Source organism: Bradyrhizobium ingae, from assembly GCF_055791185.1.
Window position 1 is genome coordinate 1 of sequence record NZ_JBVUBB010000050.1, and the last position, 48,501, is coordinate 48,501.

The following is a 48,501-nucleotide window of genomic DNA, read 5'->3' on the forward strand; positions in this document are numbered from 1 at the left end:
AATCAGGAACCGCCATTTCTGAAGGTAATTCCGTTCAATCGTCCGATCGAAGCTATTGTCGCGCATCGAACCCTCCCTGCTGGGCTGGATTCGATCACCGAATTAATGAACTTGCACAGCAATGACGCTCGTGGTGGTTCGTCAGTCTCGCAGAGACTCAAGGCTTCTCGGCCGCGAGCTTGATCCGCTACTTCTGACACTTCGGGCACCAGAACGTCGAACGTCCGTTCTGAGTGAAGCGCTTCACGATGCCGCCGCAGCCCGGCGTCTTGCAGGGCTCGCCTTCGCGATCATAAACCTTGAAGGAATGCTGGAAATAGCCGAGCTCGCCGGTGGTCTGGCGATGATCGCGCAACGACGAGCCGCCGGCCTTGATCGCATCGTTCAACACGGCGTGGATTGCAGAGACGAGCCGCTTCGCATGATCGGTCGGCTCTTCCCTCTTCCTGGCCAGCGTCGCAGCCGACCTCCGCGGCGACAGATGCGAGCGATGCAGCGCCTCGCAGACATAGATGTTGCCAAGCCCTGCCACCACGCGCTGGTCGAGCAGCGCGGCCTTCAGGCTGGTCTTCTTGCCGGCGCAGGACTGCGCCAGCATCGCGGCGTCGAATTCGTTGCCGAGCGGCTCGGGGCCGAGCCCGCGCAATAGCGGTTCGTCCTCGAGCGCATTGCGCGCGATCACTTTCATGTAACCGAAGCGACGCGGATCGTTGAACACGATATCGGCGCCCGAGGACATGCGAAACAGCACGTGGTCGTGCGTCGAATCCTTGCTCCTCGGATAGTGAAATTCTCCCGGCGACTTTTCATCATCCGGCTTGATCACGCGGAATGAGCCGGACATCCCGAGATGCATCAACAGCACGTCGCCGGAGGCGAGATCGGCCATGAGGTATTTTGCGCGCCGGCCGAGCCCGGTGATCACCTGGCCCTGCAGCCGTGCCACGAAATCCGGTTGAAAGGGAAAGCGCAAATCGGCCCTGCGGGCCTCCGCCTTGACGATCTTGGCGCCTTCCATGACGGGCTGGAGGCCGCGGCGGACGGTCTCGACTTCGGGCAATTCAGGCATGGTGGGCATTCACCTTATGGAGGCGGTGTGATAGCGGCATTGCGGCGGGCGCGCTATGGTCCGCCTCGTGGAGTAGAGTAATGGATCGGCCGGGCGAAACCACGCATTTTGGCTTCAGGGACGTCCCCCTGAGCGACAAGCAGACGCTGGTGAACGATGTGTTTCACAGCGTTGCATCGCGCTATGACCTGATGAACGACCTGATGTCCGGTGGCCTGCACCGGGTCTGGAAGGACATCATGATCAACGCGCTCGACCCGCCCAGGAGTGACCGGCCGTTCGCGCTGCTCGACGTCGCCGGCGGCACCGGCGATATCTCGTTCCGCGCCGCCAAGGCGGCGGGTCCCGGCTTTCATGCCACGGTCTGCGACATCAACGCCAACATGCTGGCCGTGGGGCGCGAACGCGCCGAGAAGCGGCATCTCGACACCCAGGTCGACTTTGTCGAGGGCAATGCCGAAGCGCTCGCCTTTGCCGATCGCAGCTTCGATGCATATACGATAGCTTTCGGAATCCGCAACGTGCCGCGGATCGATCTCGCGCTCAGCGAGGCTTATCGGGTGCTGAAGCCGGGCAGCCGCTTCCTGTGCCTGGAGTTCTCCACTGTCGAGATGCCCGGGCTCGATCGTCTCTACGACCTGTTCTCGTTCAAGGTGATTCCGCCGCTTGGCCGCATGGTCACGGGCGATGCCGAATCGTATCAGTATCTCGTCGAATCCATCCGCAAATTCCCCAAGCCGAACGCCTTCGCCGACATGATCCGCGAGGCCGGCTTCTCCCGCGTCAGCTGGCAGACCCTGTCCGGCGGCATCGTCGCACTGCATTCAGGCTGGCGTTTGTGATCTCTGCCATTACCCACATTGCGCGTCTTGCCCGCGCCGCGATCGTGTTCGCGCGCGAGGGCGTATTCGGCGCCGTCGACCCGAGCCTGGTGCCGCCGCCCGGACAGCTCGCCCTGAAGCTTGCCCGCCTCGTCGAACGGCGCGGCCCAAAGCATGGACCGCGGCTGTCCCGCGCACTGACCCGGATGGGCCCGGCCTATCTCAAGCTCGGCCAGTTCCTGGCAACGCGCCCGGACGTCGTCGGCGTCGTCATGGCGCGCGATCTCGAAAGCCTGCAGGATCGCCTGCCGCCGTTTTCGCAAGCCGAAGCGGAAAACGCGATCGCGACATCGCTGGAGCGGCCGCTGACGGAGGTGTTCGCGAGCTTCGGTCCGCCCGTTGCGGCAGCCTCGATCGCGCAGGTGCACCGCGGCGAAGTGCTCCGTGACGGCGTGCGCAAGCCGGTCGCGATCAAGGTGCTGCGGCCCAACGTCGCCGCGCGCTTCCGGCGCGACCTCTCCGATTTCTTCTTCGTCGCGCACAAGGCCGAGGCCTATTCGGCCGAAGCGCGGCGGTTGCGCCTCGTCGAGGTCATCAACACCATGTCGCGCTCCGTCGCCATGGAAATGGACCTGCGGCTGGAAGCAGCTGCGCTGTCGGAGATGGCAGAGAATACCCAGAACGATCCGGATTTCCGCATTCCGACCGTCGACTGGGATCGCACCACGCACAACGTGCTGACGATGGAATGGATCGACGGCATCGCGCTGAACGACCATGCGCGCTTGCAGCAAGCCAATGTCGACCTGCCCGATCTCGGCCGCAAGATCATCCAGAGCTTTCTGCGCCACGCGCTGCGCGACGGCTTCTTCCACGCCGACATGCATCCGGGCAATCTGTTCCTGGACGATGCCGGACGTCTCGTCGCGGTCGATTTCGGCATCATGGGCCGGCTCGGCCTGAAGGAGCGGCGCTTCCTCGCCGAAATCCTGCTCGGCTTCATCACCCGCGACTATCGCCGCGTGGCGGAGGTGCATTTCGAGGCGGGCTATGTGCCTTCGCACCATTCGGTCGAGAACTTCGCGCAGGCGATCCGCGCCATCGGCGAGCCGATCCACAACCGCACCGCCGAGGAGATCTCGATGGCGCGGCTGCTCACGCTCCTGCTCGAGGTCACCGGCCTGTTCGACATGACGACCCGGCCCGAGCTCATCCTGCTCCAGAAGACGATGGTGGTGGTCGAGGGCGTGGCGCGCGGCTTCGATCCCAGGCTCGACATCTGGAAGACCGCCGACCCCGTGGTGCGCGAATGGATCGAGCGCAATCTCGGACCCATCGGCCGGGTGCAGGGCGCGCTCGCCGGTACCGGCGACATCGCGCGCGTGCTGATGGGCCTGCCAGATATCGCCGCGCGCTCGGTCAAGGTGCTGGAGCAGCTCGAGACCATGACGCGCGAGGGCCTGCGGCTGTCGCCGGAGAGCATCGCGGCCATGGGCCGCAGCGAGGGCCGCAAGAACCGCTGGCGCACGGTGGCACTCTGGATCATCGCCGCGACCTTCATCGGAATCCTGATCGCCGTCCGGAATCTGTGATCGCCAAGCCTGATTGCAGTGCAATCAAGTTTGTGATAGCATTGCTATCATTCCGTGCTGGAGGGCGTCATGGCGAGCCTGACCATCCGCAAGCTCGACGAGAACGTCAAAACCTATTTGCGCCTGCGCTCGGCCAAGAATCGCAGGTCGGTCGAGGAAGAGGTCCGGGTCATCCTGCGGGAGCTGATCGAGGGCCGCGAGGAGCCGCTGACGCCGTTTACGGCACCGCCCGCGGTGTCCTCCACTCCCGCATCCCCACGTGCGAGCGCCCTCCCCGAGGCCAGCGTCACCCTGATCATCGGTGGCGGCATCGCAGCCTACAAGTCGCTCGACCTGATCCGCCGGCTCAAGGAGCGGCGTGTCGAGGTCCGCTGCGTGCTGACCAAGGCCGCGCAGCAATTCGTCACGCCGCTGGCCGCCAGCGCGCTGTCGCATGAGCGCGTCTATACCGACCTGTTCGACCCCCAGAGCGAGTTCGACGCCGGCCACATCCGCCTGGCGCGCGACTGCGACCTGATCGTCGTGGCACCCGCGACCGCCGATCTGATGGCCAAGATGGCATGCGGTCACGCCGACGATCTCGCCAGCGCCATCCTGCTCGCCACTAACCGAAAGATCCTGCTGGCGCCGGCGATGAATCCGCTGATGTGGAACAACGCCGCGACACGCCGCAACGTAAGCTTGCTCCAGCGCGACGGCGTCGTGATGATCGGCCCCAATGCCGGCGAGATGGCGGAAGCCGGCGAAGCGGGCGTTGGCCGAATGTCCGAGGCGGTCGAGATCGCGGCAGCCGCCGAGCGTCTGCTGCGGCCACCGGTGCCGCGGCCGCTCGCCGGCAAGCGCGTGCTGATCACCGCCGGACCCACCCACGAGCCGATCGATCCGGTGCGCTACATTGCCAACCGCTCCTCCGGCAAGCAGGGCTTTGCCATTGCCGCCGCGGCGCAGGCGGCGGGCGCCGAGGTAATCCTGGTGAGCGGCCCGGTCGACCTCGACGATCCCGACGGCGTCAACGTCAAGCATGTGGAATCGGCCCGGCAGATGCTGGAGCATGTCCAGGCCTCGCTTCCGGTCGATATCGCCATCTTCGCAGCAGCCGTTGCCGACTGGCGCGTCGCCAATGAGGGCGAGCAGAAGCTGAAGAAGACATCGGCCGGCATGCCGCCGCTACAGCTCGTCGAAAACCCCGACATCCTCGCCACGATCTCGAAACTGACCGACAAGCGCCCGCCGCTGGTGATCGGCTTTGCCGCCGAGACCGAGCATCTCATCGACAACGCGAAGGCCAAGCTCGCGCGCAAGGGCTGCGACTGGATCGTCGCCAATGACGTCTCGCCGGCAACCGGCGTGATGGGCGGCGACCGCAACACCGTGCATCTGCTCAGCCGCAAAAGCGGTGGGGAGGACGGCGAGATTGCGGTTGATTCCTGGCCGGTGATGACCAAGGAACAGGTCGCCACCGAGCTGATCGCGCATGTCGTAAAGAGCGTGGCCGACAAATCCCTGGAGCCCGCATCTTGAGCACGAAGGTCACCGTCGAACTGCAACGACTGGCTCATGCCGAAGGCCTGCCGCTGCCGGCCTACCAGACGGCCGAGGCTGCCGGTCTCGACCTGATGGCCGCTGTTCCCGAGAGCGAACCTCTGGCGCTCGTCCCCGGCAAGCACGCGCTGGTGCCGACGGGCCTCGCGATCGCATTGCCGGCCGGGTACGAGGCGCAGGTGCGGCCACGTTCGGGACTCGCCGCCAAGCACGGCGTCACCGTGCTGAACTCGCCCGGAACGATCGATGCGGACTACCGCGGCGAGATCAAGGTGATCCTGATCAATCACGGCGATACGCCGTTCGTGATCCAGCGCGGCGAGCGCATCGCGCAGATGGTGATCGCGCCGGTGGTTCAGGCCGCCCTGGTTCCCGTCGCCACGCTGTCGGCGACCGATCGCGGCGCCGGCGGCTTCGGCTCGACCGGACGCTGACACAGTCGCGAGTTGGCTTCACCTCTCTCGCTTGCGGGAGAGGGAGCGCACCTTCATCGTGGCGAGCAATCCGCACGGCGCACTAAGGCACGGCAACTCCAGCCGAATCACCCGCAGAGCTACATGAACCTGGAACCGCCTGGCCCGGCATTTTTTTGGGGCCACCTTTGCGTTCACGATCTGGACTCTTACCGCTGGAGTCACGAAGGGGATATTGTCTTTTGATTCGCGCGCGGCGGGGGAAATCGCCGAGCGTAAATTCGTGCGGTCTTGGGGCAATTATGTCAGGCGTGATCGTGTCGATGCGTCGGACGCTGCTGTCGTGCACGTCATTGGCGCGCAACGGCCTGATCGGCGGCGCTCTCGCGGCGTTGCTTCCGGCTGCGCCGGCGAATGCCGCCGAGCTCATCGACACACTTTCCACACTGCTGGACTTCAACCGGCAGGAAATCGCGGTACTGGCGACCGCGCTCGCTTTGCTGGGCTTCTCGGTGGTCGCCGCGATCCTGTTGATGCGGACCCGCGTCCGCACGGCGAAGAACGAGGAGCAGTTGCAGACCAGGATCGGGGAACTGCAGCTCCAGGCCGACCGCTTTGGCGCGCTGCTGTTTGCCGAGCCGCAGATCCTGATCTCCTGGCCCGCAGGCGATAATCGCGCCCAGATTTCCGGCGACATCTCCATGGTGCTGCCGCGTGATTCCTCGCCGCAGCGGGTGCTCGCGTTTGGAACTTGGCTGCCGCCGGAGCCGGCGCTTCAGATGGATCACGCCGTCGATGCGCTGCGCGAGCATGGCGACGGGTTCCAGCTCAACCTGTCGACCGCGAGCGGCCGCACGCTCGAGGCGATCGGCCGCGCCATCGGCGGCCAGGCCATTGTCCGGATCCGCGAACTCTCGGGGCTGCGGCGCGAGCTCGCGGAAACGAATTTGCGCCACAAGGCGCTGCTCGACGAGACCGAGATGCTGCGTGGCTTTGCCGCCGCCAGCCCCTGGCCGATCTGGGCCAAGAACGCGAACGGCGCGCTCGCCTACGCCAATCCCGCTTATGTGCGGGCGACCGAGGCCTTGAGCGTCACCGACGCCCAGGAGCGCAAGCTCGAGCTTTTGGACAGCGCCGACCGCGCCGACATGGAGCGTGGGCTGAAGGACGCGGCCGGCTTCACCTCGCGCCTGCCGATCGTGATCGGCGGCGAGCGCCGCATCTATGACGTGCGTGCCGTCAATGTCGGCGACGGCAGCGTCGGTGTCGCGATCGACGCCAGCGAAGCGGATGCGCTGAGCTCGGCGCTGGTGCGGATGGCGGAAGCGCACCGCCGCACCCTCGATCAGCTCTCCTCCGGCGTTGCCGTATTCGACGGGCAGCGGCGGCTTGCCTTCTACAATGATTCTTATCGCCGGCTCTGGGACCTCGACCGCACCTTCCTCGATGCCAATCCCGATGATTCCAGCGTGCTGGACCAGCTCCGCGCCGCGCGAAAGCTGCCGGAGCAGCCGGACTTCCGCGCCTGGAAGGCCAAGCTGCACGAGGCCTATCGCGCGGTCGAGACCGCCCATGACACCTGGTTCCTGCCCGACGGTCGTGCGCTCTCCGTGGTCACCACGCCAAGCCCCGAAGGCGGCGTCACCTATCTGTTCGACGACGTCACCGAGAGTCTCGATCTTGCGCGCCGCTTCGACGGCCTGATCCGCGTGCAACGCGAGACGCTGGACAGCCTCGCCGAGGGCGTGGCGGTGTTCGGCAGCAATGGCAAGGTCCAGTTGTCGAACCCGGCCTTCGCGCGGATGTGGAAGCTGTCGAACGAGGCGTTGCGCGAGCAGCCGCACATCCAGGCCGTGGAGGGCTGGTGTCAGCCGCTGTTCGACGAGGCGAACGTCTGGCGGCAGATCCGCGAGGCCATCACCTCGATCGAGAATCGCGTCGACGTGCCGCTGAAGCTGGAACGCAAGGACGGCAGCGTGGTCAACGGCATGATCCGGCCGCTGCCCGACGGCGCCACCATGCTGACTTTCCAGGACATCACCGACACCGAGAATGTCGAGCGTGCGCTGCGCGAGCGCAACGAAGCGCTGGAAGCCGCCGACCAGATGAAGGTGGATTTCGTCCACCACGTTTCCTACGAGCTGCGCGCCCCGCTCACCACCATCATCGGCTTCGCGCATTTCCTCAGCGATCCCTCCACCGGCCCGCTGACGCCGAAGCAGGCCGAATATCTCGACTACGTCACCAAATCGACCAACGCGCTGCTCGCGTTGACCAACAACATTCTCGATCTTGCGACCATCGATGCCGGCGCGATGAAGCTCGAGCTCGGCCCGGTCGACGTCTCCAAGACGATCGAGCTTGCCGCCGAGGGCATCCAGGACCGGCTCGCCACCGATCGCATCCGCCTCAAGGTCGAGATCGCGCCCGACGTCGGCAACTTCATTGGCGACGAGAAGCGCGTGGTGCAGGTACTCTATAACCTGCTCGCCAACGCGGTCGGCTTCTCGCCACAGGATTCGACCGTCGGGATCAGCGCGCGCCGCACCGAGCGCAGCGTGGTCTTCACCGTGACAGATTCCGGGCCTGGAATACCTGCCGACATGAAGGACAAGGTCTTCAACTGGTTCGAAAGCCGCTCGCAAGGCTCGCGCCATCGCGGCGCCGGGCTCGGCCTGTCGCTGGTGCGCTCCTTCGTCGAACTGCATGGCGGCAAGGTGCGGGTGGATTCGATCGTCGGCAAGGGCACGACCGTGACCTGCGATTTTCCGACCGACCAGGCGGCGCATCGCGACGCCGCCGAATGACCGCATCAACGACATTCTCCGTCGCGCTTTTCAACGAGACGGCCACTGCACAACTGATGGCCGACCTCGCGCTGCTGGTCGGACCCGGCGACGTCATCACACTTTCCGGCGATCTCGGCGCCGGCAAGACCGCGGCCGCACGCGCCATGATCCGCTATCTCGCTGATGACGCGATGCTGGAGGTGCCGAGCCCGACCTTCACGCTGGTGCAGGGCTATGAGCTGCCGCCGTACCCGGTGCTCCATGCCGATCTCTATCGCGTCGAGGACGAAGGCGAGCTCGAGGAGATCGGTCTGTCGCCGCTGCCCGAAGCCACGCTCGTCCTCGTCGAATGGCCGGAGCGCGCGCCGTCCGCCTTGCCTGCGGATCGCATCAATATCGCGATCACGCACCGACCGGCGCTTGGATCGACCGCGCGCGCGGCCGACATCACCGGCTACGGCAAGGCCACAGCGACGGTCGCGCGGCTGAAGGCGCTGCGTGAATTCCTCGACAGGTCCGGCTTCATGGACTCGACGCGGCGGCGCATGAATGGCGACGCCTCGACCCGCTCCTATGCGCGGCTGCTCCGCGACGACGGCATCGTCATCCTGATGAATTTTCCGAGGCGCCCGGATGGCGCCGCGATCTATGACGGCAAGTCCTACAGCGCTGCCGTGCACCTGGCCGAAGACGTCAAGCCGTTCGTCGCGATCGACGAAGGCCTGCGCGCGCAGGGTATCTCTGCCCCTTTCATCCACCATTCCGATCTCGACCATGGCTTCCTGATCACGGAGGACTTTGGCAGCGAGGGCGTCATCGAAGGCGATCCGCCGCGCCCCATTGCCGAACGCTACGAGGTCGCGACCGACGCACTGGCAGCACTGCACGGCAGGGCGTTGCCGGAGATATTGCCGCTGTCCGGTCATGGCGACTACGCCATTCCCATCTTCGACCCCGAGGCACTCCTGATCGAGATCGGGCTGATGCCGGAATGGTACCTCCCCGATCGCGACGCCCCGCTGAGCGAGGAGCGGCGCGCCGAATTCTTCGCGATGTGGCGCGAGCTGCTCGCAAAGCCGTTGGCCGCGCCGAAGACCTGGGTGCTCCGCGACTATCACTCGCCCAATCTGATCTGGCTTGCCGACCGCGCAGGCATCGCGCGTCTCGGCATGATCGACTTCCAGGACACCGTGCTCGGGCCGCAATCCTATGACGTCGTGTCGCTGCTACAGGACGCCCGCATCGACGTGCCCGAGAGCCTCGAGCTGGCGCTGCTGTCGCGCTACATCAAGGCGCGCCGCGCTGGCGATGCCGACTTCGACCCGGCGGGCTTTGCCGAGCTCTACGCCATCATGTCGGCGCAGCGGAATACGCGTCTGCTCGGCACCTTTGCGCGCCTCAACCGCCGCGACGGAAAGCCGCATTATCTGCGTCACCAGCCGCGGATCTGGACCTATCTTCAGCGCTCGCTGGCCCATCCGTCACTGGCCCATATGCGCGACTGGTACCTCGCCAACGTTCCGCCACCTAAGGCGCGATGAGATTGGGTTGAACCGTCATCGCGCTTTAGGTTGTTGTTTGCGCATGATCTCCGCGCAAACGCGTTCCGCGTTGTCGCGAGGGAAAACCGCTTCGCATTTTTCCGGATCATGCTCCAAAGGCTGATTTACCGGCTGTTAGCCATCGCAGCCGTAATCTCGCCCGCTGGAGGCCGCAAAGATACGGGAAGCGAGGACGGATGGCAGCGAGCACGGAACGACGCAAGGGCGATCGTGTCGTCTTCGAGCGCGGGATACCTGCCCATATGATGGGAATTGACGGGACCTGGCGGCGCGATTGCACCATGGAGGACGTTTCCGAGACCGGTGCCAAGCTGACCATCGAGGGCTCCGTCGAGGGCCTGCACCTCAAGGAGTTTTTTCTGCTGCTGTCCTCGACCGGATTGGCCTACCGGCGCTGCGAGCTGGCCTGGGTCAATGGCGACCAGATCGGCGTCAACTTCCTGAAACAGGGCGACAAGAGGAAAAAGGCGCGGTCCACATCGGCGGGAGCTTGATTGCAACACCCGTCGTACAAACGTCATCCCAGGTGATTATGGCGGTTTGGCCAGCTGATCCGCGTGCTAGGATTGCTGGGGCCGCAAAACTTCAGGTTTTCGAGAAAGTCAGGCATGCCCGTCAAACCAACCAAAGCCATGGTGCTCGCAGCCGGCCTCGGCCTGCGTATGCGCCCCCTGACGGAAAAGATGCCCAAGCCACTGGTCAGCGTAGCGGGCCAGCCACTGCTCGACCATGTGCTCGACAAGCTCGGCGAGGCCGGCGTCGCTGAGGCCGTGGTCAACGTGCACTATTTGCCGGACCAGATCATCGACCATGTCGCCGGCCGCAAGCGGCCACAGGTGATCATCTCCGATGAGCGCGACCAGGTGCTCGGCACCGGCGGCGGCGTGGTCAAGGCGCTGCCGCTGCTCGGCGATGCCCCCTTCTTCCACGTCAACTCCGACACGCTCTGGATCGACGGCGTGCGCTCCAACCTGGAGCGGCTCGCGGAGAATTTCGATCCGGCGCGGATGGACATCCTGCTGTTGATGGCGCCGACTGCAAGCAGCATCGGCTATGGCGGCCGCGGCGACTATTCGATGCTGCCGGATGGTGCTCTGCGTGCTCGCCGCGAAAATCAGGTGGTGCCGTTCGTCTATGCGGGCGCGGCCATCATCTCACCGGCCATCTTTGCGGGCGCGCCCAAGGGTGAGTTCTCGCTGACGAAAATGTTCGACCGCGCCGGCGAGCAGGAGCGGCTGTTCGGCCTCCGCCTCGACGGCCTGTGGATGCATGTCGGCACCCCCGACGCCGTGCAGGCCGCCGAAGAGGCGTTTCTGGAGAGCGTGGCGTAAGGCGTTCTCGTGTCCCGGACGCGGTGCAGCGCGCAGCGGTGCACCGCAGAGCCTGGACCCACACAAGCCCACAGCCGTAATGACGCAATGTGGGCCCCGGCTCAGCGGCGCGTCATTTCATGCCGCGCCGCGTCCGGGGCAAGAGAGCAGGTGATGTGGCGAACAACGGGGAAGACCCCATGACCATTTGAAACTGCTTACCTATATTGGCGCCTGATCCCCGAATCAGGCAGCTCATGCGCGTCTTCACCGTTCCAGTTTCGGTTCCCTTCCTGCGCACGGTCGTCGCCGCGCTGCTCGACGGCCGGCTGGTCGACGGCTTTGAGGCGCGCAGGGAACCGGCCCGGCTGGCGGATGCGACGCTCTATCTGCCGACGCGGCGTGCAATGCGCGTGGTGCGCGAGATCTTTCTGGAGGAGATGAAGGCGGACGCGGTGGTGCTGCCGCGCATCGTCGCCCTCGGCGATATCGACGAGGACGAGCTCGCCTTTGCCGACGAGGCCGAGCAGTTTTCCGGCACGACACCACTCGACATACCACCACGCCTCGGCGAGCTCGAACGCAGGTTGACGCTGGCGCGGCTGGTCGCGGCCTGGGCCAAGGGCGAGGTGTTGGCGCCGCTGGTGGTCGGCGGCCCCGCCTCGACACTGGCGCTCGCCTCGGATCTTGCGCGCCTCATCGACGATATGGTGACGCGCGGCGTCGACTGGAGCGCGCTCGACGGGCTCATTCCCGACCAGCTCGATCAATACTGGCAACATTCGCTTCAGTTCCTGCGCATCGCGCGCGAGGCCTGGCCCAGCCATCTCGCCGAGATCAACCGGATCGAACCCGCGGCGCGGCGCGATCAACTGATTGCCGCAGAAGCCAAGCGGCTGACCGCACATCCCGCAGGGCCCGTGATCGCAGCGGGCTCGACCGGCTCGATGCCGGCCACCGCAAAATTCCTGCACGCGGTTGCTTCGCTCCCGCATGGCGCAGTGGTGCTGCCGGGGCTCGACACCGATCTCGACGAGGACGCCTGGCGGACCATCGGCGGTGTGCGCGATGCGCTGGGCAAGTTTGCGGAACATCCCGCCTCGAACCATCCGCAATACGCCATGCACGCGCTGTTGCAGCGCTTCGGCATCAAGCGCGGCGACGTCGACGTCCTCGAGCCTCCGTCGGAAGGCGGTCGCGATCTCCTGGCCTCCGAATCGATGCGGCCGTCAAGCGCGACCGAGAAATGGCACGACCGGCTGAAGCAGAGCGACGTCGCCGGCAAGATCGCCGCCGGCATGAAGGGGCTGGCCGTCGTCGAGGCGCCCAACCCCGAGATGGAAGCGCTCGCGATCGCGATCGCGATGCGCGAGGCGCGACATCTCGACAAATCCGCCGCGCTGGTGACACCGGATCGGGCACTGGCCCGGCGGGTGATGGCGGCGCTCGCGCGCTGGGATCTCACCTTCGACGATTCCGGCGGCGACGTGCTGATGGAAACCTCCGCCGGCACCTTTGCGCGCCTTGCGGCGGAAGTCGCCACAATGGGCCTGGAGCCGCCGACCTTGCTCGCGCTCCTGAAGCATCCGCTGTGCCGGCTCGGCGCTGCCCCCGGCGCGTGGACGGCAGCGATCGAGGGCCTGGAGCTTGCGGTGTTGCGCGGCACCCGCCCGCCGTCCGGCACGGCCGGGCTCGCGCGCGATTTCACCCGCTTCCGCGATGAGCTTGCAAAACTCTGGCGGAGCGAGGTCTCCGCGCTGCATCGCAGTGAGCCCCGCGCGCGGCTCAGGGACGAGGACCTCGCCCGGATCCAGGCGCTGATCGCGGCGTTGCAAGCGGCGCTGGCGCCGATCGAGAGCCTGGCATCGTCAAAACCTCACGATTTCGCCGAGCTCGCGCATCGTCATCGCGAGATCCTGATCGCGCTGTCGCGCGACGAGCACGACGTTTCGCTTGCCTTCGAGGACCGCGAGGGACTGGCGCTCGCCGCCGCCTTCGACGATCTCCTGCGCGGCGGCACGACGAGCGGGCTGGTGGTGCCACTGCCGGATTACGCGGATGTCTTCCAGACCGCGTTCGGCGACCGCGCGGCGCGGCGGCCGGACAAGCCCGGCGCGCGGCTCCAGATCTATGGTCCACTGGAATCGCGCCTGATGCAGACCGACCGCATCATCATCGGCGGGCTGATCGAAGGCGTGTGGCCGCCCTCGCCGCGCATCGATCCCTGGCTCAGCCGCCCGATGCGGCACGAGCTCGGCCTCGACCTGCCGGAGCGTCGTATCGGCCTCTCCGCGCATGACTTCGCGCAGCTGCTCGGCGCCGACGAGGTAATTCTCACCCATTCCGCCAAGGCCGGCGGCGCGCCGGCGGTGGCGTCGCGCTTCCTGCATCGGCTGGAGGCGGTTGCGGGCCGTGATCACTGGAAGACGGCACAACGCGCTGGCGAAAAATACGTCCAGTACGCGAGCGCGCTGGACCTGCCCGACGAGGTCAAGCCGATCAAGCAGCCCGAGCCGCGGCCGCCGCGCGCGACGCGGCCACTGAATCTGTCGGTCACCGCGATCGAGGACTGGCTGCGCGATCCCTACACGATCTATGCGAAATACATTTTGCGGCTCGATGCGCTCGATCCCGTCGACATGCCGCTTTCGGCGGCCGATCGCGGTTCTGCGATCCATGATGCGCTGGGCGAGTTCACCGAGACCTATGCCGCCCGCTTGCCGCAGGACCCGGTACGTGTCCTGCGTGCGATCGGCGAAAAGCACTTTGCGCCACTGATGGAGCGCCCCGAAGCGCGGGCGTTGTGGTGGCCGCGTTTCCAGCGCATCGCCCGCTGGTTCGGCGAATGGGAGCAGGCGCGCCGCGATGCGATCGAGGCAATCACGGCGGAAACCCACGGCGAGATCTCGATCACGCTCGACAATGAGCGCAGCTTCCGCCTCTCCGCGCGCGCCGATCGGATCGAGCAGCGCCAGGGCGGCGGTTACGCGATCCTGGACTACAAGACCGGCCAACCGCCGACCGGCAAGCAGGTGCGCATGGGATTGTCGCCACAGCTCACGCTGGAAGCAGCGATCCTGCGCGAGGGCGGTTTTCCCGGCATCGACGCCGGCTCATCCGTCAGCCAGCTCGTTTACGTTCGCCTGAGCGGCAACAACCCGCCGGGCGAGGAGCGCATTCTCGAGCTCAAGATCAAGCCGAGTGACACACCGCAGCCGCCGGACACCGCAGCCGCGGAAGCGCGAAACAAGCTGGAAGCGCTGATCCGCGCCTTCGAGGACGAGAACCAGGCCTACACCTCGCTGAACCTGCCGATGTGGACCAACCGCTACGGCAGCTATGACGATCTCGCGCGCATCAAGGAATGGTCCGCCGCCGGCGGTTTGGGGATCGAGGAATGGTGAAGGCGCCGCGTCCCATCCCCGATGCCGTGCGCGCGACGCAGGCGCGCGCGTCCGATCCGAACGCATCGGCCTTCGTGTCGGCCAATGCCGGTTCGGGCAAGACCCATGTGCTGGTGCAACGCGTGATCCGCCTGTTGCTGTCGGGCGTGCCGCCGGAAAAGATCCTCTGCATCACCTTCACCAAGGCGGCCGCCGCCAACATGGCCGAGCGCGTGTTCACGACGCTCGGCCACTGGGTGACGCTGGATGACACAGCGCTCGACGATGCGATCCGCGCGGCCGGCATCCCCTACCCCAGCGCAAAATTGCGGCGCGAGGCGCGAAAGCTGTTCGCCTGCGCGCTGGAAACGCCAGGCGGCTTGAAAGTGCAGACCATCCACGCGCTATGCACCCGCCTGCTCCAGCAGTTTCCGTTCGAGGCCAACGTGCCCGCGCGCTTCGCCGTGATCGACGAGCGCGACCAGACCGACATGATGGAACGCGCCAATCTGAAGGTGCTGCTGGAGGCCGCGCGCGATCCTGAAAGCGTCACCGGCCGCGCCTTGCTCACGGCAATGGCGAACGCCGCCGACGTCACCTTCAAGGAGGTCGTGCGCGAAGCCTGCCTGAGCCGCGACCATTTCATGGCCTGGACCGATGCGGCCGGCAGCGCGCAAGCAGCAGTTGCTGAGATGGCGGCGGTGCTGGGCGTCGATGCCGCTGACCGCGTGGTGGACATCGAGCTTGAAATTCTCGATGGTCCGTTCCTGCCGCGAGCGCGCTGGGACGATATCGCCTTTGCGCTGGAGGACGGCAGCAAGTCAGACAACGACCAGGCGGAGCGACTGCGTGCCGCAAAAGTGTTTTCCGATAGCGCGCAGGTCGATGCCTATCTGAGCGTTTTCCTCACCGACGAGAAGCTGCCGCGCAAGGCGGTACTGACCAAGAAGTTCGGCGATCACAACCCCTCCGTGGCGCGCCTGTTTGAGGCCGAGGCGCAGCGTCTCGGCGCATTGATCGAGAAACGCCGCGCGGTCACCATGCGCGACCGCACCGAGGCTCTCCTGCATATCGCGACCGCCGCAGCTGCGAACTACCGCCGGGAAAAGCAGGAGCGCGGCCTGCTCGACTACGACGACCTCATCGACAAGACGCTGACGATGCTGAACCGTGTCAGCTCGGGCTGGGTGCACTACAAGCTCGATCGCGGCGTCGATCACGTGCTGATCGACGAGGCGCAGGACACCAGCCCGCGGCAATGGGACATCGTCGCGCACATCATCTCCGAGTTCACGGCCGGAGAAGGCGCACGCGAGGGGCTCAACCGCACCATCTTCGCTGTCGGCGACGAGAAGCAGTCGATCTTCTCCTTCCAGGGTGCCGCGCCGCACGAGTTCGACGCACGCCGGCGCGAGCTGCATCGCAAGTTCACCGCGGCCGGCCTGAAATTCGATCCGGTCGCGTTCACCTATTCGTTCCGCTCGGGCGCCACGATCCTGCACTCCGTGGACCACGTGTTCCGTGAGCCCGAGGTCTACAAGAGCATCCACGCGATCGAGATCGGCCATCCCCTGCACAATGCGCTCAGCGATGCCGGTCCGAGTCTGATCGAGCTCTGGGATCTTGCCGAAGCCGACGACAAGCAGGATATCGAGGGCTGGCGCGCGCCGTTCGACGGCGTCGCCGTCACCAGCCCCGAGGTGAAGCTCGCCCGCCGCATCCAGGCCGAGATCAAGTGTCTGGTGGAGAGCGGCACACTGACGGGACATGCCGGCGAGCGGCGGGCCTTACGCTATGGCGACATGCTGATCCTGGTGCGACGGCGCGGCAATGCGTTCGACGCGGTGATCCAGGCGTTGAAGCATGCCGGCGTCCCCGTCGCCGGCGCCGATCGGCTGAAGCTCACCGAGCACATCGCTATCATCGATTTGATGAACCTCGCCGATGCGCTGCTGCTGCCGCAGGACGACCTTGCGCTCGCGGTGGCGCTGAAGAGCCCGCTGTTCGGCCTCGATGACGACGACCTGTTCACGCTCGCCTGGGATCGCAAGGGATCGCTGCGCCGCGCGCTGGCCGAGCACGCGCGCGGAAGCGAGAAATTCGCAGCCGTGCAGCGCCGGCTCGAGGCCTGCGAAGCCCACGCGCGCAACGAGACGCCGTTCGCCTTTTACGCCTGGCTGCTGGGCGGCGACGAGGGCCGCGCGCGCATCCTGCGCCGGCTCGGCTTTGAGGCCAACGACGCGCTCGACGAATTTCTGGAGCTCGCGCTCAACTATGAGCGCAAGGCGCCGGCCTCGCTGCAGGGCTTCATGGCCTGGCTGCGCTCGGCCGACACCGAGGTCAAGCGCGACATGGAGATCTCGCGCGACGAGGTTCGCGTCATGACCGTGCACGGCGCCAAGGGCCTGGAGGCCTCCGTGGTGTTCATGGTCGACACTACGTCCTCGCCCGCGGACACGCAGCGCTTGCGCCTGATCCAGGTGCCGCGCGACAATGGCGGCGAGGTCGTGGTCTGGGCCGGGCGGAAGGCGGACGATCCGAAACCCGTCATCGACGCGCGCAAGGCCATGCTCGCGGAGACCGAGGACGAATATCGCCGCCTGCTCTACGTCGCGATGACGCGCGCGGCCGACCGGCTGATCGTCGGCGGATGCATGCCCGGCAACATGAACACGGTGCGAAAGCTCTGCTGGTACGATCTCGTCGACAAGGGCCTCACCGGTTCCGGTCTTGAGAAGCAGACGATCGAGACGCCGCTCGGCAAGGTGACCCGCTTTGCCCGGCCGGAGGACGTCGCGGCGCTGGGCACCCCCGCGACCTCGACCGAGGAAACCATCGCCCTGCCAGATTGGCTGCGAAGCCCGGCGCCGAGGGAGATCCTCGATGACGATCCGGTGCGCCCCTCCGGCCAGGCCGCTGAGGGAGGCCGCGCGGTCCGGACCGGCGAATCGGTCCAGTCCCGGGCCCTTGCATTGCAACGCGGCACGCTGGTGCACCGGCTGCTGCAATCCCTGCCTGACATCGCCGCCGACCGCAGGCGCGATGCCGCGCTCGGTTTCATGGCGCGCAACGCCGCGGATTGGCCGGAGGCCGACCGCGCCGCGCTGGCCGACAAGGTGCTCGCCTTGATCGCCGCGCCGCGTTTCGCCGCCCTGTTCGCCGCCGGCAGCCGCGCCGAGGTTGCGATCGTCGGTCGGATCGAACGATCCGGCCGGCCGCCGGCGCTGGTGTCGGGCCAGATCGACCGGATTGTGGTGACCCCGGATGAGGTCCTGATCGTCGATTTCAAGACCAACCAGGTGGCGCCGAAGAGCGCCGCGGAGGCGCCGGCGGCGTATGTCCGGCAGCTTGCGCTGTACCGGGCGGTGCTCTCCCGGCTTTATCCGCAAAAGCCGATCGCGGCGGTCCTGCTCTGGACCGAGACCCTTGAATATATGGAGATTTCCGCGCCCGCGCTGGACGCGGCGCTGACATCCCTTCATGTCGGCGTGAGCATCCTTGACCCGGCAAGGCGCCGTTCATAGGTTGACGCCATGATCTTTGGCGCGATTCTGCGTCGCGCCGTTTCCTTTCAACCGAACGAGGTACTCCAATGGCCGTTGGCAAGGTTTCTGACACCGATTTCGAAGCCGAAGTGCTCAAGGCGAACGGCCCGGTGGTCGTCGATTTCTGGGCCGAATGGTGCGGCCCCTGCCGCATGATCGCACCTGCGCTCGACGAGATCGCCGGCGCGATGGGCGACAAGGTCAAGATCGTCAAGCTCAACGTCGACGAGAGCCCGAAAACCGCGTCGAAGTACGGCGTGATGTCGATTCCGACCCTGATGATCTTCAAGGGCGGCGAGATGGCCTCCCGCCAGGTCGGCGCGGCGCCGAAGGCGAAGCTCCAGCAGTGGATCACTGCTGCGGTCTGATCCGTTCAGCCAGGATTATTTTCGACAACGGCCGGCGCAATGCCGGCCGTTTTGCGTTGGGAGGGCATGTCCTGAGTTGACGAGGCCCGCCCTTGCCTGCCCCTCCCCGAAAACGCGCGCGCAGATCCACCTCCTTCGCTGCCATGGAAGCGCACTCGGTCGATGTCATTCCGCGCGGCCCGGAATGGCAGTATGAGCCGAAATGGGATGGTTTTCGCTGCCTGCTCTCGCGCGACGGCGAGAACGTCGATCTCCGCTCCAAATCCGGCGAGGATCTCGCGCGCTATTTTCCCGAGCTCGTGGCCGCTGCACTGAAGCTCAAGGCGAGCAGCTTCGTGCTCGACGGTGAGATCGTCGTGCCGCAGGGCAAGGGCTTTTCCTTCGATGCGCTGCTGCAACGAATTCATCCCGCTGCCAGCCGGGTGAAGAAGCTCGCGCAGGACACGCCGGCGCTCTATCTCGCCTTCGATCTGCTGAGAAGCGTCAAAGACAGGCAGCTTGCCCGAAAGCCGCTGACCGAGCGAAGGCCGGCGCTGGAAGCTTTCGCGAAAGCCAATTTCCGGAACAACACGAGCTTCCGGCTCTCACCGGTCACATCGAGCCATGCGACAGCGCAAAAATGGCTGGCGCAATCCGGCGGCGGCTCGGACGGCGTCATCGCCAAGCGCATAGACCTGCCCTATCAGGCCGGCAGTCGCGAAGGCATGCAGAAGATCAAAAGATTTCGCAGCGCCGATTGCGTGGTCGGCGGCTTCCGCTATGCCACCAACAAGATCGCCGGCCGCAGGGTGGTCGGCTCGCTGCTGCTCGGGCTCTATGACGACAAGAGCCTCCTGCATCATGTCGGTTTCACCTCGGCGATCAAGCAAGGAGAGAAGCCGGCTTTGACCGACAGGCTGGAGGCGCTGATCGGCGAGCCCGGCTTCACCGGCAATGCGCCGGGCGGCCCCAGCCGCTGGTCGACTGAACGCTCGGCGAAATGGTGCCCGCTCAGGCCGAAGCTGGTGGTGGAGGTCTGCTACGACCATTTCAGCGGCGAACGCTTTCGCCACGGCACCTCGATCCAGCGCTGGCGGCCCGACAAGGCACCGCGGCAATGCACCTTCGAGCAGTTGAAGCAGAAGGCCGCCGATCCCATGAAGCTGCTGAAGCAGGCCTAGCCGGTTACCCGGATTTCGCGGAGCCTGTCATCGGGCGGCGCGTTGCGCCGACCCGTCGGCTCCATCCGGGCTACACGGCGAAGATGTCTATCTGATCCACCCCGTCGCCAACGCGTTCGCGAGCTCGCTCTGGCCATTGCGCCGTGCCAGCGCGGCCATGGCCTCGTGATCGTAAGCGATGTGGCGAAACGTCACCTGCCACGCACCGTTCACCAGCTCAAGGATTGCATAGCGCGCGTGCGGCGAGCCGGCCTCGACGAGATGCGGATACGGATGCTCGTCGCGATAGCCGGGGCTGCCGACGCTGCCGGGATTGACGATCATCCGGCCGTCACGCAGCCGAACGGCCCGTGCAAGATGCGTGTGCGCGCAGAGGATCAGGGATTGCGCGATGCTTTTTGCGAACCGCTCGATGCGATCCAGCGGCGACATCGCGACCGTCCCGTCGGGATGAACGGTGTCGAGCCAATAGACTTCGTCGTCCTCAGGTGTCGCGTGGCACAGGAATACCTGGTCGCGAAACACGCGCGTCATCGGCTGCGCACGCAGCCAGTCCAGATGCGAACCATCCAGCTGCGCATGGGCAGGACGATCCCATGAGCCCATCTTCTCGGGCGGGCGGTCGAGGAGATAGCGGTCGTGGTTGCCGAGCACGTGCACGGCATCCAGAGCCATCAGCATATCGATCGTCCGGCGCGCATCGAGCGGGCCGCTCAGCATGTCGCCGAGATCGACGATGTCCTTGATGCCCTGCGTGCGGATGTCGGCGAGAACCGCCTCCAGCGCGAGATAGTTTCCGTGGACGTCGGCAATCGCGGCAAAACGCATCGTCACTCCCTATCTCGTGCCCCGGCTCTGCGTCGCGTCCGGGACACGAGAGCCTTATGCAGGAGGCGTGCCGTTGATCCCGAGCACGTGGCCGGCGAGATAGAGCGAGCCGGTGATCAGGATGCGCGGCGGCACTTCATAGGCGAGCCGTGACAGCGCACGCAGCGCGGCCTCGACGCCCGGCGAGGTCTCGACGCGCATGCCGAAACTGCGTGCGGCATCCGCAAGCCGGTCGACCGGCATGGCGTTCTCGGTCTCCGGAATCGGCACCGCGATGATGTGACGGGTGAGGCCGGCGAAATTCGCCAGGAACCCCTGCGCGTCCTTGTTGGCCATCATGCCGGCGATCACCACCAGGGGACGCGACACCCGTTCCTCGAGGTCGCCGAGCGCGGCCGCCGCGACGCGGCCGCCTTCGGCATTGTGGCCGCCGTCGAGCCAGACCTCGGAGCCCTGCGGCCCCCAGCCGAGCAGCGCACCGGAGGTGATCCGCTGCATCCGCGCCGGCCATTCGGCGCCGACGATGCCGGCTTCGAACGCCGCATGAGGTATCTTGAAGATGCTCACCGCGCGCAGCGTCGCGATCGCAAGGCCGGCATTGTCGAACTGGTGACGGCCGAACAGGCGCGGCGCTGCAAGATCCATCAGGCCGCGGTCGTCGGAATAGACGAGACGCCCGTGCTCGACATTGACGTGCCAGCTCTCGCCGGCGGCAAACAGCGGCGCACGCATGCGCTTGGCCTGCGCCTCGATCACAGTCATGGCCTCGCCCGGCTGCTCGGCCGATATCACGGGCACGCCGCGCTTGATGATCCCTGCTTTCTCGCCGGCGATCGAGGCTAGCGTATCGCCGAGGAAGTCCATGTGGTCCATGCTGACCGGCGTGATCACGGAGGCCGCGGGCGTGTCGATCACGTTGGTCGAATCGAGCCGCCCACCGAGGCCGACCTCCAGCAGCACCACATCGGCCGGATGTCGCGCGAACAAATGAAAGGCGGCGGCGGTCTTGAGCTCGAACACGGTCGCGGCTTCGCCGGCATTGACGCGCTCGACTTCTTCAAGCGCGGCACGCAATTCGTCATCCCCAACCAGCACGCCGCCGTTGAGGCGGCCGAGCCGGAAGCATTCGTTGATCCGGACCAGATACGGAGAGGTATAGGCGTGAACGCGCAGGCCCGCTGCTTCCAGCGTTGCGCGGAGATAAGCGAGCGTCGAGCCCTTGCCGTTGGTGCCGGCAATGTGGATCACCGGCGGCAGCTTGCGCTCGGGGTTGCCGAGCCGCTCGAGCAGGCGGTGCATCCGCTCGAGCCCGAGATCGATGCGCTGCTGGTGCAGAGCCGACAACCGCCCGATCACGTCACCGAGCGACGACTTTGCGCTGTCAGCGGAGGCGTTCACGCGTGCGGTGCGGCCGGCGCCACGTCGGGAGCCGATACGATCTGCGCCGCGCTGGTAACCGGCTGCGCTGATTTCGACGCGCCCTCCAGTGCCGGCGACCTGGTCAGCAAACGGCAGAGCCGCGCCAGCGTCGGGCGCAGGTCGTGACGATGCACGACCATGTCGACCATGCCGTGCTCCTTCAGGTACTCGGCGCGCTGGAAACCTTCGGGGAGCTTTTCGCGGATGGTCTGCTCGATGACGCGAGCACCGGCAAAGCCGATCAGCGCGCCAGGCTCGGCGATCTGCACGTCGCCGAGCATCGCATAGGATGCGGTGACGCCGCCGGTGGTAGGATTGGTCAGCACAACGATATAGGGCTGCTTCGCCTCGCGCAGCATCTGCACGGCGACCGTGGTGCGCGGCATCTGCATCAGCGACAGGATGCCTTCCTGCATGCGCGCGCCGCCGGATGCCGCGAACACGATGAACGGCGACTTCTTTTCGACCGCGAGTTCGAGCCCGCGGACGATGGCTTCGCCCGCGGCCATGCCGAGGGAGCCACCCATGAAGTCGAAGTCCTGCACGGCGATGACGACGGCGGCGCCTTCGAGCTTGCCATAGCCGACCTTGATCGCATCATTCAGATTGGTGCGGGCGCGCGCATCCTTGATGCGGTCGGCGTATTTCTTCTCGTCGCGAAATTTCAGCGGATCGGCAGCGACCTCCGGCAGCGCGACGTCGAACCAGGTCTCATTGTCGAAGATCGACTTGAGCCGCGCCACTGCGCCCATGCGCATGTGATAGTTCGAGCCGGGGATGACGAACTGGTTGGCCTCGACGTCCTTGTAGAACACGAGCTGCCCGGAATCCGGGCATTTGATCCACAAATTCTCCGGCGTCTCCCGCCGCAGCATGTTGCGGATTTTCGGCCGGACCACATTGGTGAGCCAGTTCATGGTTTGCTCCGATTAGCCATCCCGCCCTGGGAATCGCCTGAAGGGATATATGGCGGCCGGGACATTCCCCGGCAAGCCGCCGTGTGGTCCGCTTTAGAGCATGATCCGGAAAAGTGTGAAGCGGCTTTCCAACAGATCACGCACAAACAAAGAGCTAAAGCGCGATGATGATTCAACCCAACCTCATCGCGCCTTAGAAGCGGAATTATGGCCTATTCCGCTGCCTGCTGCGCGCCCCGCACGCCCTGGGCGAGGGATGCGGTCAGCTCGGCGACGGCATTAACGGTTTTGCCAGTCGCGCGCCCCTCCGCATCGAGGCTGTTCTTGAGCGCATCTACCAGCGCGGTGCCGACCACCGCGCCATTGGCATGCGAGGCGATGGCGCGGGCGGTTTCCGGCGTGCGGATCCCGAAGCCGACGCAGACCGGCAGGCTTGTATGCCGCTTGATGCGGGCGACCGCTTCGCTCACGGCCGAGGAATCGGCCGCCGCCGCGCCGGTGATGCCGGTGATCGAGACGTAGTAGACGAAGCCCGAAGTGTTGGCGAGCACGGCCGGCAGGCGCTTGTCGTCGGTCGTCGGTGTCGCCAGGCGGATGAAGTTGAGGCCGGCCTTCATTGCGGGCAGGCAGAGCTCGTCGTCTTCCTCCGGCGGCAGATCGACGATGATGAGACCATCGACGCCGGCGGTCTTTGCATCAGCCAAAAACCTGTCCACGCCGTAGATGTAGATCGGGTTGTAGTAGCCCATCAGCACGATCGGCGTCGTGCCATCGTCCTTGCGGAAGCCGCCCACGAGATCCAGAGTCTTCTTCAACGTCATGCCGCCCTTGAGCGCGCGGAGGCCGGCAGCCTGGATCGACGGGCCGTCGGCCATCGGATCGGTGAAGGGCATGCCGATCTCGATCACGTCGGCGCCCGCCTTCGGCAGCGCCTTGATGATCTCGAGCGACGTCGCCGGATCGGGATCGCCGGCCATCACGAAAGTGACGAAAGCCGAGCGGCCCTGCTTCTTCAGCTCGGCAAAACGGGTGTCGATACGCGTGGTCACTTGGACTTGCCCCTCAGGATATCGCCGACCTGCGGGACGTCCTTGTCGCCGCGACCGGAGAGATTGACGACCATCAGGTGATCCCTGGGCCGCTTCGGCGCGAGCTCCATCACCTTGGCGATGGCATGCGCAGGCTCCAGCGCCGGGATGATGCCTTCGAGCCGCGACAATAGCTGGAATGCCGCGAGCGCCTCGTCGTCGGTCGCGGAGAGATAGTTGACGCGTCCGATCTCGTGCAGCCAGGAATGCTCGGGCCCGATGCCGGGATAGTCGAGACCGGCCGAGATCGAGTGCGCGTCCTGGATCTGGCCGTCCGCGTCCATCAAGAGATAGGTACGGTTGCCGTGCAGCACGCCGGGACGGCCGCCCGCGATCGATGCCGCATGCAATTGCGTGAGCCCGTGGCCCGCGGCCTCGACACCGAAGATTTCGACGGAGGGATCATCGAGGAAGGGATGGAACAGGCCCATGGCATTGGAGCCGCCGCCGATGCAGGCGACCAGCGAATCCGGCAGCCTGCCTTCGACCTCCTGCATCTGCGTCTTGGTCTCATTGCCGATGATCGACTGGAAGTCGCGCACCAGCGTCGGATAGGGATGCGGCCCCGCCACCGTGCCGATGCAGTAGAAGGTGTTGTGCACGTTGGTGACCCAGTCGCGCAGCGCCTCGTTCATCGCGTCCTTCAGCGTGCGCGTGCCCGACTGCACCGGAAACACCTTTGCGCCCAGCATCTCCATGCGGATGACGTTGGGCTGCTGCCGCTCGACGTCGACCGCGCCCATATAGACCACGCATTCCAGCCCGAAGCGCGCGCAGAGCGTTGCGGTGGCAACGCCGTGCTGGCCGGCACCGGTCTCGGCGATGATGCGCTTCTTGCCCATGCGCCGTGCCAGCATGATCTGGCCGAGCACGTTGTTCACCTTGTGCGAACCGGTGTGGTTCAGCTCCTCGCGCTTCAGATAGATTTTTGCGCCGCCGAGGTGCTCGGTGAGGCGCTCGGCGAAATACAGCGGCGAGGGCCGGCCGACATAGTTCTTGAGATAACCGTTCATCTCGGCCTGGAAGGCCGGATCGGCCTTGGCCGCGTTGTACGCCTTCTCCAGATCGAGGATCAGCGGCATCAGGGTTTCGGCGACGAAGCGTCCGCCAAAAATGCCGAAATGGCCGCGCTCGTCCGGGCCGCTGCGATAGGAGTTTGGTTTGGCGATGTTCATCGTACGCTCAACTCTTGGGTGGCGCGCGCAGCGCGAATAAAGGCTGTGATCAGCTCCGGGTCCTTCACGCCGGGGGCGCTCTCGACCCCGGAGGAGACGTCGACGCCGCCGGCGCCGGTAAGGCGCAGGGCCTCCGCAACGTTCTGGGCGTGTAGCCCGCCCGAGACCATGTATGGCAGCTTCAGATCGAGGTTTTCCAGCAGGTGCCAGTCGAAGGGGGCGCCCAGCCCGCCGGGCCGCGTTGCGTCCTTCGGCGGACGGGCATCGAACAGGATGCGGTCGGCGACCGCGGCATAGCCCGGCAGCACCGCGAGATCGGCCGCCGTCTCGATCGGCAGGGCCTTCATCACGGGGCGGCCGAATTTCTGCTTGATGTCGCGCAGCCGTGCGACGCTCTCCTTGCCATGGAGCTGCAGAATGTCCGGCGACAGCGCGTCCATGATGTTGTCGAGCGTCGCGTCGTCGGCATCGACCGTGAGCGCGACCTTCAGCGCGCGCTTCTTGACCTGCCGACCGAGATCGCGCCCGGCTTCCAGCGACAGATGCCGGGGCGAGGGCGGAAAGAACACGAACCCCACCATGTCGGCGCCGGCATCGAGCGCGACGTCAAGCGTCTCGCGCGTGGACAGGCCGCAGATTTTGACGAGCAGGGTCATGGTCTCAAAGCGCGTGGAAGCCGCGAGGCCGCGGCCGGAAATCGGGGTTTTCGGTGCGGCCGCTTCTACAACGTCGCGCGCTGCTTGTCTCGCCCGACGGGACCGTAAAGGCCGCTTCCTGCCAGGACCGGCAACCGCTGCGGATCGGGCCGCGAGGCCGCCGTGGAGGCCCTCAAGTCAGCCAGTTCGGACCTCGCCGAGCGCGCATCGGCCTCATGCCGGCGCGCCGCACGACGCCAATGCCGCTGGCCGAACCAGACGGCGCACCCGCCGGCCAGCACCCCGAGGACAGCCACCAGGATCAGGAGCAGGAATAGTGGCAGGGCGGCCGTCAGCGCCGGATCGGCCGAATTGAAGGGGTCGAAGGAGACCGTTACCAGATGATGGTTGGCGACGGCGAAGTCCACAAGCAGCAGACCGAACGGAATCACGATCAACGCGGTCAGGAATTTTCGCATCTCGATCGCTCGCCTTGAATCATGCTTATGGCCGCGTCAAGCGGCCACACCGGTAAACTTGGGCCTGGCCCTAGTCCGGCCCGCCGGGATCCGGATGGTCGCGGTTCAGCCGCTCGCGCATTTCCTTGCCCGTTTTGAAGAACGGGACGCTCTTCTGGTCGACCGGCACATGGGCACCGGTGCGCGGATTGCGTCCTGCCCGCGCGGGGCGATGCTTCACCGAAAAAGCACCGAATCCGCGCAACTCGACCCGATCGCCGCGCGCAAGCGCTGCGACGATCTCCTCGAGGATCGCATTCACAATGTTCTCGACATCCCGCTGGTAAAGATGCGGGTTGTGCTCGGCGATACGCTGAACAAGTTCGGATTTGATCATCGAGAGATAGGACCCGGAAGCGTGCGGATGACCATTTCCGTGAAAATGCCTTGAACTGTCAAGACGCTAAATCAAGTTTGGATGGCGCTAAAGTACGTGACAAAGGCCGGAAAGGGGGTCTGTCACAATACAAGCCGAGCGGGAAAACCCTCTCGGCCTCGCCCGGTTCCCAGTCAATTCGACGCGGCGGGCTGCCATAGTGCGAGCATTCCGTCCAAACCGATCCGATCGACCGCCTGCGCGACGCCGCTGCGCTCGATCTGATGCGCCAGCGAGCTCAAACCGACGGCTTCGAGCGTGACGGTGGCCGCCGACTTGAGAAATGGCAGATCGCCGAAGCGAGGTTCGAGCTTGTAATCGCGAACCGGGAGATCCTTCTTGACGCCCTTCTGCTCGACGAGCCAGTTCACTGCGGTCTTCTCGTCGCCGAGCTGATCGATCAGCCTCAGCTCGATCGCTTGCCGACCGGTGAACACGCGGCCATCAGCGACTTTCTCGAGCTGCGCGTCATCCATGCCGCGACGCTCCTTCACCAGTCCCCTGAACCAGGCGTAGGAATCCTTCACCAGCGCATCGAGCGCGGCGCGCGCTTCGGGGCTGGTGGGCTCGAAACCGTTCGGCGCTGCTTTCAGCGGCGAAGATTTCACCTCCTCGACCTTCACGCCGATGGTCTTCAGGAGATCAGATACGTTCGGAAACTGGAACAAGACGCCGATCGAGCCGACCAGCGAGCTCTGCTGTGCAATGATGTGGTCGGCTGCGATCGCCGTGATGTAGCCGCCCGAGGCGGCAAGGCCTTCGACCACCACGACGAGCGGCTTCTTCGCCTTCAGCCGCGTCAGCGAATCATAGAGCTGCTCGGAGCCGGCGGTGGTGCCGCCCGGCGAGTTGATGTGGACGATGACGGCGGCCGCGCGCGAATTCTCCAGCCGCTCCAGCGCCTGGGTACGCTCGGAATCGCTGCGGATCAGGCCATCGATCTGGACGCGCGCGATCGAGCCGGCGGACGCGAATGTGCCCCGCGCGCCCGGCGTGGCGACCAGCGCAAAGCCTGCAATTGCCGCGATCGCGATCAGCGCGGCAGCGACACGCCAGAAGGTCAGCTTGCGGCGGATCCGGCGGCGATCGACGATGATGTCCGAATCGAGCGACATCGAAAAATCTCCAAATGTGTGGGCTCACGCCTTTTGCAGTCGCAGCGTGACCATTGGCCTATCTGGATACATCAATTGCGACGCAATTTGAAGAATTGAGGGCTTGGTAGTGCAGCACCTCATTTGTCATCCCGGCGAAGGCCGGGATCCATAACCCCAGGGAGAAGTTGTGGCGCGAGCCGGTAACTCCGATCTTCGTCAAACTACTTCCTGTGGTTATGGGTCCCGCGCTCGCGCTGCGCGCGCCCCGGGACGACGGCGTCATTTGTTGCAACAAAAAAGCCCCGGCTCGCGCCGGGGCTTTGATGCTTGCGAAACCAGCGTTTCGCTTACTTGCTGTCGCGGTTCTTGAGCGCGGTGCCCAAGATGTCGCCCAGCGTCGCTCCCGAATCGGAGGAGCCGTATTGCGCGATGGCTTCCTTCTCCTCGGCGACTTCCAGCGCCTTGATCGACACCTGGACCTTGCGGGCCTTCTTGTCGAACTGGATGACGCGGGCATCGACCTTCTCACCGACTGCGAAGCGTTCGGCGCGCTGGTCGTTGCGGTCACGGGCAAGCTCGGAGCGCTTGATGAAGGTGGTAAAGTCGGTACCGGCGATCTTCACCTCGATACCGGCTTCCTTCACTTCGAGCACTTCGCAGGTCACGACCGCGCCCTTCTTGACATCGCCCGGCTCGGCGAATGGGTCGCCTTCGAGCTGCTTGATGCCGAGCGAGATGCGCTCCTTCTCGACGTCCACATCGAGCACGACGGCCTTCACCACGTCGCCCTTCTTGTAGTTGTCGATCACCTGCTCGCCCGGAAGCTTCCAGTCGAGGTCGGAGAGGTGGACCATGCCGTCGACGTCGCCCTCGAGACCCAGGAACAGGCCGAATTCGGTCTTGTTCTTGACCTCGCCTTCGACCACCGAACCGGTCGGATGCTTCTCGACGAAGACCTCCCAGGGGTTGCGCATGGTCTGCTTGAGGCCGAGCGAGATGCGGCGCTTGACGGAATCGACTTCCAGCACCTGCACTTCGACTTCCTGCGAGGTCGAAACGATCTTGCCGGGGTGCATGTTCTTCTTGGTCCACGACATCTCGGAGACGTGGATCAGGCCTTCGATGCCCGGCTCGAGCTCGACGAACGCGCCGTAGTCGGTGATGTTGGTGACACGGCCAGTGAAGCGGGCACCCAGCGGGTACTTGGCTTCGATGCCCTGCCACGGATCATCCAGCAGCTGCTTCATGCCCAGCGAGATGCGGTGCGTCTCGTGGTTGATCTTGATGATCTTGACCTTCACGGTCTGGCCGATCGATAGCACCTCGGTCGGGTGGTTGACGCGGCGCCACGCGATGTCGGTGACGTGCAGGAGGCCGTCGATGCCGCCGAGATCAACGAACGCACCGTAATCGGTGATGTTCTTGACCACGCCGTCAATGACCTGGCCCTCTTCGAGGTTCTGCACCAGCTCCTGACGCTGCTCGGCGCGGGTCTCTTCCAGCACCGTGCGGCGGGAGACGACGATGTTGCCGCGGCGGCGATCCATCTTGAGGATCTGGAACGGCTGCGAGTTGTTCATCAGCGGCGCAACGTCGCGGATCGGACGGATGTCGACCTGCGAGCGCGGCAGGAAGGCCACGGCACCGTCGAGGTCGACGGTGAAGCCGCCCTTGACCTGGTTGAAGATGACGCCGTTGACCTTTTCGTTGTTCTGGAACGCCTTCTCGAGCTTGCCCCAGCTCTCTTCGCGGCGCGCCTTGTCGCGCGACAGCACGGCCTCGCCGAGGGCGTTTTCGATGCGATCGAGGAACACTTCCACCTCGTCGCCGACCTTGAGGTCGCTCTCACGGCCGGGGCCGGAAAATTCGCGCAGTGCGACACGGCCCTCGGTCTTCAGGCCGACGTCGATGACGGCCATGTCCTTTTCAATTGCAACAACCTTGCCCTTGACGACGGAGCTTTCCTGCAGATTGCCGCCTGCAAAGGACTCGTCGAGCATCGCGGCGAAATCGTCACGCGAGGGGCTGTAGGTATTAGCGGAAGTCGAAGCCATTTGTTCTCCAGTTGCGGAATCTCGCCGGCCGTTCGGGTTGATGGGCGTATCGCGCGTGAAGTGTCAGGGTTCCGCAAACCCCAACGACCGCTCATTGCGCGAGGCGCAACAGCGGGCCGGCAGATGAACTGCACGTTCGGTACGTATTGATTGACCGGGGGCCGGAAGCGAAATTATCGTCTTCAAGACCGGGAGCGGGCGTTCCTCCAGATGCGGCGAGGGTTTCGACCCGACGCCGGCCCGCTCGGGACGGCCTCGATCAGATCGATGGCGGCCCGGACGGCGCTGATATAGCCCTCACGGTCCTTTCGGGCAAGCCGGAAATGGCCGATTCACGGGCCCTTAAGACTGACGGCAGGTTACGCCCGCCCCCTTGAATTTGACACGTCTACGCCTCGTTGACCGCATCCTCCGAATTGCTCCGCAGGGGCCCTTTGCACAGAACCGGATGGAACTGGGCCTTAAGCCTCCTGGGGCACTCTGGCGCCGTCAAAAACAGGGGGAGTATCCAATGAAGAACTTCATCATGCTGGTGGCATTTGCCGTCGTGACCGCCGCAAATGGCATTACCGTGATGCCCGGCGCTGCGACGACCGAGCACAACGTTACGATGGTGATGACCTCGCAGCCGGTCATGTGGATGATCGATCAGGAACTGCCATTCGACCGCTACTGGTCGAAGAACTGATCCAACCGATCCAGGCCGGATCTGAAGCGCGATGGCAAACTCATCGCGCTTTAGCGCTTCGCCCGGACCGCCTCGACGATATCGATCGCAGCCTGCACGCTCTCGTCGATACCCAGATTGGAATTGTCCAGCGTGTGCGCGTCGGGCGCGGCACGCAGCGGCGCCGTCGGGCGGTTCTGATCCCGCTCGTCGCGCTTGATGATATCGGCCAGGATCGCAGCCTCGTCGGCCTGTTCGCCGCGGGACTGTGCCTCCAGCGTCCGCCGCCGTGCGCGGACCCTTGGATCAGCAACGACAAAAATCTTCACATCGGCATCCGGACAGATCACCGTGCCGATGTCGCGGCCATCCAGGACCGCGCCGGGCGGGTGGGACGCGAACTGGCGTTGAAAATTCAGCAGCACCTCGCGCACTCCCGGAAGGGCCGAGACGATCGAGGCGGCGTTGCCGACCTCATGCGATTTCAGCGCGGGATTGCCGAAGGTCTTGGGATCGAGCTGGCGCGCCGCCGCGATGGCCAGCGCCTCGTTGTGCAGATCGGCCCCCATCTCCAGCAGCGCATGGGCAACCGCGCGGTAGATCACGCCGGTATCGAGGTGACGATAGCCGTAATGATGCGCGAGGCGCTTGCCGAGCGTACCCTTGCCGGAGGCCGCGGGGCCGTCGATGGCAATGATCATGAAAAATCGGCCCCCAGCGAACGCATCATGGGAATGAAGTCGGGAAAGCTGGTGGCGATGAAGGCGGTGTCGTCGACCTTCACGGCCCTGTCGGACGCACAGCCCATCACCAACGCCGACATCGCGATCCGATGATCCATATGGGTGGCGACGAGACCGCCGCCTGGCACGTGCCCCCTGCCCTCGACGATCAGATCATCGCCGGAGATCTCGACCTTGACGCCGTTGACGCGCAGCATGTCGGCGGTCGCCGCCAGCCGATCGGATTCCTTGACGCGCAGCTCGTGCAGGCCGCGCATGATGGTCGTGCCTTCCGCGAAGGACGCCGCCACCGCGAGCACCAGATACTCGTCGATCATCGACGGCGCGCGCTCCGGCGGCACCTCGACGCCGCGCAGTTTCGAGGCGCGCACGCGCAAGCTCGCCATCGGCTCGCCGGCATCGCCGCGGACTTCGCTCTCCTCGATCGAGCCGCCCATTTCGCGGAGCGTCGTGAAGAGCCCGGTGCGCAGCGGATTGGTCATGATGTCGGACAGCACGACATCGGAGCCTTCGGCGATCAGCGCGGCGACGACCGGAAAGGCCGCCGATGAAGGATCGGCGGGCACCACGACAGCGGCGCCGTGCAGCTCGCCCTGGCCGACGAGCGCTATGCGGCGGCCATGCTGGCCCTCCGCTACCGACGTGATGTCGGCGCCAAAATGCTTCAGCATCAGCTCGGTGTGGTCGCGGCTAGCCTCGCTCTCGATGACGGTCGTCGTCCCCGGCGCAGCCAGTCCCGCCAGCAGGACCGCCGACTTGATCTGGGCTGAAGCCACGGGCGTCTTGTAGGTGATCGGCAGGGGATCGCGCGCGCCCTGGAGCGTCAGCGGAAGACGACCGCCCTCGCCAACGGCGACGACCTTGGCCCCCATTTTCTCCAGCGGATCGAGCACGCGGCCCATGGGACGGCTGCGCAGCGAGGCGTCGCCGTCGAACACGGCCGAGATCGGGCAGCCCGCGACCGCCCCCATCACCAGCCGGCACCCGGTCCCCGAATTCCCGAAATCCAGGGGCGCCTTTGGCTGGGCAAAGCCGGCCACACCGACCCCGCGCACACGCCAGGCAAAATCACCGGTGCGCTCAACCGATGCGCCGAGCGCCTGCATGGATTTGGCGGTATTGAGGACGTCTTCGCCCTCCAACAGGCCTGTGATCCGGGTCTCGCCGACCGACAGCGCGCCCAGGATGAGCGAGCGGTGGGAAATCGACTTGTCCCCGGGTACCCGTACTTTCCCGGTCAGGGCACCGCTGGCGCGGGACTGAAGCGGGCTCGGTTGGTCGGAATGAGCCAAGATTGTGTCCTTGAATGCCCGCAGGTGGACCTCGAATGCTCCCCGGCGGCTCGCGCGCGCAGGTACCATATGGTCAGCCCGCCGTCACGGGCATGTCTTTCCTCCGCAATGCGCTATTGACAGCGGGCCGCCAACTAGCCAAGTGAAGCACCGCTTTTCAGACATTCCCAGGATTCCTGCCGTGGCCAAGTCCGAACTCGGAACCAAACGCATTTGCCCGACCACGGGCAAGAAGTTCTATGACCTCAACAAGAATCCGGTGATCTCGCCCTATACCGGCGAGGTGGTGCCGATTGCGCCGGTGGCGCCGGCACGCCCGACCCGTGGCGCCGAAGCGCGCAGCATGGCTCAGGACACCACGCCGGAACCGGCCGAGACCGAAGAGATGGTTTCCCTCGAGGAGGCCGATGCCGAGGAGAACACCGGCAAGGTCAAGGCCGCCGTGCCCGAATCCGAGGACGACATCGAGGTCGACGAGACGCTCGAGGACGACGATGACGATGATTCGACCTTCATCGCCGACGACGAAGAGGGCGATGAGGACGTGACCGACATCATTGGTGATGTCGGAGGCGATGAAGAGACTTGAGATCAGACCTGATCTGTGATCAACGGTGCTGCCGCGCGAGTCGCCTTTAGGGCTCGGCGGCCGGAGTGATCCCCCAGGATCACCCTACCGAACTAACGGGGCCATAGCTCAGCTGGGAGAGCGCTTGCATGGCATGCAAGAGGTCGGCGGTTCGATCCCGCCTGGCTCCACCAGCCTTCGCTCGCTTCGCGAGCTTCGGCTCGGCAGGCCAGCTCCGCTCCATCGTAGCGAAGCTAGCGAAGGCTGCCGCGGCGTAGCCCGAAGGGCGAAGCCGGGCTCTCACAAAACTTCGGCCTGAAATATTATCCGCTTCGCGAGCTGCGGCTCGGCAAGCCAGCTCCGCTCCATCGTAGTGAAGCTAGCGAAGGCTGCCGCGGCGTAGCCCGAATGGCGAAGCCGGGCCTCGGCAAAACTTCGTCCTGAGATAGTATCCGCCCACTGCGTGGAGCGGGGGGACAGGATGAAGTACGTCTACATTCTCGAAAGCCTCGATTCAGAGCATTTCTACATCGGCATCACCGATGACCTGCGAGCCCGGCTCGCAAAGCACAACGCCGGCGAGGTGCCCCACACGTCAAAGTATGGCCCTTGGCGTATTAAAACCTACATCGCTTTCAGCGATGAGGCCCAGGCGATTGCCTTCGAGAAGTACCTGAAATCGGCTTCGGGCCGAGCTTTTGCGAAGAAGCGCCTTTAAGAGCAACAAAGCCTGGCGCAGAAGGCCCGCTACTCCCCAATCACAGCATTCAGCCGGTCGCGTAGCGCGACGATCTCGTTCTTCATTGCCACCAGCTCGGGCACCGTGCAGTCGGATGCGGCCAGGATCGACTGCGGCACGCTGCGCGCCTTGTCCTTCAGGGCCTGCCCCTGCGGCGTCAGCGCGATCAGCACCTGGCGCTCGTCCTCGGTCGAGCGCGTGCGCTTGACGAGCTGAGCGGCTTCCAGGCGCTTGAGCAGCGGCGTGAGCGTGCCGGAGTCCAGGAACAGCCGCTCGCCGATATCCTTCAGCGGCACACCGTCGCGCTCCCACAGCACCAGCATCACCAGATATTGCGGATAGGTCAGGCCGAGCCGGTCGAGCAGCGGCTTGTAGACGCGGTTGAAGGCGTGCGCGGCGGAATAGACCGCAAAGCAGATCTGGTTATCGAGCCGCAGCGGCTGGTCGGCGGCCAGTTGTTTCCGAGCCATGGAAAGCCTCAATGGAAAACCTCAAGAGATTCGCTTCGACATTCTGGGGCGGAGCGGCGGCACATTCAATTGCGAACAATTAAATGTGAGGCATCACAATTCATATTGTGCACAATCTAATTGTCTGCGATATACGGCTAGCCCCAACCTGAAACTAGGGAGACTCAAGATGTCCGTGAACGTGCTCTACAAGACCAGCGCCAAGGCCACCGGCGGCCGCGACGGCCATGCTGCGACCCTCGACGGCGCGCTGGACGTGAAGCTTACCACCCCGAAGGAGCTCGGGGGCGGCGGCGGCGCCGGCAACAATCCCGAGCAGCTGTTTGCAGCCGGCTATGCCGCCTGCTTCATCGGTGCGATGAAGTTCGTGGCCTCCCAGGGCGGACCGAAGGTTCCCGCCGACACCTCGGTGACCTCGACGGTCGGCATCGGCCCGCGTTCGGAAGGCGGCTTCGGCCTCGACGTCGAACTCGTGGTTTCGCTGCCCGGCGTTCCCCGCGCGGAGGCCGAGGCACTGGTCGAGAAGGCCCATCAGGTTTGCCCGTACTCCAACGCGACCCGTGGCAACGTCGACGTCCGCCTCAAGGTTGCGTGACGCCGAAGGCAATCCTGGCTGGCCCGAGATCCCCTCGAGCCAGCCGCTCGCGCCTCGATATGCCACGCCGCGGGATTGAGCGCGGCGGCGCATGCGGCCCTACGCCGGGAGCCATTGCCGGCTTTCGCGAACCTCGCTAGGCCTGGGATCGTACATCGATCCTCCCTTGAGCGAAGGTTGCCGTCATGACTTCCGAAACAGCAATCGGTGCGATGAGTGGGCTGCGCGTCATCGACCTCACGCGCGTGCTCGGCGGCCCCTACTGCACGCAGATTCTCGCCGACCACGGCGCCGATGTGATCAAGGTCGAACCGCCCGCGGGCGATGAGGTGCGCGAATGGGGACCTCCCTTCCATGAGGAGGACGCGGCCTACTTCGTCGGCATCAACCGCAACAAGCGCTCGATCGGCCTCGACCTCGCCTCCGAAGGCGGCCGCGTCGTGCTGCTCAAGATGCTGGAGACGGCCGACGTCCTGATCGAGAATTTCAAGCCCGGCACACTCGAGAAATGGGGCATCGGCAACGAGAGCTTGCGTGAAAAATTTCCGCGTCTGGTGCATTGCCGGATCTGCGGCTTCGGCGCCGACGGCCCGCGCGGCGGCAATCCCGGCTATGATGCCATCATCCAGGCGATGACCGGCATGATCGCGGCGACCGGCTCGAGGGAAAGCGGGCCGATGCGGATCGGCGTGCCGCTGGTCGACATCACCACCGGGCTCTATGCGGCGATCGGCATCCTGATGGCGCTGTCGGAGCGGCAGCGCTCGGGGCTTGGGCAATTCCTCGAGACCACGCTCTACGAGACCGGCCTTGCGATCATGCATCCGCACACCGCGAATTATTTCATGCATGGCAAGCCGCCGAGCCTGACCGGCAACGAGCACCCCAATCTCGTGCCCTACGCGATCTTCCCGACCAGGACCGACGACATCTTCATCGGCGTCGGCAATGACGGCACGTTCCGCAAGCTGGCCAAGGAGATCGGCAAGCCCGAGCTCGGCACCGATCCGCGCTTTGCCCGCAACAAGGACCGCATCGCCAATCGCGAGGCGCTGCGCGCCGAGCTGGCCGCGGTGTTCAGCCAGCACGAGGCCGAGCCGCTGTGCGACCGCCTGCTCGCCGCCGGACTGCCCGCGGGCCCCGTGCAGAAGATCGACCAGGCGTTGAACAATCCGCACACGATCTACCGCGGCGATGTCATCGAGAAGGACTGGTACAAGGGCGTCGCCTCGCCGATCCGGCTCGATCGCAGCAAGCCGAGCCTGCGCCGCGTGCCGCCGAAATTCAGCCAGCACGCCACTGAAGTGCTCGGCGAGTTCGGATATTCCAGGGCCGAGATCGACGCATTGGTCGAGAAGGGCGTGGTCTGCGGTCCCGAGCGCAAGCGCTAGGGTTGCGACGAGATAGTGAGCGGCACCGCAACGTCGGTGCACCCCCTCCCCCGCTCGCGGGGGAGGGGCGGGGAGAGGGTGTCTCAACAACGAAGACTCCCCCAGAGGATAGAGCCCTCACCCGGTGCTGCGCGCCGATTCTCCCGCAAGCGGGAGAGCTTTCCGAGCTTGCGGCCGCAGCGCATTGCCCAAAGCCATCTGTTCAGCCGCGCGATCCGCTCACCGCCCATCCAATGCTGCGGCGCGGCCGCGCGCTTCGTCTCCGCCTATTTTCCGGCTTCCCTTTTGCGCCGCTTGCCGCTTTCGTTTCGGCCGCTTACACAGTCACGTGAACGTCACATGGCGCTGCTAGCGCAAGCGCTCTTTGATGACGGCCCAAGGGAGGTTTTCTTAATGGCTCTTCGACAATTCGCTGCGGCTGCCGCCATTGCCGCCACGTTCGGCTTTGCCGCCTCGCCGGCGCTGGCCGTGACCGAAATCCAGTGGTGGCACGCGATGACGGGCGCGAACAACGACGTCATCGTCAAGCTCGCCAACGACTTCAACGCGTCGCAGAGCGACTACAAGGTGATTCCGACCTACAAGGGCAGCTATCCCGACACGATGAACGCCGGCATCGCGGCGTTCCGCGCCGGCAATGCGCCGCACATCATGCAGGTCTTCGAGGTCGGCACCGCGACCATGATGGCCGCGACCGGCGCCGTCAAACCCGTCTACAAGCTGATGGCCGAGACCGGCGAGAAGTTCGATCCCAAGGCCTACCTGCCCGCGATCACCGGCTATTACTCGACCACGAAGGGCGAAATGCTGTCCTTCCCGTTCAACTCCTCGTCCACGGTCATGTGGATCAATCTCGATGAGCTCAAGAAGGCCAATGTCGAGATCCCGAAGACCTGGCCGGAAGTATTCGAGGCCGGCAAGAAGCTGAAGGCTGCCGGCCACGCGACCTGCGGGTTCTCCAATGCATGGGCCACCTGGGTCAACATCGAGCAGCTCTCCGCCTGGCACAACGTACCGCTCTCGACCAAGGCCAACGGTCTCGACGGCTTTGATACGGTTCTTGAGTTCAACGGCCCGCTCCAGGTCAAGCATCTCGAGAACCTGGTCGAGCTTCAGAAGGACAAGACCTACGACTACGCCGGCCGCACCAACACCGGCGAGGGCCGCTTCACCTCCGGCGAGTGCCCGATCTTCCTGAGCTCCTCCTCCTTGTTCGCCAACATCAAGGCTCAGGCCAAGTTCAACTTTGCCGCCGCGCCAATGCCCTATTATCCGGACGTCAAGGGCGCACCGCAGAACTCGATCATCGGCGGCGCTTCGCTCTGGGTGATGGGTGGCAAGACTGCCGATGAGTACAAGGGTGTCGCAAAATTCCTGACCTTCCTCTCGGACACCGACCGCCAGGTCTGGGTCCACAAGGCATCCGGCTATCTGCCGATTACCAAGGCGGCCTATGAGAAGGCGAAGGCCGAGGGCTTCTACAAGGATCAGCCCTATCTCGAAACGCCGCTGCTGGAGCTGACCAACAAGGAGCCGACCGAGAACTCCCGCGGCCTGCGGCTCGGCAACATGGCACAGCTTCGCGACGTCTGGTGCGAGGAGATCGAGCAGGCGCTCGCCGGCAAGAAGACCGCCAAGCAGGCGCTCGACGCCGCCGTCGAACGCGGCAACACGATGCTCCGGCAGTTCGAAAAGACCGCCGTAAAATAAGGCGATGAGCGGCAGGCCGATCTCGCGGCCTGCCGCTCACCTCACATCATGCAAAAGCAAGCCATTTTCCAATCCAGGCTATTGCCGTTCGCGCTGGTTGCACCGCAGCTCGCGATCGTGCTGATCTTTTTCTACTGGCCGGCCGCGCAGGCGGTGATCCAATCTTTCCTGCTGCAGGACGCCTTCGGCCTCTCGACCAGCTTCGTCTGGTTCGACAACTACGTCGAACTGTTGAAGGAGCCGACCTATTTCGAGGCGATCGTCCGGACTTTCTTCTTCTCGTTCGCCATCGCCCTCTCTTCGTTGTCCCTGGCGCTGCTCCTCGCCGTGATGGCGGACAAGCCGATGCGCGGCGGCGCGCTCTATCGCACCTTGCTGATCTGGCCCTATGCGGTCGCCCCGCCCGTGGTCGGCGTGCTCTGGATCTTCATGCTGCACCCCTCGCTCGGCGTCATTTCGCGCTATCTGCGCGCCGCCGGCATCGACTGGAATCCGCTGCTGGACGGTAACCAGGCCGCACTGCTGGTCATCCTCGCCGCCGCCTGGAAGCAGGTCTCCTACAATTTTCTGTTCTTCCTGGCCGGCCTCCAGGCCATCCCGAAGAGCGTGATGGAAGCGGCGGCGATCGACGGCGCCCGCCCGATGCGGCGGTTCTGGACCGTGACCTTCCCGCTGCTGTCGCCGACCATCTTCTTCCTGCTGGTCGTCAACATCGTCTACGCCTTCTTCGACACCTTCGGCATCATCGACACGATGACGCGCGGCGGTCCCGGCAAGGCGACGGAAACGCTGGTCTACAAGGTCTATTCCGACGGCCTGCTCGGCGGCAATCTCGGCAGCTCCGCGGCGCAGTCGGTCATCCTGATGGTCATCGTCATCGTGCTGACGGGAATCCAGTTCCGCTTCGTCGAACGCAAGGTGACCTACTGATGGTCGAGCAAGAGGGCATCCGCCGCTACATCGCCCATATCATCCTGTGGATCGGCATCGCGATCGTCGCTTTCCCCGTCTACATCGCGATCGTCGCCTCGACCCAGGACAACGCACTGATCGCCAACGGTCAGATGTCGCTGCTGCCGGGCGGACATTTCTTCGAAGTCTACTACCAGACGATCTTCGTCGGCACGAGCGGCTCGACCCGCGAGCCCGTCGCCAACATGATGCTCAACTCGCTGATCATGGCGATGCTGATCGCGGTCGGCAAGATCGCGATCTCGATCGTCTCGGCCTATGGGATCGTCTATTTCCGCTTCCCGTTCCGGATGCCGATCTTCTGGATCATCTTCATCACGTTGATGCTGCCGGTCGAGGTGCGCATCTATCCGACCTACAAGATCGTTGCTGATCTGCACATGCTCGACAGCTTTGCCGGCCTGTCGCTGCCGCTGATCGCGTCGGCCACCGCGACGCTGCTGTTCCGCCAGTTCTTCATGACGGTGCCGGACGAGCTGCTGGAGGCTTCGCGCATCGACGGTGCCGGCCCGCTGCGGTTCTTCTGGGATACGCTGCTGCCGCTGTCGCGCACCAACATGGCGGCGCTGTTCGTGATCCTCTTCATCCTTGGCTGGAATCAGTATCTCTGGCCGCTGTTGATCACCACGCGTGACGACATGCAGACCATCCAGATCGGTATCCGCAAGATGATCACCACCACCGATGCGCTCACCGAATGGCCGATCGTGATGGCGACGGCCGTGCTCGCGATGCTGCCGCCGGTGTTCGTCGTCGTCGCGATGCAGAAGCTGTTCGTGCGCGGACTGGTCGAGACGGAGAAGTAGAGACTATGGCTAACGTCACCCTGCGCAACGTCCGCAAGACCTATCCCGGCGGCTTCGAGGCCATCAAGGGCGTCGACGTCGATGTCGGCGACGGCCAGTTCTGCGTGCTGGTCGGCCCTTCCGGCTGCGGCAAGTCGACGCTGCTCCGCATGGTCGCGGGGCTCGAGACCGTCTCTGGCGGCGAGATCGACATCGGCGGCCGCGTCGTCAACCAGGTCGAGCCCGCCGACCGCGACATCGCGATGGTGTTCCAGAACTACGCGCTCTATCCGCATATGAGCGTCTACAACAACATGGCCTATGGCCTGCGCAACCGCGGCATGAAGGAAGACGAGATCAAGACGCGCGTCGAGGAAGCCGCGCGCGTGCTCGAGCTCGCACCGATGCTCGAGCGCAAGCCGCGCCAGCTCTCCGGCGGCCAGCGCCAGCGTGTCGCCATGGGCCGCGCCATCGTGCGGCAGCCAAAAGTGTTCCTGTTCGACGAACCGCTGTCCAATCTCGACGCAAAACTGCGCATCGCAATGCGCGTCGAGATCCGCAAATTGCAGCGCCGGCTGAACACGACGTCGATCTACGTCACCCACGACCAGCTCGAGGCGATGACGCTGGCCGACATCCTCGTCGTGATGAACGGCGGCCAGGTCGAGCAGATCGGCAATCCGCTCGCGATCTACGAGAAGCCGGCAACGACGTTCGTCGCCTCCTTCATCGGTGCACCGCCGATGAATCTGATGTCGACACGGCCGAATGAGATCAGGACACAGCTCGGCGCCAACGGCCGCGCGGCCGAGGCCGGCATCCTCGGCATCCGCCCGGAGGACTTTGTCATCACCGACCAGACGCCGGCGGGCGGCGTGGCGCTTGCCCTCACCGTGGAGGCGATCGAGCGGGTCGGCGCCGAAACCTTCGTCTACGGCGCGCGCCAGCAAGAGGAGCAGCAGGTTGCTGCAACGCCCGGCGAGCTGCCGCCGGGCGAAGTCATCGTCCGGATCCCGGGCGCCGAGGCCCCCGCGATCGGCCAGAACATCCGCGTCGCCGCGGTGCGCGACAAGCTGCATCTGTTCAGCGGCGACGGGCGGAGGCGGATCGAGGCCTGAGGCCTTTGGGCCGGCAAGATCAAAAACTCGAAAACAACCCCATGCAAAGTAGCCGATGGTCGGTACTTTTTGGGATAGCTCGCGCCGCAACCTCGTCATGCCCGGGCTTGTCCCGGGCATCGACGTTCTTTGTGCCGGGAGAAAGGTCGTGGATGGCCGGGACAAACCCGGCCATGACGTCACCTGCGGGGGAATGACGGCTGTGCAGCGCCCCCGCCAGGTGCTTGAACCCGCACGGGGATGTGCCCATATTGGGTCACAAGGGGTGCCATTCAGGGCCCTGAAACGTCAAAGTCGCTTTGCGAGGACTTTGTAAACTATGTCTCGTGTTCCCACGTTATCCAGTCCGTTCCTTCTGGGCTTCGACGAGATCGAGCGCGTGCTCGATCGGGTCGTCAAAGGCGCCGACGGCTACCCTCCCTACAATATCGAGAGGTGCGGCGGATCGGACGGCCAGCCCGAGCGGCTGCGTATCACGCTGGCGGTCGCCGGCTTCACCCGCGACCAACTCGATGTAACCATTGAGGAAAACCAGCTCGTGATCCGCGGGCGTCAGCAGGACGACAAGACCCGGCAATACATCCATCGCGGCATCGCCGCGCGCCACTTCCAGCGCACCTTCGTGCTGGCGGAGGGGATGCTGGTGCTGGGTGCGGATTTGAAGAACGGGTTGTTGTCGATTGATCTCGCCCGGCCGGAACCGGAAAGGATCGTTAAGACAATCGCTATCAATGAGCACGAATAATGGAACGAGTAGCGGACTCGACCGCTTAGTTTCGAGAGAGGAGTCGAGACCATGAGTAACGGTCACGTTGCGTTCGAATACGAAGCCAACAACGTCTCGCCCGAGACGCTGGCAACCCTCGGCGAGGGCCACATCGCCTATGTGAAGCAGATCCGCTCGGAGGACGTGCCCGATTTGTTTCCCGAGGCGCCCAAGATTGCGCCGGGCCTCAAACTCTTCGCGCTCCACGCCGCCGACGGCACGCCGATCATGCTGACCGACAGCCGCGAAGCCGCGATCGCCAATGCCTGGAGCAACGAGTTGCAGGCGGTGAGCGTGCACTGAGCGCGCGCACTTCGCATCGATAGAATTTCAAGCGGGCATGCCTTCGCGCGAAGGCGTGCCCGTTTTGCTTTGGGTCTCGCGCTTGGTAGATCGTCGTCATGAACACGATCGCACCCGTCGCAATCACCGGCTTCGAGATATCGCCCGGCGAGCAGCTTTGTGCCGCCCTCCTCGCGCTCAACAACAGCCACGCGGCGGAACTGTCATGGCTTGAGCCTGAGCGGATGAAACATCTCGTCGCGCAGGCCTTCTACGCCCGGAGGCTCGGCGAGCTCGACGCTTTCCTGATCGCGCTTGACCAGGACGGACAATACGACAGTCCGAACTTTCTGTGGTTTCGATCCCGCTACGCGCGCTTTGTTTATGTCGACCGAATCGTTGTCGCACCATCGGCACGTGGTAACGGATGTGCGCGTCGACTCTATGCCGACCTGTTCGATCGTGCCGCCGAGGCCGGGCACGATCGCATCGTTTGTGAGGTCAATCGGCAGCCCCCGAACCCGTCGTCGGATGCATTTCATGCCGCGTCGGGATTCATCGAGGTCGGCAGCGCCAGCATCCACAATGGACGCAAGACGGTGCGCTACCTGTCGCGCTCGCTGTAGTTGGTGCTTCCCAAAGGTGAAGCGCTCGGCCTACGCGGCGGTCGCCGGCGGCAGCGCCAGCACCGAGTAGATCGCCTGCGCATCGCGCGAGGCGCGCAGCTTCTTGGCGATGTCCTGGTCACGCAGGAGGCGGGCGATGCGCGCCAGCGCCTTCAGGTGATCGGCGCCGGCACCTTCCGGTGCCAGCAGCAGGAAGACGAGATCGACCGGCTGGCCGTCCATCGCCTCGAAATCGATCGGGCGATCGAGCCGCGCGAACAGGCCGAAGATCTTTTCCAGCTTGGGCAGCTTGCCGTGGGGAATCGCGACGCCGTAGCCGACGGCAGTGGTTCCGAGCTTCTCACGCTGCAACAGCACCTCGAACACCGAACGCTCATTCTGTCCGGTCAACTCGGCGGCCTTGGCAGCGAGTTCCTGCAAGGCCTGCTTCTTGCTGTTGACTTTCAATGCCGGGAGAATCGCCTCGGGTGCGACCAGATCGGTAATCGGCATGGAGCTTTCCGAGGTGAATTAAGCCGTCAGGTTCCGAATTGGCCAAGTTGGAAGACCAGATTTGGCCGGCGTCAATAACGTGAAGCAGGAGGTGGACTTAGCCCCAGTCCTGATGTGGGGCGCTTCTACTCCAACGCAATCCCGGTGCCAACTCCCGCAAACGCCTTTTGCCGTGGTCAACCCTAAAGACAGGAGTCCTACGGGGAGGTCCCAACGCCGCCCAAAATTGGCCGGGTTAGTTCCCGGATTTGGCCGCCGGAGGATCGATCCAGCCGACATTGCCGTCTGGGCGGCGGTAAATGATGTTCACCCGGCCGCTCGAGCCATGCTGGAATACCAGGCAATGGGCGCCGCTGAGATCGAGTTCCATGACGGCTTCGCTGACCGAGAGCTGCCTCAGGGAGGTGGTCGATTCCGCAATGATGACGGGACTGTAGCCGGTGACCTCGTCCTCGCCCTCGCCGGGAGCCTCGAGGACGTAAGCGGTGGCGTCCAGCGAGGCCATTGCCGCCGAGGCCGCAGCGGCCTTGCGGGCGGAGCGGTCCTTCAGCCGGCTCTTGTAGCGGCGCAGCCGCTTCTCGATCATCAGCAGCGCCTGGTCGGCACTGGCATAGGCGTCCGGCGCGTTCGAATCGGCTTCCAGCGTGATCCCGGAATCGAGGTGCAGCGCGCAATCGGTGCGGAAGCCGAACCCGTCCTTGCTCAGCGTAATGTGGCCGGAATAATTGCCGTCGAAATATTTGCGCAACACCTCGTCCGTGCGCTCGGCGACGCGGCCACGAAGGGCTTCGCCGACGCTGATGCTTTTGCCCGAAATCCGGAGAGTCATGTGACGCCTCGCCTGGTTGGTGCCGAACACGCGATGGGATGAGGATAAAATCGTCATCGCGCTTCAGGTTGTCTAGCCTGGATCGAGCTCAGGGGAGATCGAGAGTATCGCGATTTGAGACGCGCGCAATCAGGCCGGCTCGGTGTTGCGGGAACGATCGGACAGGGCGGTGGAGAGGACGTTACCAAGAGCGCTCTGCTTGTCGCGACGGCGTTGTACCGAAGAGGGAATGCGCATGGCTTCGCGGTACTTCGCAACCGTGCGCCGGGCGATATCAATGCCGGAGCCTCGCAACCGTTCCACGATCGTGTCGTCGGACAGGATCGCCGACGGCTCCTCCGAATCGATCAGCTGCTTGATGTGGTGACGGACGGCTTCGGCGGAATGCGCCTCGCCGCCATCGGCCGACGCGATCGACGCCGTGAAGAAATACTTCAATTCAAAGGTGCCGCGATTGGTCGCCATGTATTTGTTGGCGGTGACACGCGACACCGTGGATTCATGCATCTGGATGGCGTCGGCGACCGCTTTCAGGTTGAGCGGCCTCAAATGCGCGACGCCGTGAGTGAAGAAGCCGTCCTGCTGGCGCACGATCTCGGTTGCGACCTTCAGGATGGTGCGGGCGCGCTGATCGAGCGCGCGCACGAGCCAGGTCGCGTTCTGCAAGGCATCGGTGAAATAGGATTTGTCACCATCCTTGCCGATCTTCTTCGAGAGCTCCGAGTAGTAGGTCTGGTTCACGAGCACCCGCGGCAAGGTGTCGCTGTTGAGTTCGACATGCCAGCCGCCGTCGGGACCCGGGCGGACATAAACGTCGGGCACCATGGTCTGGAGGCGCGCGGAGCCGAACTTCATGCCGGGCTTGGGATTGAGGCGGCGGATCTCGCCGATCATGTCGGCGATGTCCTCGTCATCGACGCCGCAAAGCTTGCGCAGCGCGGCGATGTCACGCTTGGCCAGGAGATCGAGATTCTCGACCAGCGCCTGCATCGCCGGATCGTAGCGATCGAGCTCGCGAAGCTGAATCGCCAGGCATTCGCTCAAATTGCGTGCGCAGACGCCAGGCGGATCGAATTTTTGCAGCACCGCAAGAACGTCCGCGACATCCTGCTGCGATGCACCAAGCCGCTCGGCGGCCTGACCGAGATCCGGCGGCAGATAGCCGGCCTCGTCGACGAGGTCGATGAGATATTGTCCGATCATGCGCTGCGCGGGCGCGGTGAACGCGACCGAGAGCTGTTCGGCGAGATGGTCGGCCAGCGTCGTCTCTGCCGCGACAAAGGCTTCGAGATTGTAGTCCTCGTCACCGGAGGCGCCGCCACCCCATTCGGTGTAGACACTCGGCGCCGCATCCTGCGCATTGCGCGCCGCGGCTTCCGCCGGCTCTTCCGAAAAGACGTTGTCGAGCCCGGTATCCAGCGTCTGCTCGATCTCGGCGCGGGTGCCGAGATCCTTGCTCATCCACTCTTCCTGGCCGGGCTCGAAGGCATCGCCCGAACCGCCGCCCGGCTCGTCGCCGTGGCTGCCGCCGGAATCGTCGCCATCGCTGAATTGGGCCGCCTCGCCCGGGGCATCGCCCGGCGGCTGCTCGTCATTGGCCCGCTCGAGCAGCGGATTGCGCTCGAGCTCCTCCTCAACGAAGGTCGTGAGATCGAGATTGGACAGTTGCAGCAGCTTGATCGCCTGCATCAACTGCGGCGTCATCACCAGCGACTGCGACTGTCGGAACTCTAATCTCTGCGTCAGAGCCATGAAGCAAGAACCGTTCCCAAAAATTTGGTCCGATTTTTGCTTATCCTAGTCTGAGCCCGATGTACACGTCTTGACGTATCCAAAAATCGGGCTAGAGGCGGAACTCCTCACCAAGGTAAAGGCGGCGGACATCCGGATCGCTGACGATCTCATCCGGACTCCCCTCGGTCAAGATTTCACCGGCATACACGATATAGGCACGGTCGGTGAGGCCGAGCGTCTCGCGCACATTGTGGTCGGTGATCAAGACGCCGATACCGCGATTGGTGAGGTGGCGCACGAGGTCCTGGATGTCGCCGACCGCGATCGGATCGATGCCGGCAAAAGGCTCGTCGAGCAGCATGTAGTTGGGGCGCGTCGCAAGCGCACGCGCGATCTCGACGCGGCGGCGCTCGCCACCCGACAGCGCGATCGAGGGCGATTTTCGCAAGCGCGTGATGTTGAACTCGTCGAGCAGGGAGTCGAGCTGCTGCTCGCGCTTCTTGCGCGAGGGTTCCACCACCTCGAGCACGGCGCGGATGTTCTGCTCGACGGTGAGGCCGCGGAAGATCGAGGCCTCCTGCGGCAGATAGCCGATGCCGAGCCGTGCGCGCTGATACATCGGCAGCTTCGTCACGTCGTGGCCGTCGAGCTCGATCGCGCCGCGATCGGCCTTGATCAGCCCGGTGATCATGTAGAACACGGTGGTCTTGCCGGCGCCATTCGGCCCTAGCAGACCGACGGCCTCGCCGCGGCGCACATAGATGCTGACGCCGCGCACCACCTGGCGGCTGCCAAAGCTCTTTTCCACGCTATGCACAGCCAGGAAGCCCGGCCGGCGCAGGAGCTGCGGGCCACCGGCACCGTTGGTCCTGGTGCCGGTCGCGACGGGTCTGGCGGGCTGGGGACGCGGCCGCGGCGGTTCCGATGTTGGTATCGGCTGATCGCGCGCGATCGGCGGCGCGTCGCGCACCGGGCTGGTCACGAGACCGCCGACACTGTCACCGAGCGCGGTGATGTCCTGGCGCGCAAATCCTGGCCGGCCGCGTTTGGCGGGGCGCCGACGGAACATGCTGAATAAATCGACCATCCCCGCTGTCTCAAGCCTTTCACGGTATTCCCGCGATCACGATGATCCCGCGATCTTGCCGCCCCGGCGCGATTCGCCGGCACAGCATGAAGTGAAAGGGTGTGTCTTGCCCAGAGAAACACCCTCGATCCCCTATCGGAGGAATCCCGCCGCCGAGCCCGCCCGGGTAGATACAGTCTTGTCGGGCAGGCTTCAACCTCGCTCCGACAGCCCCGCGCGTAAGGTACTGAATCTACTTCGGTTTGCTCGCGCCCGGCAGCGCCAAAGGCGGGCCGGCGCCGGGCTTGGAGGAGCCGCAATCGCCGCCGCCGCCCTGCGGCAGCAGGGCCCGCACCTTGCCGCCATCGGATTCGACGCGGGACACCCCGGTGGTCATGTCGACCATCAGCCGGTCGCCCTGCAGCACGTTCTTGCATTGGGTCAGGACCACCTGGCCCGTGCCGCCGAGCATCGTGATCAGATTCGTCTTGGTGTCGAAGATCGCGGTCTCGCCGGTCACCACCTGATCCTTCTGGGTGACCACGACATTGCCGCGGGCTTCGAGCCGCTTGATCGAGGAGCTGCCGTTCGGCCCCGGCGTCGCCGATTGCATCGGTGCCGTCGCCTTTGCGTTTTTCGCCGGCGGCGACGCCGGCTGTCCCGAACCGGAGCCGCTCGATTCGTAGAACACGACCAGCGTCTTCGACGTCATGGTGGTGTCGCCCTGCACGACCTTCACGTTGCCGGCGAAGGTCGCCTCCTTCTTCTTGTCCCGCATTTCGAGCGAGGCGGCTTCGATCTGGATCGGCTGATCGCGGTTTTGCGAAAACCCCTGCATTGCGTTGGGCACGCCCTGCATGGTGCTTTGCGCATGCACTGCTGCGATCAGCGCCACACTAAGCGCGAGCGCGCCAGCGCTGAAGGCAACGCTTCGTCTCAAGCCGTTGCGCGGAAGGTGCTGCGTCATGAAGCTCATCTTGAAGTGCCGGGCTTGTTTTGAATCGAGCGCGTCTTCGCCGGCGGCGGCGGCGCGGGCTCGGCAGGCGCTGGTGGCGCAGCGGCCGGCTCGTCGGTGCTCAGCTTGTCGAGGTACATCACGACGTGGCCTTCGAAGCGGATGACGTCGCCGCCCTCCGTGATCTTCAGGCGATCCGAGGTCAGGGTGCCGTTGGTCAGCTTGACGTCGACATGTTCATCCGAGGTCACCGTGTTGTTGGCCATGTCGACGAAGGCCTGGCTGAGACGGGCCTCATAGCCCGTCGACGTCCGCAGGAAGATAGCCTTGCGCAGATCGAGCTGCTGCTGCTTGTTGTCGAAGTTCCCGGTGAGGGCGTCCAGGAAGATCGTCGATTGATCCTGCATCAGGAGCTTGGCCCTGAGCTTGTGCAAATCGACATGGTCGGGGTCCCTGATGTCCTGGGTCGCCGTGTTGGCCCAGAGCTCATAGGGCCGCTGGTCGGGCGTGTAGCCGGACAGGTGCGGCGTTTCCATGGTGATCTTGGTGCCGGAGACCACCATGTTGCCGGGATCGAAAGCCACTTCCTTCGTGGTCCGGAACTTGTTGAAGGCCGAGACGAAGATGATCATGGCCATCGCCACGACGACCGTCACCGGCACGGCGATGCGCAGAATGTGGACCAGCCTGCTGTGGCGCGCCGCTGCCGCGAAACGCGCCTCCAGGCCGTCATAGGCTCCATCATAGGCTGGGGTCTGGACCGAACTCACTGCTGCTCCGGGGCGCCGATTGACGCCCGATTGTATCCGGCGCCGCCGGAATATGCAGCCCGCGACAGGCCGTTATGACTGTGTCCGAAACGGGGCGGCCCCGAGGCTGTCTCTTATACACATCGGTGTTGTTTTTTTTTTTGAAAGGGGGGGGGGGGGGGGGGGGGGGGGGGGGGGGGGGGGGGGGGGGGGGGGGGGGGGGGGGGGGGGGGGGGGGGGGGGGGGGGGGGGGGGGGGGGGGGGGGGGGGGGGGGGGGGGGGGGGGGGGGG

General features: G+C 64.8%; 45 protein-coding genes and 1 tRNA gene. 26 read left to right on the plus strand and 20 right to left on the minus strand.

The genetic code is table 11. The features are described 5' to 3' along the window. Positions 1–183 (plus strand): hypothetical protein (locus tag ACV1FX_RS37970; protein WP_473122637.1); only part of this gene is annotated, 183 nt, incomplete at its 5' end. Positions 184–187: 4 nt separating this feature from the next. Here ACV1FX_RS37970 and mutM read toward each other — a convergent pair. Continuing rightward, entirely contained in the window at positions 188–1,069 is an 882-nt protein-coding gene (mutM, locus tag ACV1FX_RS37975; protein WP_473122638.1) for a bifunctional DNA-formamidopyrimidine glycosylase/DNA-(apurinic or apyrimidinic site) lyase, read from the minus strand. A gap of 80 nt (positions 1,070–1,149) precedes the next feature. Between mutM and ubiE the strand changes: the two genes are divergently transcribed. The 12 genes from ubiE (at position 1,150) to ACV1FX_RS38035 (ending at position 19,554) form a co-directional block, all read left to right on the plus strand. Then, a complete protein-coding gene (gene ubiE / locus ACV1FX_RS37980; protein WP_473122639.1) occupies positions 1,150–1,911 on the plus strand; it encodes a bifunctional demethylmenaquinone methyltransferase/2-methoxy-6-polyprenyl-1,4-benzoquinol methylase UbiE in 762 nt (253 codons plus the stop codon). Then, entirely contained in the window at positions 1,908–3,482 is a 1,575-nt protein-coding gene (gene ubiB / locus ACV1FX_RS37985; RefSeq protein WP_473122640.1) for a 2-polyprenylphenol 6-hydroxylase, read from the plus strand. Before ubiE ends, ubiB begins: the two co-directional genes overlap by 4 nt. Before the next feature lie 69 nt (positions 3,483–3,551). After that, on the plus strand, positions 3,552–5,003 hold the full coding sequence (gene coaBC, locus ACV1FX_RS37990; RefSeq protein ID WP_473122641.1) for a bifunctional phosphopantothenoylcysteine decarboxylase/phosphopantothenate--cysteine ligase CoaBC: 1,452 nt from the start codon (positions 3,552–3,554) through the stop codon (positions 5,001–5,003). Beyond that, positions 5,000–5,458: a dUTP diphosphatase gene (dut, locus tag ACV1FX_RS37995; protein WP_473122642.1), complete on the plus strand. Its 459-nt coding sequence runs from the start codon at positions 5,000–5,002 to the stop codon at positions 5,456–5,458. Before coaBC ends, dut begins: the two co-directional genes overlap by 4 nt. A gap of 281 nt (positions 5,459–5,739) precedes the next feature. Beyond that, the gene (locus tag ACV1FX_RS38000; protein WP_473122643.1) at positions 5,740–8,244 is read left to right on the plus strand and encodes a PAS domain-containing sensor histidine kinase; all 2,505 of its coding nucleotides are present in this window, start codon (positions 5,740–5,742) and stop codon (positions 8,242–8,244) included. Beyond that, positions 8,241–9,767: a tRNA (adenosine(37)-N6)-threonylcarbamoyltransferase complex ATPase subunit type 1 TsaE gene (gene tsaE, locus ACV1FX_RS38005; protein WP_473122644.1), complete on the plus strand. Its 1,527-nt coding sequence runs from the start codon at positions 8,241–8,243 to the stop codon at positions 9,765–9,767. Before ACV1FX_RS38000 ends, tsaE begins: the two co-directional genes overlap by 4 nt. Before the next feature lie 197 nt (positions 9,768–9,964). Then, positions 9,965–10,282 (plus strand): PilZ domain-containing protein, encoded by a 318-nt coding sequence (locus tag ACV1FX_RS38010; protein WP_473122645.1) that lies wholly within the window; start codon positions 9,965–9,967, stop codon positions 10,280–10,282. A 114-nt stretch (positions 10,283–10,396) separates the two neighbouring features. Further along, positions 10,397–11,119 (plus strand): nucleotidyltransferase family protein, encoded by a 723-nt coding sequence (locus ACV1FX_RS38015; RefSeq protein ID WP_473122646.1) that lies wholly within the window; start codon positions 10,397–10,399, stop codon positions 11,117–11,119. Positions 11,120–11,355: 236 nt separating this feature from the next. Then, the gene (addB, locus tag ACV1FX_RS38020; RefSeq protein WP_473122647.1) at positions 11,356–14,502 is read left to right on the plus strand and encodes a double-strand break repair protein AddB; all 3,147 of its coding nucleotides are present in this window, start codon (positions 11,356–11,358) and stop codon (positions 14,500–14,502) included. Beyond that, complete coding sequence (gene addA / locus ACV1FX_RS38025) at positions 14,496–18,005, plus strand: double-strand break repair helicase AddA (RefSeq protein WP_473122648.1); 3,510 nt, start codon at positions 14,496–14,498, stop codon at positions 18,003–18,005. Before addB ends, addA begins: the two co-directional genes overlap by 7 nt. Before the next feature lie 68 nt (positions 18,006–18,073). After that, the gene (trxA, locus tag ACV1FX_RS38030) at positions 18,074–18,394 is read left to right on the plus strand and encodes a thioredoxin (protein WP_473122649.1); all 321 of its coding nucleotides are present in this window, start codon (positions 18,074–18,076) and stop codon (positions 18,392–18,394) included. Between the two features lie 143 nt (positions 18,395–18,537). Further along, positions 18,538–19,554: an ATP-dependent DNA ligase gene (locus tag ACV1FX_RS38035; RefSeq protein WP_473122675.1), complete on the plus strand. Its 1,017-nt coding sequence runs from the start codon at positions 18,538–18,540 to the stop codon at positions 19,552–19,554. Between the two features lie 87 nt (positions 19,555–19,641). Here ACV1FX_RS38035 and ACV1FX_RS38040 read toward each other — a convergent pair whose 3' ends face one another. From ACV1FX_RS38040 to rpsA, 10 genes are all read right to left on the minus strand, one after another. After that, positions 19,642–20,382 (minus strand): metallophosphoesterase family protein, encoded by a 741-nt coding sequence (locus ACV1FX_RS38040; protein ID WP_473122676.1) that lies wholly within the window; start codon positions 20,380–20,382, stop codon positions 19,642–19,644. Positions 20,383–20,436: 54 nt separating this feature from the next. Continuing rightward, positions 20,437–21,780 carry a bifunctional folylpolyglutamate synthase/dihydrofolate synthase gene (locus tag ACV1FX_RS38045; protein ID WP_473122650.1) on the minus strand — a complete coding sequence of 448 codons (1,344 nt, stop codon included), beginning with the start codon at positions 21,778–21,780 and terminating at the stop codon, positions 20,437–20,439. Beyond that, positions 21,777–22,718, minus strand: coding sequence for an acetyl-CoA carboxylase, carboxyltransferase subunit beta (gene accD, locus ACV1FX_RS38050; RefSeq protein WP_473122651.1), 942 nt, complete (start codon positions 22,716–22,718; stop codon positions 21,777–21,779). The genes ACV1FX_RS38045 and accD overlap by 4 nt, the downstream gene beginning before the upstream one ends. A 212-nt stretch (positions 22,719–22,930) precedes the next feature. Then, the gene (trpA, locus tag ACV1FX_RS38055; RefSeq protein ID WP_473122652.1) at positions 22,931–23,767 is read right to left on the minus strand and encodes a tryptophan synthase subunit alpha; all 837 of its coding nucleotides are present in this window, start codon (positions 23,765–23,767) and stop codon (positions 22,931–22,933) included. After that, on the minus strand, positions 23,764–24,981 hold the full coding sequence (trpB, locus tag ACV1FX_RS38060) for a tryptophan synthase subunit beta (protein WP_473122653.1): 1,218 nt from the start codon (positions 24,979–24,981) through the stop codon (positions 23,764–23,766). Before trpB ends, trpA begins: the two co-directional genes overlap by 4 nt. After that, positions 24,978–25,637: a phosphoribosylanthranilate isomerase gene (locus ACV1FX_RS38065; RefSeq protein WP_473122654.1), complete on the minus strand. Its 660-nt coding sequence runs from the start codon at positions 25,635–25,637 to the stop codon at positions 24,978–24,980. The genes trpB and ACV1FX_RS38065 overlap by 4 nt, the downstream gene beginning before the upstream one ends. Before the next feature lie 65 nt (positions 25,638–25,702). Beyond that, on the minus strand, positions 25,703–26,095 hold the full coding sequence (locus tag ACV1FX_RS38070) for a DUF1049 domain-containing protein (RefSeq protein ID WP_473122655.1): 393 nt from the start codon (positions 26,093–26,095) through the stop codon (positions 25,703–25,705). 70 nt (positions 26,096–26,165) lie between these two features. Next, positions 26,166–26,471 carry an integration host factor subunit beta gene (locus ACV1FX_RS38075; RefSeq protein WP_027528287.1) on the minus strand — a complete coding sequence of 102 codons (306 nt, stop codon included), beginning with the start codon at positions 26,469–26,471 and terminating at the stop codon, positions 26,166–26,168. Positions 26,472–26,644: 173 nt separating this feature from the next. Further along, positions 26,645–27,625: a signal peptide peptidase SppA gene (gene sppA / locus ACV1FX_RS38080; RefSeq protein WP_473122656.1), complete on the minus strand. Its 981-nt coding sequence runs from the start codon at positions 27,623–27,625 to the stop codon at positions 26,645–26,647. 329 nt (positions 27,626–27,954) lie between these two features. Further along, complete coding sequence (gene rpsA, locus ACV1FX_RS38085) at positions 27,955–29,661, minus strand: 30S ribosomal protein S1 (protein ID WP_473122657.1); 1,707 nt, start codon at positions 29,659–29,661, stop codon at positions 27,955–27,957. A 511-nt stretch (positions 29,662–30,172) separates the two neighbouring features. Here rpsA and ACV1FX_RS38090 point away from each other — a divergent pair. Next, positions 30,173–30,349 carry a hypothetical protein gene (locus ACV1FX_RS38090; protein ID WP_473122658.1) on the plus strand — a complete coding sequence of 59 codons (177 nt, stop codon included), beginning with the start codon at positions 30,173–30,175 and terminating at the stop codon, positions 30,347–30,349. Between the two features lie 50 nt (positions 30,350–30,399). On the opposite strand, the gene cmk is transcribed toward ACV1FX_RS38090, so the two are convergent. Then, the gene (gene cmk, locus ACV1FX_RS38095) at positions 30,400–31,029 is read right to left on the minus strand and encodes a (d)CMP kinase (RefSeq protein ID WP_473122659.1); all 630 of its coding nucleotides are present in this window, start codon (positions 31,027–31,029) and stop codon (positions 30,400–30,402) included. Continuing rightward, positions 31,026–32,363 carry a 3-phosphoshikimate 1-carboxyvinyltransferase gene (gene aroA, locus ACV1FX_RS38100; RefSeq protein ID WP_473122660.1) on the minus strand — a complete coding sequence of 446 codons (1,338 nt, stop codon included), beginning with the start codon at positions 32,361–32,363 and terminating at the stop codon, positions 31,026–31,028. Before aroA ends, cmk begins: the two co-directional genes overlap by 4 nt. Before the next feature lie 181 nt (positions 32,364–32,544). Between aroA and ACV1FX_RS38105 the strand changes: the two genes are divergently transcribed. From ACV1FX_RS38105 to ACV1FX_RS38115, 3 genes are all read left to right on the plus strand, one after another. Continuing rightward, positions 32,545–32,952: a TIGR02300 family protein gene (locus ACV1FX_RS38105; protein WP_473122661.1), complete on the plus strand. Its 408-nt coding sequence runs from the start codon at positions 32,545–32,547 to the stop codon at positions 32,950–32,952. Between the two features lie 97 nt (positions 32,953–33,049). Beyond that, a tRNA-Ala gene (locus ACV1FX_RS38110) sits at positions 33,050–33,125 on the plus strand. A gap of 287 nt (positions 33,126–33,412) precedes the next feature. After that, positions 33,413–33,649, plus strand: coding sequence for a GIY-YIG nuclease family protein (locus ACV1FX_RS38115; RefSeq protein WP_473122662.1), 237 nt, complete (start codon positions 33,413–33,415; stop codon positions 33,647–33,649). A gap of 29 nt (positions 33,650–33,678) precedes the next feature. Here ACV1FX_RS38115 and ACV1FX_RS38120 read toward each other — a convergent pair whose 3' ends face one another. Further along, positions 33,679–34,140 carry a MarR family winged helix-turn-helix transcriptional regulator gene (locus ACV1FX_RS38120; protein ID WP_027528280.1) on the minus strand — a complete coding sequence of 154 codons (462 nt, stop codon included), beginning with the start codon at positions 34,138–34,140 and terminating at the stop codon, positions 33,679–33,681. 169 nt (positions 34,141–34,309) lie between these two features. Between ACV1FX_RS38120 and ACV1FX_RS38125 the strand changes: the two genes are divergently transcribed. From ACV1FX_RS38125 to ACV1FX_RS38165, 9 genes are all read left to right on the plus strand, one after another. Beyond that, positions 34,310–34,735, plus strand: coding sequence for an organic hydroperoxide resistance protein (locus tag ACV1FX_RS38125; RefSeq protein ID WP_473122663.1), 426 nt, complete (start codon positions 34,310–34,312; stop codon positions 34,733–34,735). A 185-nt stretch (positions 34,736–34,920) separates the two neighbouring features. Beyond that, on the plus strand, positions 34,921–36,126 hold the full coding sequence (locus tag ACV1FX_RS38130; RefSeq protein WP_473122664.1) for a CaiB/BaiF CoA transferase family protein: 1,206 nt from the start codon (positions 34,921–34,923) through the stop codon (positions 36,124–36,126). A gap of 393 nt (positions 36,127–36,519) precedes the next feature. Continuing rightward, entirely contained in the window at positions 36,520–37,836 is a 1,317-nt protein-coding gene (ugpB, locus tag ACV1FX_RS38135) for a sn-glycerol-3-phosphate ABC transporter substrate-binding protein UgpB (protein ID WP_473122665.1), read from the plus strand. Positions 37,837–37,884: 48 nt separating this feature from the next. Then, the gene (gene ugpA / locus ACV1FX_RS38140) at positions 37,885–38,766 is read left to right on the plus strand and encodes a sn-glycerol-3-phosphate ABC transporter permease UgpA (protein WP_473122666.1); all 882 of its coding nucleotides are present in this window, start codon (positions 37,885–37,887) and stop codon (positions 38,764–38,766) included. Beyond that, complete coding sequence (gene ugpE / locus ACV1FX_RS38145; RefSeq protein WP_473122667.1) at positions 38,766–39,614, plus strand: sn-glycerol-3-phosphate ABC transporter permease UgpE; 849 nt, start codon at positions 38,766–38,768, stop codon at positions 39,612–39,614. The genes ugpA and ugpE overlap by 1 nt, the downstream gene beginning before the upstream one ends. Before the next feature lie 5 nt (positions 39,615–39,619). Beyond that, positions 39,620–40,711, plus strand: coding sequence for a sn-glycerol-3-phosphate import ATP-binding protein UgpC (locus tag ACV1FX_RS38150; protein WP_473122668.1), 1,092 nt, complete (start codon positions 39,620–39,622; stop codon positions 40,709–40,711). A 319-nt stretch (positions 40,712–41,030) separates the two neighbouring features. Further along, entirely contained in the window at positions 41,031–41,456 is a 426-nt protein-coding gene (locus tag ACV1FX_RS38155; RefSeq protein ID WP_035704151.1) for an Hsp20 family protein, read from the plus strand. A gap of 51 nt (positions 41,457–41,507) precedes the next feature. Beyond that, entirely contained in the window at positions 41,508–41,780 is a 273-nt protein-coding gene (locus ACV1FX_RS38160; RefSeq protein ID WP_027528273.1) for a BQ00720 family protein, read from the plus strand. A 98-nt stretch (positions 41,781–41,878) separates the two neighbouring features. Further along, positions 41,879–42,385, plus strand: coding sequence for a GNAT family N-acetyltransferase (locus tag ACV1FX_RS38165; RefSeq protein ID WP_473122669.1), 507 nt, complete (start codon positions 41,879–41,881; stop codon positions 42,383–42,385). Positions 42,386–42,415: 30 nt separating this feature from the next. On the opposite strand, the gene ptsN is transcribed toward ACV1FX_RS38165, so the two are convergent. The 6 genes from ptsN to lptC form a co-directional block, all read right to left on the minus strand. Continuing rightward, positions 42,416–42,877 carry a PTS IIA-like nitrogen regulatory protein PtsN gene (ptsN, locus tag ACV1FX_RS38170; protein ID WP_008141251.1) on the minus strand — a complete coding sequence of 154 codons (462 nt, stop codon included), beginning with the start codon at positions 42,875–42,877 and terminating at the stop codon, positions 42,416–42,418. Positions 42,878–43,112: 235 nt separating this feature from the next. Then, positions 43,113–43,706 (minus strand): ribosome hibernation-promoting factor, HPF/YfiA family, encoded by a 594-nt coding sequence (gene hpf / locus ACV1FX_RS38175; RefSeq protein WP_473122670.1) that lies wholly within the window; start codon positions 43,704–43,706, stop codon positions 43,113–43,115. A 129-nt stretch (positions 43,707–43,835) separates the two neighbouring features. Beyond that, positions 43,836–45,458 (minus strand): RNA polymerase factor sigma-54, encoded by a 1,623-nt coding sequence (rpoN, locus tag ACV1FX_RS38180; RefSeq protein ID WP_473122671.1) that lies wholly within the window; start codon positions 45,456–45,458, stop codon positions 43,836–43,838. A gap of 91 nt (positions 45,459–45,549) precedes the next feature. Then, a complete protein-coding gene (gene lptB / locus ACV1FX_RS38185) occupies positions 45,550–46,527 on the minus strand; it encodes an LPS export ABC transporter ATP-binding protein (protein WP_473122672.1) in 978 nt (325 codons plus the stop codon). Positions 46,528–46,759: 232 nt separating this feature from the next. Further along, positions 46,760–47,473: an LptA/OstA family protein gene (locus ACV1FX_RS38190; RefSeq protein ID WP_473122673.1), complete on the minus strand. Its 714-nt coding sequence runs from the start codon at positions 47,471–47,473 to the stop codon at positions 46,760–46,762. A gap of 5 nt (positions 47,474–47,478) precedes the next feature. After that, a complete protein-coding gene (gene lptC, locus ACV1FX_RS38195; protein ID WP_473122674.1) occupies positions 47,479–48,231 on the minus strand; it encodes an LPS export ABC transporter periplasmic protein LptC in 753 nt (250 codons plus the stop codon). Positions 48,232–48,501 lie beyond the last annotated feature (270 nt).

Coding starts and splice junctions, on each gene's coding strand:
- ACV1FX_RS38160 (WP_027528273.1), top strand. CDS start 41,508: ATGAGTAACGGTCACGTTGCGTTCGAATACGAAGCCAACAACGTCTCG.
- tsaE (WP_473122644.1), top strand. CDS start 8,241: ATGACCGCATCAACGACATTCTCCGTCGCGCTTTTCAACGAGACGGCC.
- ugpB (WP_473122665.1), top strand. CDS start 36,520: ATGGCTCTTCGACAATTCGCTGCGGCTGCCGCCATTGCCGCCACGTTC.
- ACV1FX_RS38040 (WP_473122676.1), bottom strand. CDS start 20,382: ATGCGTTTTGCCGCGATTGCCGACGTCCACGGAAACTATCTCGCGCTG.
- rpoN (WP_473122671.1), bottom strand. CDS start 45,458: ATGGCTCTGACGCAGAGATTAGAGTTCCGACAGTCGCAGTCGCTGGTG.
- ubiE (WP_473122639.1), top strand. CDS start 1,150: ATGGATCGGCCGGGCGAAACCACGCATTTTGGCTTCAGGGACGTCCCC.
- ACV1FX_RS38155 (WP_035704151.1), top strand. CDS start 41,031: ATGTCTCGTGTTCCCACGTTATCCAGTCCGTTCCTTCTGGGCTTCGAC.
- accD (WP_473122651.1), bottom strand. CDS start 22,718: ATGAACTGGCTCACCAATGTGGTCCGGCCGAAAATCCGCAACATGCTG.
- ugpA (WP_473122666.1), top strand. CDS start 37,885: ATGCAAAAGCAAGCCATTTTCCAATCCAGGCTATTGCCGTTCGCGCTG.
- ACV1FX_RS38035 (WP_473122675.1), top strand. CDS start 18,538: ATGGAAGCGCACTCGGTCGATGTCATTCCGCGCGGCCCGGAATGGCAG.
- ACV1FX_RS38130 (WP_473122664.1), top strand. CDS start 34,921: ATGACTTCCGAAACAGCAATCGGTGCGATGAGTGGGCTGCGCGTCATC.
- trxA (WP_473122649.1), top strand. CDS start 18,074: ATGGCCGTTGGCAAGGTTTCTGACACCGATTTCGAAGCCGAAGTGCTC.
- rpsA (WP_473122657.1), bottom strand. CDS start 29,661: ATGGCTTCGACTTCCGCTAATACCTACAGCCCCTCGCGTGACGATTTC.
- addB (WP_473122647.1), top strand. CDS start 11,356: ATGCGCGTCTTCACCGTTCCAGTTTCGGTTCCCTTCCTGCGCACGGTC.
- addA (WP_473122648.1), top strand. CDS start 14,496: ATGGTGAAGGCGCCGCGTCCCATCCCCGATGCCGTGCGCGCGACGCAG.
- cmk (WP_473122659.1), bottom strand. CDS start 31,029: ATGATCATTGCCATCGACGGCCCCGCGGCCTCCGGCAAGGGTACGCTC.
- trpB (WP_473122653.1), bottom strand. CDS start 24,981: ATGAACATCGCCAAACCAAACTCCTATCGCAGCGGCCCGGACGAGCGC.
- lptB (WP_473122672.1), bottom strand. CDS start 46,527: ATGGTCGATTTATTCAGCATGTTCCGTCGGCGCCCCGCCAAACGCGGC.
- ACV1FX_RS38190 (WP_473122673.1), bottom strand. CDS start 47,473: ATGACGCAGCACCTTCCGCGCAACGGCTTGAGACGAAGCGTTGCCTTC.
- ACV1FX_RS38150 (WP_473122668.1), top strand. CDS start 39,620: ATGGCTAACGTCACCCTGCGCAACGTCCGCAAGACCTATCCCGGCGGC.
- ACV1FX_RS38075 (WP_027528287.1), bottom strand. CDS start 26,471: ATGATCAAATCCGAACTTGTTCAGCGTATCGCCGAGCACAACCCGCAT.
- sppA (WP_473122656.1), bottom strand. CDS start 27,625: ATGTCGCTCGATTCGGACATCATCGTCGATCGCCGCCGGATCCGCCGC.
- coaBC (WP_473122641.1), top strand. CDS start 3,552: ATGGCGAGCCTGACCATCCGCAAGCTCGACGAGAACGTCAAAACCTAT.
- ACV1FX_RS38065 (WP_473122654.1), bottom strand. CDS start 25,637: ATGACCCTGCTCGTCAAAATCTGCGGCCTGTCCACGCGCGAGACGCTT.
- mutM (WP_473122638.1), bottom strand. CDS start 1,069: ATGCCTGAATTGCCCGAAGTCGAGACCGTCCGCCGCGGCCTCCAGCCC.
- ugpE (WP_473122667.1), top strand. CDS start 38,766: ATGGTCGAGCAAGAGGGCATCCGCCGCTACATCGCCCATATCATCCTG.
- hpf (WP_473122670.1), bottom strand. CDS start 43,706: ATGACTCTCCGGATTTCGGGCAAAAGCATCAGCGTCGGCGAAGCCCTT.
- ACV1FX_RS38015 (WP_473122646.1), top strand. CDS start 10,397: ATGCCCGTCAAACCAACCAAAGCCATGGTGCTCGCAGCCGGCCTCGGC.
- ACV1FX_RS38120 (WP_027528280.1), bottom strand. CDS start 34,140: ATGGCTCGGAAACAACTGGCCGCCGACCAGCCGCTGCGGCTCGATAAC.
- ACV1FX_RS38165 (WP_473122669.1), top strand. CDS start 41,879: ATGAACACGATCGCACCCGTCGCAATCACCGGCTTCGAGATATCGCCC.
- ACV1FX_RS38125 (WP_473122663.1), top strand. CDS start 34,310: ATGTCCGTGAACGTGCTCTACAAGACCAGCGCCAAGGCCACCGGCGGC.
- ACV1FX_RS38010 (WP_473122645.1), top strand. CDS start 9,965: ATGGCAGCGAGCACGGAACGACGCAAGGGCGATCGTGTCGTCTTCGAG.
- ACV1FX_RS38090 (WP_473122658.1), top strand. CDS start 30,173: ATGAAGAACTTCATCATGCTGGTGGCATTTGCCGTCGTGACCGCCGCA.
- ACV1FX_RS38115 (WP_473122662.1), top strand. CDS start 33,413: ATGAAGTACGTCTACATTCTCGAAAGCCTCGATTCAGAGCATTTCTAC.
- ptsN (WP_008141251.1), bottom strand. CDS start 42,877: ATGCCGATTACCGATCTGGTCGCACCCGAGGCGATTCTCCCGGCATTG.
- ACV1FX_RS38000 (WP_473122643.1), top strand. CDS start 5,740: ATGTCAGGCGTGATCGTGTCGATGCGTCGGACGCTGCTGTCGTGCACG.
- ACV1FX_RS38070 (WP_473122655.1), bottom strand. CDS start 26,095: ATGCGAAAATTCCTGACCGCGTTGATCGTGATTCCGTTCGGTCTGCTG.